Raw genomic sequence first — 55,202 nt, 5'->3', positions numbered from 1 at the left:
CAGGAGACCCTGACCGAACTGCGCGACTCCGTCGGCGCCGCGGTCTACATCAGCCGGTACATCGACGGCGAGGTGAAGATCACCCAGTTCGCCGACGGCCCGCGCACGCCCAAGGTCAACGAGTGGGTCGACTTCCGCTCGGCCGCGCACGCCAGCGCGGTCGGCAAGTGCCTCCTCACCCAGCTCGACCAGAACGGACGCCGGGACCACCTGTCCCGGCACAAGATCGCCCGGCTCACCTCCCGGACGATCACCAGCGAGCGGCTGCTCTTCTCCAAGCTGGACAGCCAGCCGCCGACCGTCCCGGTGCTCGACCTCCAGGAGTACGCGGTGGGCACGGTCTGCGCGGCCGTGCCGCTGACGGCGGGCTCCGCCGTGGGCTGCCTCGCCCTCTCCCTGCCGATCGAGCACGCCCACCGGCTCCGCTCGGCGGCGGACACGCTGAACCGGCGCGCGGCGCCGGTGGTCATGGCACTGGCCATCTGACCGGTCCCGGCCCCGGGGAGAACCCGGCGGTCCGGGGCATTCGGGGGTCCTCGCGGCGCGGCCGCGCGGGGTGGTCGAGAGCACCCCGCGGGACCGGGTAGTATTTTCTCTGTCAGCAGGCGCCGCTAGCTCAGTTGGTTAGAGCAGCTGACTCTTAATCAGCGGGTCCGGGGTTCGAGTCCCTGGCGGCGCACCGACGGAAGAAGCCCCTCGCGGAAGCGGGGGGCTTCTTCGTGTCCGCGGCGAACCGGGGGCGGACCGGGCGGGCCCCCCGACGGGGCCCGCTCCGGTCCGCTACGCCCGCAGGTAGGTGAGGACCGCCAGGACGCGGCGGTGGGTGTCCTCCGCCGGCGGCAGGTCCAGCTTCGCCAGGATGTTGCCGATGTGCTTGCCGACGGCCGCCTCGGTCACGACCAGGCGGCGGGCGATCGCGCCGTTCGACCGGCCCTCGGCGACCAGCCCCAGGACCTCGCGCTCGCGCGGCGTCAGCGCCTCCAGCGGGTCCCGGTGCCGGCGAAGCAGCTGCCGGACGACCTCGGGGTCGACGACCGTCCCGCCGTCGGCGACCCGGACGAGCGCGTCCAGGAACTCCTCCACCTCCCCGACCCGGTCCTTGAGCAGGTAGCCGACGCCGGTGCCGTCGCCCGCGTCGAGGAGATCGGCGGCGTAGCTGCGCTGCACGTACTGGCTGAGGACGAGGACCGGCAGCGAGGGCCGCTCGGCGCGGAGCGCGACCGCGGCGCGCAGCCCCTCGTCCTGGAAGCCGGGCGGCATCCGGACGTCCGTCACCACGATGTCCGGCTCGTGGGCGGCGACCGCCTCGCGCAGGGCGTCGGCGTCGCCGACGGCGGCCACGACCTCGTGGCCGAAGCGGGCCAGCAGCCCGATCAGTCCCTCCCGGAGGAGGACGCCGTCCTCGGCGAGGACGACGCGGAGCGTGCGCTCGGCAGGGGGCATGGGATCTCCACTCGCAGGAGGGTCGGCCCGCCCGGCGGGCTCGTGATCGTCAGTGTGCCGTCGAGGACGGCGATCCGGTCGGCCAGCCCGGTGAGACCGGTGCCCCGGGCCGGGTCGGCGGCGCCGCGGCCGTCGTCCTCGACCTCGATACGGAGGACGCCGTCGGCATGCCGGGCGGTGATCCGGGCCCGGGCGGCGCCGCTGTGCCGGTCGATGTTGGCGAGGGCCTCGCAGCCCGCGAAGTAGCCGGCGCTCTCGACGGGCTCCGGCAGCCGGGGCAGCTCGACGTCCGTGGTGACCGGCACGGCCGAGCGGTCGGCGGCGTCGACGAGGGCCGGGCCGAGACCGTAGTCGGCGAGGACCTGCGGACGGATGCCGTGGATCAGCTCGCGGAGCTCCGTGAGGACGTGCCCGGCCTCCGCGTGGGCCTTCGCGAGCTGGCCGGCGAGCGGTCCGCCCGCCGGTGCGTCGAGGCGGGCCAGGCCGAGGGTCATCATGAGGGCCACCAGGCGCTGCTGGGCGCCGTCGTGCAGATCCCGCTCGATGCGGCGGCGCTCCGCCTCGAAGGCGTCGACGAGCCGGGCGCGCGAGGCGATGACCTCGCCGATCGCCCCCTGCGCCGCCGGGTCCCGGGGGGTGAGCAGGGCGCGGGCGAGGGCGGCGCGGGCTCCGGCGAAGGCGGCGAGCGGATGGGCGAGGACGACGAGGAGCACGGCGCCGAGGAGGGCGGCGGCGAAGGCCTCCGGGTAGGAGGTCACCAGGTACGCCTTGACGACCTTCGCCTCCTGTCCGTCGACGGCCAGCTGCACGGGGGCGCCGAGGAGGAGCGCGGGCAGGCCGACGCCCAGCGCGACGGCGAGGAGGTCGAGCGGCCACAGGACGGTGGCCAGGAGGAGCGCGTACCCGAGCTCGCGCCAGGTCGCCTGCTCCCCCGCGCGCAGCCGGAGCCAGGCCGCGAGGCCGGGGGCGGCCGGGACGCGGTGCGGGTCGGGCGCCGGGTCGAGGTCGACGAGGCGGAGGCGGCGGCGCTCGACGGCGCCGAGGGCGAGCCCGGAGAGGAGCAGCGGGGGCAGTCCGACGAGCAGGACGGAGAACAGCCCGAGCAGCGCGAACACCGCGCAGGCGGCGCCCCCGAGGAGCGCGCCGCTGACCAGGTAGGCGAGGGCGCGCCAGGGCCAGGGGCCGAGGAGGAACCGGCGGCGGGTGAGCGCCTGCCAGGGGGTGCGGGGGTCCGCGGGGGCCGCGCCCGGCGGCGGAGCCGGGGCGGCTGGTTCGTGCGCGGGGCGGTGAGCGGGGCCGTTCAGGGGGCCCGCCAGACCGTCAGGTCGCCGGTGAGGAAGTTGCTCCCGCTTCCCGGCAGGGCGGTCGACTTCACCTGGACGACGAAGAGGGCGATGTCGCCGGAGGGGTGCTCGATGCAGATCTCGCTGCCGGCCGCCGACCAGGACAGCGAGAGGTCGCGGGTCGGCTGGACGGCGAGGGTGGCGCGGCACTCGTCGAGGCCGGCCCCCGGCTTGCCCTGGCGCAGTTGCATCCGGCTGGCGCGGCTCTGCAGTGCGCAGAGCTCCTTCTCCGAGCAGACGAGGCGGACGTCCCCCGTGCGGTCCGTGCGCTCGATCGGCTCCTTGAGGCTCAGGGAGTTCTTCTCGGTCAGCATCTGGAAGGGGTAGGGGACGGGGCGCGGCGGTCCGGTCTCCGTCGCGGCGGGGCGCGACGCCCTGCCCCGCGTCCGTGCGCCGTCCTGCGCCGCGGCGGGGGCGGGCGCGGAGGACGAGAGGGTCGGTCCGGGCGGGGTCGTGGCCCCGGACCGCGCGAGGTCGCGGAACCGGTCCGCGGCTTCCACGACCGTCCACGCCAGGCCGCCCAGGAGGAGGGCGCCCGCCGTGACGGCGGCGGCCGTGAGGAGCGCGGTGCGGCGCTTCCGGGACCGCGGCTCGTTCCGGGCGGTCGGCCGCTCCCCCGGCCCCGGCCGGGGGGTCAGCGGGAGCGTGTGCACCGGGGTGGGGTCGGGGACCGGGCCCGGCACCGCGGGCTCCGGCCCCGTGACCTCACGCCAGACGGCCGGTGCCGTGGGCTCGTCCGCGTCCGCGCCGAGGCGCTGCCGGCACAGGTCGACGATCTCGGCCGGGGTGGCCCGCTCCTCGGGGGCGGCGGCCAGGCACCGGGCGATCAGCGGCCGGAGCGCCGGGGGCAGGCGGGTCAGGTCGGGCTCGGAGTGCACGATGCGGTACAGCACACCGACCGAGTTGCCGTCGCCGTACAGCGGTTCGCCCAGCGCCGCGAAGGCCGCCGTCTGCCCCAGCGCGAAGACGTCCGTGGCGGCCGTGACCTCGCCCGCGGCCGCCTGCTCGGGGGCCATGTACGAGGGGGTGCCGAGGGCGGTGCCGGTCTCGGTCTGCCGGGTGATGTCGGAACCGAGCGAGATGCCGAAGTCGATCACCCGTGGGCCGTCGGCGGCGAGCAGGACGTTCGACGGCTTGAGGTCGCGGTGCACGATGCCCTCGCCGTGGATGGCCTGCAGTGCCTCGGCGACGCCCGCCATCAGCCACAGGACGGCCGGCACGGGCAGCGGGCCGCGCCGGGCGACGGCCTCGGACAGGGAGGGGCCGGGCACGTACAGCGTCGCGAGCCAGGGCGGTACGCCGTCCGCGTCGGCGTCGATCACCTCGGCGGTGTACGCGCCGCGGACCCGCCGGGCCGCCGTGATCTCCCGGCGGAACCGGTGCCGGAAGGCCGGGGAGTCGGTCAGCTCCGGCCGGACGACCTTGAGGGCGACGGGCCGGCCGCCCGGGGTGTGGGCGAGGTAGACCCGGCCCATGCCGCCCGCGCCGAGACGGGCGGCCAGCCGGTACGCGGCCACCACGGGCGGGTCGTCCGCCTGGAGTGGCTTGAACACCTCGGTCGCCGCTTCCCTCTGCACTGATCCCCCCGGATCCCTCGATCGGCGACGGTGCGCCGGCCCATGGCAGCAGGTTAGGCGGGCGGGCGACCGGGCCCGCCGCCAGGGTTCGCGATCACGGGGGCGGGCGGTTCGACGGCAGGGGTGTGCGGGGGAGTTCGGCCGGGCCGGCCGGGTTCAGGGGCGCTGGTCCGGGGTCGGGGTGCGGCCGTGGCGCGCGTACGCGGCCCGCAGGGCGGCGGCGGCCTCGGGGGTCAGGGGTTCGTAGGGGGCGGCCGGGGCGGGACGCCACCAGACGGGGTCCGGGCAGAGGAAGGCGGCGCGGCGGAGGGCCACCCGGTGGATCTTGTTCGTGGCCGTGAGGGGCAGTTCGGGCATCACGCGGACGAAGCGCGGCGGCATCTTCGTGCCCAGGTCCTGCTGCGCCGCGAGGAACGCGGCGAACTCCGCGGGCACGAAGGCCTCCCCCGCGCGCAGTGCCAGGGCCGCCATCACCTGGTCCCCGGCCACCGGGTCCGGTATCGCGTAGACCGCGACCCCCGCGGCCCGTTCCCAGCGGGCCAGGATGTGCTCGATCATCCCGGCGGCCAGGTTCTCGCTGTCGACCCGCAGCCGGTCGTCCGTACGGCCCGCGAAGTAGAGGTAGCCCTCGGCGTCCCGGTAGAAGAGGTCGCCCGTCCAGTACCAGCCCTCGCGCAGTCGTGCCGCCTCGGCGTCCGGGTTGCGCCAGTAGCCCTCGAAGGTGCTGCGGCCCCGGTTGACGAGCTCTCCGACCGCCTCGGAGGCGTTGAGGAGGCGGCCCGTCGGGGAGAAGGCGGCCGGTTCGCACTCCCGGCCGGTCTCCGCGTCCACCACCACCAGGTCGTCGGCCGGTGCCGCCCGGCCCACCGCGCCCGGCGGCGTGTCCGGCGTCCGCTGGATCGACGCACCGCCCTCGGAGGAGCCGTACCCCTCCACGAGCGGCACCCCGAAGCGCTCCCGGAAGCGCGCCGCGTCGACCGCCCCGGCCTCGGTGCCGAAGCCGAGGCGGAGCCGGTGCGCACGGTCGTCGGGGGTGGGCGGGGTCGCCAGGAGGTACTGCACCGCCCGGCCGACGTAGGTGAAGTAGGTGGCTCCGAAGGCGCGTACGTCGGGCAGGAAGCGGGAGGCGGAGAAGCGGGCCCGCAGCGCCACCCCCGCTCCGGCGACCAGCGCCGGAGCCCAGTCCGCGATCACCGCGTTCCCGTGGAACATCGGCATGCAGACGTAGTGGACGTCGTCCGGGCCGACGGAGAAGTGGTCCGCCAGCGAGGCGCCGGCCGCCGCCAGCCGTCCCTGGCTGCAGAGCGCCGCCTTCGGGGCGCCCGTCGATCCTGAGGTGAAGGAGAGCAGGAACCGGGTGCCGGGGCGTACGGGACCGAGGCGCGCGTCGCCCGGCCGGGCCGACTCGTAGGGCGCGAGGAGTTCCCGGTACGCGTCGGTGTCCGTGACCAGGATCCGGACGCCGGGCAGCGGGAGGCCGTCGAGGAGCGGCAGACGGGCGCGCTGGGTGACCAGGACGCGGCACTCGGTGTGCCGGACGTCCCGGGCGAGTTCGGCGCCGCGCCGGGTGGGGTTGATGCCGGCGACGGCGGCCCCCGCGAGGGCCGCCGCGCTGAGCCAGAGCGGGTACTCCGGCGTGTTGTCGAGCAGGAGGCCGAGGTGCGGCTCGCCCCCCGGCCGGGGTGGCATCAGGTCCACGAGCAGAGCGGCCCGCGCGGCGGCGCCGGCGGCGACCTGGTGGTGGGTGAGGGTGTGGTGCTCGTCCCTCAGCCCGATCCGGTGGTCGCCCCACTGGCGCCGTACGAGTTCCGCGACGGTGTCCGCACCCCTCATGGGCCGGACTGTAACTGACGATCCATCAGAAATGAACGGTCAGGAACGGCTGCTCGGCGGCCGCGGGAAGCGGCCGCCGAACCGCCCGGACGTCAGAACTTGACGTCGGAGCACGCGTAGAACGCGTTCGCCGTGTCCGCGACCGTCCACACCGCCAGGATCAGGTGGCGGCCCGTCTTGCCCGCCGGGACGGTCCCGGAGTGCGAGAGGGTCGCCGGCGGCTGCTGGTTGTTGTAGGGGACGGTCAGGAACGGCTGGGGGTCGAGCGCGGCCCGGGTCAGCTTCTGACTCGGGTCCCAGCCGTTCTTGGTGATGTAGTACTTGAAGTCGGTGGTGCGGTGCCGGGCCGTGAACTGCCAGCGGAAGCTGTAGCTCTGCCCCGCCGTGAGCTGTGTCGCCGGCCACGCGCCGCCCCGGGGATCGTCGAGCTGGGCGAACTGCGAGAGCCCGGCGGAACAGATCTTCCCGTCGGCGGGACCGGCGGAGGGGAAGCCCTTGAGGCCCTCGACCGACTGCGGCTCCCACTGGATGTTGCCGCAGTTGGTCACGGTGCCGTTGGCGCAGAGCTTCTGGCGACTGATCGGCGCGTCGGTGTAGCCGTGACTGCCGGCACTACCGGTGGCGAACAGGGTGACGCCGGCGACGCCGAGCGCCACCACCGCCGCCCCGACTGAGTTTTTGCGCATGCTTCGCTCCAGGAGAACGTGGGGGAGTTCCGAAGGGCCGTGCGCGCACGCGTGCGGTGATACGTCGTACCGATTTTGGTCTGGACCAAGTACCAAGGTATGGACGGAAGTTGAACATGTCCATCCCTTCACGCCCCCTCTACAGGACCCGTCCGTCCCGTGTAGAAGGCGACCGTCAGGTCCTTGACCAGCGCCTTGCGCTCGTAGTCGTCGAGCTCCACCAGACCACGACTGGTCAGCCGGTGGACCACGTCGTCCACCGCGTCCACCACCGAGGTGAGCACGCTGTCCCGGTGCTTCGCGTCGATCGCCGCGATCCGGCGCCGCCGCATCGCGGCCGCCACGTCCGGCGCGTACTCGATCCGCGTCGGCTGCGCCGAGAACACGTCCACGCCGACCGGGGCGCACTCCGCCGACAGCATCCGGGTCAGCGCCTCGCCGACGGCCTCCGCGTCCCGGAGCGTGGGGGCGTCCTCGTGGAAGGCGTCGGCCGGGAGCTGCGACAGCACCCGGGCCATGGCCGCCTCCACCTGCTCGCGCAGGTAGTCCTCGTGTCCGTCGACACCGAGCGCCGCGCGGACGGTGTCCCGCACCCGCCAGACCACGAGCACCGTCACGTCGAGCGCGGTGCCCTTGGCGTCCACCGCGGACAGCGGCTCGCTCCGCCAGTGCCGGAGCCGTACGTCGACGCGGCGGCGCAGCAGGAGCGGGCTCACCCAGACCAGTCCGGTACGGCGGACGGTGCCGCGGTAGTCGCCGAACAGGGTCAGCACCCAGGCGTAGCCGACCCGGCCCCGGCCGAGCCCGCCGAGCGCGAACAGGGCGAGGACGACACCGAGGGCGAGGAGCGCCCACTGGCCGAGGTGGATGCCGTGGTACGGGCGTTCCGGCAGCCGCAGCATCCGGGCCGCCTCGCCGGGGACGGCCCCGGCCCACCACACGACCGCCGCGCATCCGGCGAGCGCGAGCGCGCCGCCGGCCACGCCGACCCAGCCGGGCAGCGCGGGCCCGGGGCGCTCGACGAGCGCGGGGTCCGCGGTGGGGGCGGGCCGAGTGGCGGAGGAGGAGGCGGACGGTGCGGTGACGGCGGCGGGGATGTCGGTGGCCTTCGCCTTGCGCCGGGCCTTCGCCCAGGGCGCCGTGCGGTCCCCGGGTCGCGCGTCCGGCGTCTTGAGGTGGGCCCGCGACGCGTCGTCCGCCGGGGACCCGGACTTCGTCCCGGACGCGTTCCGGCTCGCGGGCCCCGCACCGGCCCCCGTGAGGGGATGCTCCGGTGCCTGGGTCTTCGACGGACCCGGGATGGCGGGGTTCCTGCCCGTCGAGGGCAGGGTGGGCGGGGCCATGGCCACCGTGTCGGGACCGCCGTCGTCCGCGCCGGCCCCGAAGGGCGCGGCGCGTCCCGGCTCGTCGCGGAAGAGGAGGTGCACCGGGATGGAGCCGGTGGTCTCGGCCCCGATCACGTTCCGCCGCCGCGCGACCCGGACGACGGCGGCGGTGGGCACGGCGACGGCCCGGACCCCGACCCCCGCGATCCGCCCGAAGTCGGGGGTGGCGGGGCGGTCGGCGGGGGCGGGAGCGGGGGCGGAGGGGGTGGATGTCGTGGCGGGGGTCGGCGCGGCGGAGGTGGCCGACGTGGCGGGGGTCGGCGCGACGGAGGTGGCCGACGTGGCGGGGACCGGAGCGACGCCTCCGGCTCGTACGGAGATGGTGGCCTTCAGCGGGGAGTCGGCGGTGGGCCGGGCGGTCCCGCCCGCGGCGGAGGAGCCGGTGCTCCCGCCGGCGGCGGAGGCCGAGGTGCCGGGGTAGGCGGGCGGGACCGGCTGGACACGGGTGATCACCGGGGCGGCGCCCGCGGTGGTGTCCGCCGGGCCGCGGGCGCCGGGGGCGGGGGTGGCCCCGGTGGTCGGCCGGGCGGTCGCGCGGGTGGTCGACGGGGTGGTCGGCTGCCCCGGATGCGGGTCGGCCGCCGCCGTCGCGCGGCCCGGTGCCGCGTCGGCGCGTCCTGCCGGGGCGTCCGTCCGCGCCGCCGCGTCGGCCGCGGCGCCGCCGCGGGCACCCGGCTCGGGCCATACGGGGACCCTGCGCCGTACCGGCTCCGGCGCCCCGACCGCCGGGGAGGGCGGCGGCGCCTGCACGTCGGGGGTCGTCGGAGCGGGAGCCGGACCGCCGGACGCGGCGGACGGGGAGTCCGGAGCGGCGACGGTGGGCGCGGAGGCCGAGGCGGAGGCCGCGGACGGCGCTCGGGTGGGGGCCTGGGTGAGTTCCGACCTCGGTGCGGCACCTGGCGGGGGCTGGGTGGAGACCTGCGGGGAGGCCGAACGCGGCGCGGCACCCGGCGGGGGCGAGGCGGGAGCGCCCGTGGAGGGCGAGCCGGGGGCGGCGCTCGACGTCGGTACGGGGGCGGCGCCCGGGGACTGCGCGGCGGCGCCGGCCGGGGTGGGCGCGGAAACGCCGGGCGCGGGCGCCCGGGTCGGGTCCACCGCGGGAGCCCCCGGCACGGGCCCACCCGCCGGGGTCCCGCTCTCCACGGTCCCGCCTGCTGCCGCACCGTCAGGTGCCGTACGGGGAGGGCTCGTACGGTCAGGGGTCGTCGTACGTTCAGGGGTCGTACGTTCAGGAGTCCCGAGGTCGGCGGCCGCGCGGTCCGCGGCCTCACGGTCGAGCGTCGCGCGGTCGGCGGCCTCGTCCTCGGACGGCTCGCGGCCGGCGCCCTGGCGCTCCGGGGCCGGACGCTCCGAGGCCGGTGTGGCGGGTGCGTCGGCCGCGGACGCGCCCGTCACCGGCGCCCCCGCGGCCGGTCGGCTCTCCCCCGGACCGCTCTCCGCCGGTCGGCGCTCGCCCACCGCGCCCTCCCCCGGCGCGCGCTCCCCCGGACCGCTCTCGCCCGGCTCGGCCCCGCCCGCCGGGTCCGCCGATGCGGGGGACGGCGTCCCCCGCCGGATCGGCGGGGTGCCCGGGGGTGCGCCCTGGGGAGGGGACGTCCGCGGGAGCGTGCCGTCCGTCAGGCGGCGGGCCGTGCGGGCCGCGTCACGTGAGGCCGCCGCGCCGGAATCCGCGGGGTTCGGGGTCGATGCCGTCATTCGGGTCCACCTCATGCTCTCGGGGTCATCGGAACAAGCGCCGCCAGGTCTCCGGGCCCGGGTAGCCGTCGGCCGCCGCGCCGCGCCAGCCCTGCGCCCGCTGGAACGCCTCGACGTTGCGGCGGTCCGCCTCCGTCCAGCGCGGACCGGGTCCCGACAGGTAGTGCTTGCCGAAGCCCCGCTTCACCAGTTGTTTGCCCAGCTTCTCCACATATGCGTTGGATTGGCCCGGACGGAAGGCGCCACGCCCGGGAAACGCCGTCGCATTCGCGCTCGACCCGCTCGAACCACTCGAACCGCCGATGCTCCGGCCCTTGCCGGTCACGAGGAGCTTCCACGTCTCGGGGCCGGGCAGACCGTCGGCCTCCTTGCCCTTCCAGCCCTGGGCCAGCTGGAACGCCTGGGTCGCGCGCCGGTCGGCCTCGCCCCACTTCGGGCCGGGGCCCTGGCGGTAGTACGCCTTCCCGCCGCGGTCGACGAGGAGCCGGCCGAGCTGGGTGACGTACGCGTTGTCGGCACCGGGACCGAACATGGCCGCGCCGGGGTACGGCGTGACCGCGGGGGCCGGGCCCCCGGCGCTGCCGGAGCCGGCGCTGACGACGGCCTTGTAGCGGTAGGCCACGTACCGGTCGGAGTTCGCCCAGTACGCCATGGGCGTCTGCTGCCTCCGCGTCTGCGGCCTGGTCTGCTCGTAGGCGACGTAGGACGTGTGCGTGTAGTCGCTCCAGCCGCCGAAGATCGTGACGTGCGAGCCGCGGGTCGGGTTCGCCGGGTTGTGGAAGAGCAGGATGTCGCCGGGCTGGAGCTCGGTGCGGTCGATGCGGTCGGCGAAGCGGTCGAGGCTGCCGGTCCACTCGTTGCTGCGGAGGTTCCAGGCCATCGAGATGTAGCCGGAGCAGTCCTGGCGGTAACCGTCGGACCAGTACTTCTCCATGGAGTAGGGGACCTGGGCGGCCACCCACAGCTTGGCCCGGTTGATGATGTCGGCGCGGCTCGTCGTCCGGAGCGTGCCGGGGGCGACCTGACCGGTCGTCGGATTGATGCCCGGAACGGCCTGGCCGCCGGGGCCGGGCGCGCCGTGCAGGGGCTCGCGGCCGCCCTGCGGGGTGTCGGGCTGGGGGAGGGCGGCCCGGACGGACGCGTGCGTCGACTCCGCCGGCTCGATCGGCGCCGCGGGCCGCGGGAGGGCGGTCGCCGTGGCGGCCCCGCCGCCGCCGAGCGCGACGCCCGCGGCCGTCACCAGGACCAGGGCGCGGCGCGCGCCGTGCGCGGACGGGTGGCCGCCCACCCGGACCGGCAGGCCGAGCGCGAGGTCGCGCCGCTGCCGGGCGCACCCCGGGCAGCCGCAGTCCGCCGCGGGCTCGAACTCCACGAAGACCGGCACGCTCATGCGAATCCCCTCCACACTCGTCAAGATCTTTCGACCCTTGGATATGGGCGTCAGTGTCTCAACTGTCTGGACAAATCGCATTTTGACGGATCGAAGGCCTCATACGACCATCCGACAGGCCGGTGGTGACCGTAATTGGTCAGGAGCACACCCGGACGTCGGGTAGAGTTCTCTCTGTCAGCAAGCGCCGCTAGCTCAGTTGGTTAGAGCAGCTGACTCTTAATCAGCGGGTCCGGGGTTCGAGTCCCTGGCGGCGCACGCAGAGTCAAGACCCCCTCACCGATGGTGAGGGGGTCTTGCTCGTTTCGGAGGCGTCCGCGGGGCGGGGCGGTCGTGAGCCAGGTGACACGGCAGGGCTCTGGGCCGGGCGGGGCGGGGCCCTTACAGTGGCCGGAACCTCGACCTCCCGCGGCGGCACCGGACCCCTCCCGCGTCCGCGAGCCCCACGGTGGAGGACCGACCCGGCCGGCGGCCGACGCGGGACGCGGCGCCGCCGGCCGGAGTCCGGTCGACGCGGCCGTCACCTCGGCGGGGCCGTCACCGCGACGCGGCCGTCACCTCGACGCAGCCGTCGCCTCGACGCGAATGCGCCCGAAAGCGCCGCCGCCCGGCCTCGCGGGGCCGGGCGGTGGAGGGCCGTAGTGGAGGGCCGTAGCCCGGGGCCGAGCGCCGTGAGCGCCCGGGGGATCAGTGCGTCGCCGAGGTCAGGTACGCCGAGACCACCACGTTCGCCGTGTACGCGTTCGTCTCGCGGTCGAACGTGCCGCCGCAGGTGATCAGGCGGAGTTCCGCACGGCGCGGGTCCCTCGCCCCGTAGACCCTGCTCGCGTCGAAGTGCTCCCGCGGGTACACCTGGACGTCGTCGACCGTGAATTCGGCGACCGATCCGTCCGTACGGGTGACGCGGACCTTCGCGCCCGCGCGGGCCGCGCTCAGGCCGTAGAAGACGGCCGGGCGGGTCTCGGTGTCGACATGGCCGACGAGGAGGGCCGGGCCCGCGGCGCCCGGCCGGGTGCCGGCGCCGAACCAGCCGACCGTGTGCGGCATCTCGTACGGCGGCGGGTCGATCGCCCCCGTGTCGTCCAGGCCGCGCGCCACGACCGGCGCGTCGATGCCGAGGGAGGGGACCTCGACCCGGCTCGGCGCGACGGGGGCCAGCGGGTCCCGGGCCGGCGGCAGGGCCGTGCCGAACGGGCGGCCGACCGCGGCGATGTCCCCGGTGGTCGGCCCGGAGCTCCCGCCCGGCCCCTCGGTGACCTCCCGGCCCCAGAGCCAGAGCCCGAGGAGCAGCAGCGCCCAGGCCACGCCGGTGACGAGTCGCCCGGTGCCCGCCGGGCGGGAGCCGGACGCCACCGTCACTCCGTGCCCGGACCCGTGCCGGTGTCCGTGTCGGCCGTCCGGCGGCGGGAGCTGCGGAACGCGACCGCCACGGCGGCGACGGCCGCCAGGCCGAGGCCCAGCAGGGTGTACGGGGTGCCGAGGCCGCTCTCGCTGGTGGTCTGGGCGACCCCGGGCGCGGCCGGGGCGGCGAACGCGGCGGTGCCGCCGCCACCCGCGCGCACCGGGGCGACCGGGCTCGCGTGGTGGGTCGGCCGATGAGTCGGCTCGTCCGTGGGCCGGTGCGTGGGCTCGTGGGTCGGCCGGTGCGTCGGCTCGTGCGTCGGCTTGGAGCGCTCGACGCGCACGCTGCCGACGTCCGGGTGGTCGTGGCCGTCGCAGGTCACGCTGACCTTGTACGTGCCGTTCTCCAGCCGGGTCTTCACCGTGGTGTCGCCGAACAGCGGGGCGCCGCCGCCGTCCCGGCCGGTGAGTTCCGCGTCGGCGACGAACGCCGGGGACTTCGCGGCACCCGTCGTGCCCTTGCAGCCCTGGACGCGGACGTCGATGTCGGCGCCGGGTGCCGCGGTGGATGGGGTGACGGTGACCTTCACCCCGTCGTGGGCGTACGCGCCGCCGGCCGCGGGTGCCAGCACGAGCACGAGGGCCGCCCCTGCGGCACCGAGAGCAATGGGACCTGAACGCATCGTGACCTCCTGATACAGGCAGGGTCACCCGGATCGGGGCTTCTCGCATCCGCAGGGGGCCGGCGGGGGGCCGCTACACCCGGTCGACGATGTCCGCGATCGACTTGACGATCTTGGAGGGGCGGAACGGGAAGCGGTCGATCTCCGCCTGCGTCGTCAGGCCGGTCAGCACCAGGTACGTCTGCATGCCCGCCTCCAGGCCGGCCAGGATGTCGGTGTCCATCCGGTCGCCGATCATGGCGCTGGTCTCGGAGTGGGCGCCGATGGCGTTCAGGCCGGTGCGCATCATGAGCGGGTTCGGCTTGCCCGCGAAGTACGGGTCCTTGCCGGTGGCCTTCGTGATGAGGGCGGCGACCGAGCCGGTGGCGGGCAGCGGGCCCTCCAGGGAGGGGCCGGTCTCGTCGGGGTTGGTGCAGATGAAGCGGGCGCCGGCGTTGATGAGCCGGACCGCCTTCGTCATGGCCTCGAAGGAGTACGTGCGGGTCTCGCCGAGCACCACGTAGTCCGGGTCGTGGTCGGTGAGGACGTACCCGATGTCGTGCAGCGCGGTGGTCAGGCCGGCCTCGCCGATGACGTACGCGGTGCCGCCGGGGCGCTGGTCGTCGAGGAACTTGGCGGTGGCGAGGGCCGAGGTCCAGATGTTCTCGACGGGGACCTCCAGGCCCATCCGGGCGAGCCGGGCGTGCAGGTCGCGGGCCGTGTAGATCGAGTTGTTCGTGAGGACCAGGAAGGGCTTCCCGGTCTCCCGCAGCTTCCTGATGAACGCGTCGGCGCCGGGGATCGGCACGCCCTCGTGGATGAGGACGCCGTCCATGTCGGTCAGCCAGGATTCGATCGGCTTGCGCTCTGCCATGGGTGCGGGACTCCTGCCGTGCAAGTGCGGTGTGCTGGGGCGCCGCGACAGCGCTGTGGCGACGCCCCCAGCCTAGTCAGGAAGCCGTGACCCTGACCCCGTCGATCACCCAGTACCAGTTGTTCGCGCCGGTGTAGCGGAAGCGGAAGCCCACGGTGGACGCGCCGGCCGGGACGGCGACCGTGAGGGACTGCGGCTGCGAGATCACGTCGGCGGTGTAGTTCTTCACGACGGTCGGCGTGCCGCCGTTGAAGACGGCCTGGACCTGGGCGGTCTGGCCGCCTTCCTGGCGGTAGAGGGTGGTGAAGTCCAGGGTGACCCGGGTGGCGCCCGTGACGCTGTACGCCGGGGTGACCAGCGTCGAGTCGTACGTCCCCGAGAACGCCTTGTCGGCCCACTCGTCGGAGTCGGCGACGGCGAAGACGCCGCGGGCCCGCACGTTCAGCTCGCGGGACTGGTCGCGCTGGGTGCGGGACCAGAACTCGTCGGTGGCGAAGGACCAGCCGCGCCACTCGGTCATGCCGCCGGTGCCCATGGCGTTGTCGATGACGGACCAGCCGCTGGGCGCGGTGCGGGTGAAGCCGAGGACGCCGGCGGGGATGACGGTCTCGTCGACGCGCCCGGTCAGCGAGCCCTGGAGGGTGTCGAAGGGGTCGGTGGACCGCTCCTGGATCGGCTTGCCGTCGAGGCCCCAGGACGCGGCGGGGGTGATGCCGAGCTGGCGGAAGACGGTGGCGGCGACGTCGACGAGCCGGGTGTCGATGGGGCGGGCGCCGGCGGCGATGCCGGGGCCCTGGGCGAGGACGAAGGTGCGGCGCTCCTCGATGGAGGAGCCGCCGTGGCCGCCTCCGTCGGTGTGGCCGTGGTCGGTGGTGACGATGACGGTCCAGCGCTCGGTGGCGTACGAGGGGCGGGCCTTGATCGCGGTGAGCAGCCGGCCGAGGTAGCCGTCCTGGACGTCGATGGCGTCGGTGTACCGGGGGCTGGCGGCGCCGTGGTTGTGGCCGATCTCGTCGGTCTCGCCGAAGTAGACGAAGAGGACGTCGGGGTTCTGGTTGCGGAGGACGTCCTCGGTGATGTCGGTGATCACGAGGTCGTTGACGACGTAGTCGTTGTCGTAGACGAGTTTGGCGTCGGCGCCGGGGGTGACGGTGCCGTGGGTGTCGAGCTCGGGCCAGTCGACGGCGGCGAAGAGCGAGAGCCCGGGGCGGACCTGGTTCAGGCGGGCGAGGAAGCCGGGGTACTGGCCGTAGTTCTTGCCGGTGAAGGTGTTGTCCTTGACGCCGTGCTTGTCGGGCCAGACGCCGGTGGAGATGGTGGACCAGCCGGGGCCCGAGGAGGTCGCGGCCATCGGGTTCGCGTAGAGCAGGGAGCGGCCGTAGGTGCCGTTCGCCATCAGGGACTTGAGGTGCGGGGCCTTGGCCGCGTCGATCCGGTCGTGACGCAGGCCGTCCATGCCGACGACGAGCACCTTGTCCTTGCTGGTGCCGTCGGGGAGCGTGGGCGCGGCGGCGGCACGGGCCGCGGGGGCGGTGGCGAGGCCGGTGGCGGCGACGGCCGCGGTGGCGCCGGCGGCGGCGAGCACGGTGCGGCGGGGAATGCCGGTGACGGGCATGTCGGGCTCCTTCGTGGGGCGGGGGCGGGGGCGACGGGATGGCGGACGCACGTCAACGCCCCTGATCTCTCAGGGGCGTTGGTCCGTACCCGTTATCCTTCCGCGATCAACGGGGGCATTCCAGGGGCGTACGGTGAACTCTCAGCTGCCGGTCGCGGACTTCCACGCGTCGACGTACGTCTTCAGGTTCTCGTCGATGTCGGCCCAGTCCGGTTCGAAGACCTCGACGCCCTCCATCAGCCGGGCGAGTTCGATGGCGTTGGCGTCGGTCGCCTTGACGTCCTTGCGGGCCGGGAAGCCGCCGCCGACGGCGCTGACCTGGCGCTGGGCGCCCTCGGTCAGCATGAAGTCGAGGAGCTTCCGGCCGTTCTCGGTGTGCGGGGCCTTGTCGACCAGGCCGGCCGCGTACGGCAGGGCGAAGGTGGTCGGCTTCCCCGCGCCCCTGGCCGGGAACCAGATGCCGAGGTTCGGCATGGACTTGGACTGGGCGAAGTTCATCTGCACGTCGCCGTTGGCGACGAGGAGTTCGCCCTTGTCCACCTTGGGGGCGAGCTTGGAGGTGGAGGAGGACGGGCCGACGTTGTTGGCCTGGAGCTTCTTGAGGTACTCCATGGCCGGTTCCCGGCCGCCGAAGTCGTGCATGGCCTTGATGAGGACGGCGGTGCCGTCGCCCGCGACGCCCGGGGTGGAGTACTGGAGCCTGTCCTTGAACCTGCCGTCGAGCAGGTCCTCCCAGGACGTGGGGGCCGTGGGGAGCTCCTTCTTGTTGTGGACGAAGCCGAAGTAGTTGTTGACGACCGAGGTCCAGGTGCCGTCGGCCGCCTTGTCCCCGCCGCCGACCTGGTCGGCGCCCTGCGGGGTGTACTTCTGGAGCAGGCCCTTGGAGCCGGCCTGCTGGATGAAGGGCGGCAGGGTCACGAGGACGTCGGCCTGGGTGTTGCTCCTCTCGCGGAGGGCGCGCTGCACCATCTCCCCGGAGCCGCCCTCGACGTACTCGACCTTGATGCCGGTCTTCTTCTCGAAGTCGGCGAAGACCTTGTCGTACCAGCCGTCTCCCGCCTCGCCCTTGAGGCCGTCGGCGCTGTAGACGGTGACGGTCTTCGCGTCGGAGGCGGCGGTGGTGCCACCGCAGGCGGTGAGGCCGGCGGCGAGGACGAGGGAGCCGGTGACGGCGGCGATCGGCTTGGCGTAGGGACGCATGACGTCGTTCTCTCCTGAGGATCTCTGGCTACGGGGAAGGGCGGGGGAAACGGGGCCGGGGAAGGGCGGGGGAATCGGGGGTGGGGAAGGCTCCGGGGAGCGGGGGATGGTTCCGGGGAGCGGCCTCTAGCGGAAGGAGGCCCTGGTCCGGATGCGGGAGACGGCGAGCAGGACCAGCAGGGTCGTGGCCATGAGGACCACGGCCAGCGCCGATCCGGTGAAGAGGGAGCCGCGGTCGGTGGCGGTGAAGACGAGCACCGGGAGCGGCATCCAGTCCGGCGGGTAGAGCATCATCGTGGCGCTCAACTCGCCCATGGACAGGGCGAAGCAGAGTCCGGCGGCCGCGTTCAGGGAGGGCAGCAGGAGCGGCAGGCGCACCCGGAGCAGGACGTACGAGGGGCGGGCGCCGAGGCCGGCCGCCGCCTGCTCGTACATCGGGTCGAGCCGCTGGATCGCGGCCGACACCGACTGGTGGGCGAAGGCCGTGACGAGCACGGTGTGCGCGAGGATCACGATCCAGCGGGTGCCGTTGAGGAGCAGCGGCGGCTGCGAGAACGCGACCAGGACGGCGAGGCCGACGACCACGGACGGCACGGCGACCGGCAGCATGAACAGCGCGTCGAGGATCCGCTTGCCCCTCCTGCCGAGCGCGGCCCCGGCGAGCGCGGCCCAGGTGCCGGCGGCCAGCGCGGTCGCGCTGGCGGCGAGGGCGGTGACCAGGCTGGTGGTGAGGGCCTGGAGGGACTCCCCGCGGACGGCGGCCGCGTAGTGGCCGGTGGTCGGCCCGGAGGGGAGGGCGCCGGACCAGTGCGTGGCGAACGAGGCGGCGACGACGACCAGCAGCGGGAGGGCGAAGAGCGGGACGAACAGCACGGCGAACGCGACCCAGGCCGTCCACCTGCCCGTACGGCTATGCACCAGCACGGCGGCTCACCCCCCGGTAGAGGACGTAGAGCCCCACGGAGAGGGCGACGTTGACGACGGCGACGACGCAGGCGGCCGCGTAGTCGGATTCGAGGATGGCCTTGCTGTAGACGAGCATCGGGAGGGTCGTGACGCCCTTGGCCCCGGTGAAGAGCACGATGCCGAACTCGTTGAGGCAGAGGACGAGGACGAGGCTGCCGCCCGCCGCGAGCGCGGGCAGCGCTTCCGGCAGGATCACCTGCCGGACGATCCGCGCCGGCCGGGCGCCGAGCGAGGACGCGACCTCCAGCTGGGCGGTCTCCAGCTGCGAGAAGGCGGCGAGCAGCGGGCGCATCACGAACGGCGTGAAGTAGGTGATCTCGGCGAGGAGGACGCCCCACGGGGTGGTCAGGAACCCGAAGGGGCCCGAGGGGTCCCCCGTGACGTCGGTCCAGACGCCGTTGGCCATGCCGACGGTGCCGTAGAGGAACAGCAGGGCGAGCGTGATCAGGAAGGACGGGAAGGAGAGGAAGACGTCGATGAACCGCGCCACCGCCTTCGCGCCGGGGAACGGCACGAACGCGATCACGACCGCGAGCGCGAAGCCGAGGACGAGGCATCCGGCGGTGGACGCGACGGCGAGCCACACGGTGGTGACCAGCGCGTCACGGAAGGACGCGGAGCCGAGGACGTCGCCGTACGCGCCGGGGGCCAGGGACTCCTGGACGACGAGCGCGAGCGGGTAGAGGAAGACGACGGCGAGCAGCGCGACGGGGGGCAGGGCCCAGAGCAGGGCGGGCCCGGCGCGCCGGTCGGCGGACGGGCGGTGCGCGGGGGCGGCGGGCGCCTCACCGGTCCGGGCCGGGGGGAGGCAGGGAGCGGCTTCGGCCGGGGGGAGGCCGGGGCCGGCTTCGGTCGGCGGGACGCCGGGGCGGTCGCCGGTCGGCGGGACGCCGGGGCGGTCGCCGGTCGGCGGTTGCTCCTCGGTGCGGCGCGGGGCCCTAGTGGTCATCGCTCACCCCCGCGGCCAGCAGCACCGCGTCCTCGGGCGCGAAGTGCAGCGTCACCTCGGCGCCGAGGACCGGCGCCTCCCGCAGCTCGCGGACGTCCGCCGTGACGCGGTGCCCGCCGACCTCGACGAGGAGGCGGTGGGTGGAGCCGCGCCACTGGACCTCGGCGAGCCGGCCCCGCAGCGGGTTCGGGCCCTCGCCGAGACCGACCAGGTGGGGGCGTACGCAGAGGGTGGCCGCCGACCCGGCGGCCGCGCCGGCGACCGGGACCTCCAGCGGCGTCCCGTCGAGGACGACGCCGGCCGTGCCGACCGTCACCGGCAGCAGGTTGGCGTTGCCCACGAACGAGGCCGTGAACTCCGTCCGCGGCCGGCGGTAGAGCTCCTGCGGGGTGCCGCAGTCCTGGAGCCGGGCCCTGTCCATGACGGCGATGCGGTCCGCGAGGGTCAGCGCCTCGACCTGGTCGTGGGTGACGTACAGGATCGACACGTCGGGCAGTTCGCGGTGGAGCCGGGCCAGTTCGGCCAGCATCCCGGAGCGCAGCTGCGCGTCGAGTGCGGACAGCGGCTCGTCGAGGAGGAGGACCTCGGGCCGGATGGCGAGCGCGCGGGCGATCGCGACCCGCTGCTGCTGGCCGCCGGAGAGCTCCCGCGGGTACCGGTGGGCATAGGCCGCCATGCCGGTCATCTCCAGGGCCTCGGCGACCCGGCCGGGGATCTCCGCCCTGGGCGCCTTCCGCGCCTTCAGGCCGAAGGCGACGTTGGCCGCGACCCGCAGGTGCGGGAAGAGGGCGTACTGCTGGACGACCATGCCGATGCCCCGCTTGTACGGCGGGAGGCCGGTGACGTCGCGGTCGCCGATGAACACCCGCCCGGAGGCCGGCCGGACGAACCCGGCGACGGCCCGCAGCGCGGTGGTCTTGCCGGAGCCCGAGGGGCCGAGGAGGGCCATGACCTCGCCGGGTTCGACGGTCAGGTCGAGCCGGTCGAGGACGGTGGTGCCGCCGTAGGCGACGGACACGGCGTCGAAGCGGATGCCGCTGGTCATGCCTCCGACTCCCCGATCAGTGCGGGAAGTCCGGCGATCGAGTCCAGGACGTGCGTCGCGCCGTGCTCCCTGAGCGCCGCCTCGTCGTGCGCGCCGGTCAGGACGCCCGCGACGATCCCGGCGCCGGCGCGGACCCCGCTGAGCATGTCGTACGAGGTGTCGCCCGCGACCACGAGCTGCCGGACGTCGTCCACGGCGCCGGTGCGGAGGAGGGCCGCGAGGACCATGTCCGGGTACGGGCGGCCGCGGCCGCCGGCGTCCGCCGGGCAGAGGGTCAGCTCGACCAGGCCCCGCCAGCCGAGCGCGTCGAGGATGGCGTCCTGGGTGACCCGGGCGAAGCCGGTGGTGAGGACCACCCGGCGGCCCTGGCCGGTCAGTTCGGCGATGGCCTCGGCGGCTCCGGGTACCGGGGCGATCCGGCCGGCGGAGACCAGTTCGCCGTAGGCCGCCTCGAAGGCGAGGTTGGCCTGCTGGGCGCGGGTCTCGTCACCGCCGAAGAGGTGGCGGAAGACGGAGATCTTGGACTCGCCCATCGTGGCGCGGACGTAGTCGATCATCGAGGCGGGGTCCTCGCCGAGGCGCTCGGCGGCGGCGGTGAAGGCCTGCTCGACGAGGCCGCCGTCGGCGACGGTGGTGCCGGCCATGTCGAGGACGACGAGGTTCTTCGTGTGGGTGCTCATGCGGTTCACCAGCCCAGTTCGTTCGCGGTCGTCTCGGCGATGGCGGGCGAGCAGGTCATGCCCCGGCCGCCCGGCCCGGTCACCAGCCACACGCCGTCGCGGACCCGCTGGCGGTGGACGACCCGGGCGGTGTCGGCGCACTGCGCGTACACCCCGGCCCAGCGCCGCCTGATCCTCGGCAGCGGGCGGCCCAGGAAGGACTCGACGACGCGGGTGAGGTGCTCGTAGGGGTCTTCGAGGGTGTCGAAGGCGAAGGGGTGCTCGTACTCGTGGGTGTCGCCGATGGTCAGTCCGCCGTCGAGGCGCTGCACCATGAGGAGCTGCATCCGGTGCGCGGCGGCGGTCGGGTCCTGCGGCTGCGCGGCCCGGAGGGAGTCCAGGGCCCCGGAGGCGTAGGCCGGGTAGTAGCGGAAGGAGTCGGCGTCCGCGACGGAGGTGGTGAGCGCCTCGCCGAGGGGGTCGGTCTGCATCATCTGGAGCCGCACCCGGCGGACGGGTATCTCGCCGGCGACCTCGCGGACGAGGCCGGAGAGCGCGGCGCCGGTGCACAGCACGACGGCGTCGCCGCGGTGCACCTCTCCGCGGTCGTCGCGGACGGCGTCCTCGCCGACGACGTCGCGGACCTCCCGGTCCGGGAGGAAGGTGTACCTCCCGGTGGCGAGGAGGGCCTCGCGGAGCGCGAGTTGCGCGGGGCGGGGCTCGACGGCGGCGTCCCGCTCGCACCAGAGGGCCGCCTCGAACGCGCCCCGCAGGGCCGGGTTGACCGCCCGGGCCTCGCCGGCCGTCAGCAGCTTGTAGCCGCGGGCGGCGGCGTCGGGGCGGGCCACCGCGGCCTCGGCGACGGCGCGTTCCAGCTCGTTGCGCACCGGCGTGAGCGAGCCGATGGCCCGGAAGCCCAGGCCGGGGACGCGGGCGCCGATCGCCTCCCAGAGTTCCCGGGCGCGCAGGGCGGTGTCCAGCTCCTCGCCGCCCGCCCGTCCGCTCACCCAGATCTGCCCGAAGTTCCGGAGGGAGGCTCCGCGCGCCTCGGCCTCGCGCTCGATGTGTACGACCTCGTGGCCGCGTTCCACTGCGTGCCAGGCGTGCATGGTTCCCACCACGCCGGCTCCTACGACGATCACCTTCATGCCGTCGACGGTCCTGGGAACGGGTGGCCCGGACGGGGCCGGTGGGCGACGGGACGGTGAACGGCCCGCCAAGGTTGGACCAGACCCGTTACCTTCTCGTGACCCCAGAGCGAAGTGGGCGGCTCCGTTCGCCCGCCATCCTCCCCCGCCCTTCCCCGCCGTCCTCCCACGCCCTTCCCGTCCCGCGGGCCGCGTCGCCGCCCCCGCCGCCGACCCCGTCGCGGCCCTCGTTCAGCCCTGTCGGCCCAGGTGGGCCGTGAAGCTGAACCGGTCACCCCGGTAGAGGGTGCGGACCCGCTCCAGGGGGCGGCCCGCGGTGTCCCGCGAGACGCGGTGGAGCAGCAGCATCGGCAGCGCCGGCGGGGTGCCGACGAGAAGGGCCTCGCGCGGGGTCGCCAGCACCGTCTCGATGCGCTCGTCGGCGTCGCCGAAGGAGATGCCGAGGCGGTCGTGGAGGTAGGCGTAGAAGGAGGAGTCCGGGTCGAACTCGGTGTCCAGGTGCGGGGCGCGGGCCTCGGAGACGTACGTGCTCTCCAGGCCGACGCGCTCGTCGTCGGCGAGCAGCACGCGCTCCATGTGCCAGACGGGCTCGCCGCGTTCGGCACCGACCTCGGGGGCGAGCGCCTCCGGGCAGGGGAACCGGTCGAGCGAGATGAGGCCGCGGCCGGGACGACGGCCCTGGCGGCGGACGCCCTCCGTGTAGCTCGCGAGCGACAGGGGCTGTTCCAGCTTGGGGCCCGCGACGACCGTGCCCCGGCCCTGGCGGCGCAGCCTTCCCTCCAGGAGGAGTTCGCGCAGCGCCTGCCGGACGGTCTCGCGGGACACCTCGTAGCGGACGGCGAGGTCGCGCTCGGTGGGCAGCAGGCCGCCCTCCCCCAACTCGTCCACCATCAGGGCCAGTCGGGCCTTGACGGCGTAGTACTTGGGCACGCGGCCGTGCTCCGGGATGCCGGAGTTCACGGGGGCGCCCGGGGTGCCGGGGGTGTTCTGGTAGTTCACCGGGGGATGGTCGCAGACGGGGATGAACGGGAAGGTGTACGCGGCATGTCTCACCGGTGCCGGCGGCGGCGGGCGATACGCACGAGTGCGGCGCCGAGGACGACGAGTCCGCCCGCGAGCGCGGCGACGAGCGCGGCCTTCCTCTCCGACTCCCTTCCGGTGCTGGCGAGTTCGTCGTCCGGCCCGGCGAGCACGAGGTCGTCGGGGTTCGCGGTGGCGGTGCCCGGCGGGCGGGGGCTCGCGGTGGGGGGCCGCGAGGGGGTCGCCGGGGCGGACGAGCCGGATGTGTCAGGTGCGGGCTCTTCGGTGCCGGCGGAGGGGGCCGGGGCGGCGGGGCCCACGGTCAGCCGGTAGTCGTCCGACTCGCCGACCCAGTCCCCGTCGGCGCCCCGGCGCTGGACGATCGCCGCCTTCACGACGACCTCGTCGGGGGCGGCCTCCGGGCGGAAGCCGAGTCGCACGGAGACCGAGAGGGTCTCCTTCGAGGGCACCACGAAGCCGTCGAAGCCGGTGAACGCACCGACGTTCTCGGCCTGTTCGGTCGCCTCGAAGGCCACCGGCCGCCAGCGCGCGGCGCCGCCGTCGTAGAACTCGAACCGGATCTGCTCGGGCCGCAGCCGCCCCTGCTCGTCGGTGAGGACGAGCACGGGGTGGATGCCGGAGCAGAGTCCGTCGGTGGTGTTGGTGAGGTCGAGCTTCCACTCCTGGAGGCCGCCGCCGGCCGGGTACTCCGACGGACCGCCCTGGATCCGGGTGTCGAGGGGGAACGCGGATCCGGAGGAGGCGCCGCAGGTGGGCGCGGGGGGATCCGGGGCGGGAATGGCGGGGGCGGCCTGCGCCGGGGCGGGAGCGGTCGCGGGGGGCGCCGAGGGGTCGGGCGCGGCCGGGACGGGCGGCGCCAGGGCGAGCTGGGCCGTCGCGGTGGCCGCCAGCACGGCTGCCGCGGCCAGGGATCGGGGGGTGCGGGGTCGCAGGGGTGCGGAGGGCATGGGGTGAGGGCCTTCGCTGCTCGCGGGCGTACGGGTCGGCCGCGACGCTGCCATGCCGCGGGCCCGGGGCCCGGACGGCGACACCGCGACCACCCCCGGACGGCCCGGCCGATCCGCCCGATCGGCCTACAGTCGTACGGTCCGATGGGCGTTTCGGCTGATGGACGTCTGGACTGATGAACGTCTCGACCGATGGTCGCCTGGGCCGATGGGCCGACGATCGCACCGGGGCGGGACCGGCGGAGACCGGCGGCCGGCTGCACCCAGGCGCCGGGCGGGCTCAGGCCGCCCGCGGTGCCGACCCGCCGCCGAAGAGCGGGGCCAGGACCAGCCAGGCCGCGCCCTCCGCCACGGCGTCCCGGTCCCCCGCCACGCGCACCGGAGCCGTCAGGCCCAGCCCGGCGAGCACCTCCCGCACCCCGCCCGCGAACACCTCGGGCGCGGCGAGGACCAGCCGGCCGCCGAGCAGGACCTCGTCGATGTCGAGGAGCCGTACGACGTTGGCGGCGCCCGCGCCGAGGATCCGCGCGGCCTCGGCCTCCTCGCCGCGCGCGACGGCCGCGAGGCACAGCACCTCCAGGCAGCCGCGACCGCCGCAGCCGCACACGGGCCCGTCGAGCTGGACGGTCTGGTGGCCCAGCTCGCCGGCCCCCGTCCTGTCGCCGCGGAGCGGGGCCCCGCCGAGGACGAGACCGGCGCCGAGACCCGTACCGAGGTGGACGTACGCGAAGGAGGAGGGGGCGGCGGGGCGGACCGCGAGGCCCAGGGCGGCGGCGTTGGTGTCCTTGTCGAGGACGACGGGCAGCCCGATGCGCCGGGCCAGCTCCTCACGCACGGGGTGGCCGTCCCACTCGGGGAAGCCCGTCACCCGGCCGGGCACTCCGGCGCGGTGGTCGAGCGGCCCGGGCATCGCGACCCCGACACCGAGAACGGGCGCGGGGAGCGAGCCGGGGACGGAGTCCGGTACGGGGTCGACGCGCGGCCCGGGGACGGAGTCCGGTACGTCGTCGACGCGCGGCCCGGGAGCGGGATCCGGTACCGGGTCGACGCGCGGCCCGGGAGCGGGATTCCGTACCTGGTCGCGGTGCGACCCGGCGGTGAAACCCCGCGCATGGTCGGCGCGCGGCCCGGCGGTGGCCTCGGACGCGTACGTCCCGGAGGCGGCGAAGCCCGCCGTCAGGGCCCGTACCTCCTCCGCCACCGCCGCCAGGACGGGCTCCGCGCCCTCCCCCAGGGCCACGGCGCGGGTGCGCCGGGCGACGACCGTGCCCGCGAGGTCGGTGAGGAGGGTGGTCAGCTCGTCGCGGTCGAGGTGGACGCCGACGGCGTACCCCGCGGTGGGCACGAGCCGCAGGACCGTCCGGGGTTTGCCGCCGGTCGAGGCGCGGTGGCCGGCCTCCGTGGCGAGGCCCTCGGACCGCAGCCGCGCCGTGATCTTGCTGACGGCCTGCGGGGTGAGCCCGGTCCGCTCGGCGAGCTCCAGGCGGCTGATCCCGGCCTCGCCCGCCGTGCGGAGCAGGTCGAGGACGAGCGCCGCGTTGGGGCTGCGCAGGGCCGGCACGTTCACTGCACCACTCCGATCAGATCCGTCTCCACCTGCCCATTGTCGCTGCCGCTTGCACTTTGGCAACGCCGTTGTTTAAGTGAGGGCATGACTGGCACTCCCCGCACCCCCCTCCGCGTCGGCCTCGTCGGCTACGGCCTCGCGGGCTCCGTCTTCCACGCCCCGTTGATCGCCGCCTCCGCGGACCTGGTCCTCGCCGCCGTGACCACCGGCAACCCCGAGCGGGCCGCCGAGGCCCGCGCCGCGTACCCGGGCGTCCGGGTCGTCGCCGCCCCCGAGGAGCTGTGGGCGGACGGAGCGGCGGACGAGCTCGACCTGGTGGTCGTCGCCTCCCCGAACAAGACGCACGTCGCGATCGCCACCGCCGCCCTGGAGGCGGGCCTGCCGGTGGTCGTCGACAAGCCGCTGGCCGGGACCGCCGCCGAGGCCCGCGCCCTCGCGGCCCTCGCCGAGGAGCGGGGCCTGCTGCTCTCCGTCTTCCAGAACCGTCGCTGGGACAACGACTTCCTGACCCTCCGCCGGCTCCTCGACGAGAAGGCGCTCGGCGAGGTCCAGCGCTTCGAGTCCCGCTTCGAGCGCTGGCGCCCGCTGCCCAAGGGCGGCTGGCGCGAGTCCGGCGCACCGGCGGAGATCGGCGGCCTGCTCTACGACCTCGGCAGCCACGTCGTCGACCAGGCCCTGGTCCTGTTCGGCCCGGTGGTCTCCGTGTACGCCGAGTCGGACGTCCGCCGGCCGGGCGCCGAGGCCGACGACGACACCTTCCTCGCGCTCACCCATGCGAACGGCGTGCGCTCGCACCTGTACGTGAGTGCCACGACCGCCCAGCTCGGGCCCCGCTTCCGGGTGCTCGGGCAGCGCGCGGGCTTCGTGAAGTACGGGCTCGACCCGCAGGAGGCGGCCCTGCGCGAGGGGCTGCGGCCGGAGCCGGGCACGGCGTGGGGCGTGGAACGGGAGGACCTGTGGGGGCGGCTCGGCGCCGGCGAGTCGCCGCTGACCGGCGGCGGAACCCCGGTCGAGTCGCTGCCGGGCGACTACCCCGCGTACTACGCGGCCGTCGCCGCCGCCCTGCGCGGCACCGGCCCGAACCCGGTGACGGCGCACGAGGCCGCGGCCGCGCTCGACGTCCTGGAGGCGGCGCGGCGGTCCGCCCGCGAGGGGATCACGGTGGCGCTGTGAGCGAGCCGGAGGTGAACGATCTGGAGGCCCAGGAGGCCGGACTGGTCCTCCCCCGCTTCACGTACGAGGACGCCTGGACGCTCGGCGGGCTGCTCGTCGGCATGGCGCGCGAGCGCGGCGCGCCGGTGGCCGTCGACATCCGGCGCGGGCCGCAGCAGCTCTTCCACTGCGCGCTGCCGGGGTCGAGTGCGGACAACGACGCGTGGATCGACCGCAAGCGGCGGGTCGTCGAGCGGTACGGCGTGAGCTCGCTCCTGGTCGGCGCCCGGTTCCGGGCCAAGGGGACGACGTTCGAGGCGTCCTCGCGTCTCGACCCGGACCGGTACGCGGCGCACGGCGGCGCGTTCCCGCTCGCCGTCGAGGGCGCGGGGGTGATCGGCTCGGTCACGGTCTCGGGACTTCCGCAGCTGGAGGACCACGCCATGGTCGTCGAGGCGCTGGAGCTCCTTCTCGCCTCGTACACCCCGGGCACGCCGCCCACCGCCGGGACCGACTGACGCACCGCACGGTCGCCCGCCGACGACGGACGGCGGTGGCGCCCCGCGCGGGGCGCCACCGTTCCGCCGGGAGCGGGTCTAAAGGACGAGGGCCGAGGCCGAGGCCGGGGCCCGGAAGCCGGGCCCCCCGACACCAGGCCCGGATCAGGCGTCCTTGAGCTCCTGTCGCTGGCGGCCGAGGCCCTCGACCTCCAGCTCGACGACGTCCCCGGCGCGCAGGTACGGCTTGGGCTCCGGCTGCCCCATGGCGACGCCGGCGGGGGTGCCGGTGTTGATGATGTCGCCCGGGTGGAGCGTCATGAACCGGCTGACGTACCGGACGACCTCGGCGACGGGGAAGATCTGGTCCGAGGTGTGGCCGTCCTGCTTGAGTTCGCCGTTGACCCAGAGGCGCAGGCCCAGGGCCTGCGGGTCCGGCACCTCGTCCGCGGTGACGAGCCACGGGCCGAGCGGGTTGAAGGTCTCGCAGTTCTTGCCCTTGTCCCAGGTGCCGCCCCGCTCGATCTGGAACTCGCGCTCGGAGACGTCGTGGGCGACGGCGTAGCCGGCGACGTGCGCGAGGGCCTCCTCGTCGGTCTCCAGGTAGCGCGCGGTGCGGCCGATGACGATCGCGAGCTCGACCTCCCAGTCGGTCTTCACCGAGCCGCGCGGTACGAGGACGGTGTCGTCGGGGCCGACGACGGTGTCCGCGGCCTTGAGGAAGACGACGGGCTCGGCGGGGGTGGCCTGGCCGGTCTCGGCGGCGTGCCCGTGGTAGTTCAGCCCGATGCACACGACCTTGCCGATCCGGCCGACGGGCGGACCGACGCGCAGTCCGGTCGCGTCGAGCGCGGGCAGCACGCCGGCACCGGCGGCGGCCCGTACCCGGTCGAGGGCGGAGGCGTCGGCGAGCAGACTGCCGTCGATGTCGTCGACCAGCGCGGACAGGTCGCGGAGCGTCCCGTCCTGGTCGAGCAGGGCGGGACGCTCGGCTCCCGGCGGGCCGACACGCAGCAGCTTCATGGACTTCTCCCTGTGGTCGAGGCGGGCCCGGGAAAGGGCCCTGAGGTACCCCGGCCGATGGAGTGCGGCCATCGGAGGATTGGTCGATCCTCCAAGAGAATGGGTCAGTCTGCAAGACCCCGTTCAGCCACTGGACCCTTACGCGCGAGTAGCAAGCGGAGCGGGCCCTTCCTTCTCGCTCCTCTCGCGGAAGAGGAAGGCCCGCTCCGCGGCGGTCCAGGTGGTGCTCGTGACCACGTAGAGCGCGGCGGCGAGCGGGACGACGGCGACCGTGATCAGGGTGGCGAAGGAGAGCAGCGGCATCACCTTGGCGATGGTGCCCGCACCCGGCGTGGGCTGCCCCAGGTCCAGCGGCTGGGCGGCGAGCTGGGCCCTCGTGCGCCGGTACGTGTACGTGGCGACGGCGGCGACGAGCGCGAAGAGGACCAGGTAGACCCGGCCGGCCGGTCCGAAGGGGCCGCCGTGGGAGAGGGCGTCGGCCCAGTGGTCGCCGAGGGGGGCGGCGAGCAGGGTGTGCCCGGCCATCCGGTCGCCGGAGAACAGGTGGTACATCAGCAGGAACGCGGGCGCCTGGAGCAGGCTGGGCAGGATCCCGGCGAACGGCGAGACCTTCTCCCGCGCGTGCAGCTCGGTGACCGCCTTCCGAAGCCTCTCGGGGTTCTTGGCGTGCTTCTTGCGGAGCGCGGCCAGCTCCGGGGCGATCCGGGTGCGGGCCTTCTGCCCCCGCGCCGAGGCCCGGGACAGCGGGTGGACCGCGAGCCGCACGAGCAGGGTGAAGAGGACGATCGCGGCGGCCGTGGCGGTGCCGGCGAAGAGCGGCTGGAGCAGGTCGGCGAGCCGCTCGACCAGGGAACCGAAGGCGGAAAGGATGGCGGACATGGGGAGCCCTCCGTGGGGTCTCGTCGTGCCGGGGAGAGGTCGGGTCTCGGCATGACGGATCCGCGTGAGGGGTGTCCGGTGCGGGGCGCGCGCCCTGTGCGGTGCGCGCTCCCCGGGGATGGTGCGGGGGCTCCCTACGCGGCCGTCGGGAGGGGACGGCCGGGAGCGCGGGGTCTGCGGCGGCCCGCCGCGTCGGGGTCGCGCTGGGGCAGGAAGGCGGTGCGCCGCTCGCGGTCGCGGAGGGCGGTGCGCACGGCGGTGGGCGGTACGGCCGGGGCCGTACGGGCTCCGAACAGGGCGCAGACGACGGTGGTCGCGGCGAGCGCGACGGCGGCGGGGACGCCACCGCCGTCGGCGAGGAGCAGATCGGCGAGGGCGAGGAGGAAGAACAGCGGCGCGAGGACGCGCAGGGCGATGCTCCCGGCCGTCATTCCGCCACCCCCTTCCACGGGCCTCGCTCGGCTTTCCCACCGGGAGGACGTTCGGGGCGCGCCCGGAGTTCCCGGTGCCGCGCGATCGGGGGGAAGTGTCAGTCGTTCGGGTGGTCCAGGGGGACGAGGAGGCGGCGGGGTGCGACGAGGGCGCGGCTGATCGGGTCGGCGGGGTCCCGGTCGAGCCCGGCGCCCGGCCGCATCTCGACGTCCGCGGGCGGCACGGGGAGGCGGCAGGCGGGGCACTCGCCGTACGGGCCGAGTTCGGTGCCGCAGTCGGCGTGGTGGAAGTGGCGGACGGCCACGCCTCCGGGCGCCTCGCCCCGGCCCCAGGCGCCGAGCGAGCGCAGCACGGGCCAGAGCGCGAGTCCGCGCTCGGTGAGGACGTACTCGTCGCGCGGGGGCGATTCCTGGTAGCGCCGCCGTTCGAGGACGCCGGCCTCGACGAGGGCCTGGAGGCGGGCGGCGAGGACGGCGCGGGGGGCGCCGAGGTGGACGAGGAAGTCGTTGTATCGGCGCACGCCGTAGAAGGCGTCGCGCACCACGAGCAGGGTCCAGCGCTCTCCGACGACCTCGAGGGCGCGGGCGATGGAGCACTGCTGGTGGGCGTAGTCCTTGCCGAGAGCCATGCGGACCATCGTACCCACTCCAGGTTCATTGAATGAACTCAGCTGGTACCGTGAGAGACCTAGAGTTCATTCACCGAACCTACGGGTGGAAAGGCTCCCGCCATGACCCCGCTCGCGTCCACCGCGCCCGCCGCCGCCCCGCCCCGCTCCACCCCCCGCCCCCGGGCCGCGCTCGCCGTCACCGCGGCGGCCACCGCCGTCGCGCTGATGAACTACACGGCCCCGATGCTCACCCTCCCCGACACGGCCGCGGCGTTCGGCACCCCGGCCTCCGCCCGGGCATGGCTGCTCAACGGCACCCCGCTGGGCCTCGCCGTCCTCCTCCTCGTCGCCGGCAGCCTCGCCGACGCGCACGGCCGCCGCCGCGTCTTCCTCCTCGGCACCCTCGCCCTCGGCCTCACCACCGCCCTCGGCGCGTTCGCCGGCTCCACGGCCGCCTTCACCGCGGCCCGGATCGCCCAGGGCGCGGCGAGCGCCGCGGTCCTCGCCGGCAGCCTGGGCCTGCTGGCCGCCGCGTATCCGGCGGGCCGCGACCGGATCCGGGCCACGGGGATCTGGGGCGCGTCCGTCAGCGCCGGCATCGCGCTCGGCCCGCTCCTCGCGGGCGCCCTGAGCCTGGTGGACTGGCGGCTGGCCTACGCCGTCCTCGGCGCGGCGGCGCTGCTGACCGCGGGAGCCGGGGCACGGCTGCTGCCGGCGGACGAGGCTCCCCCGGCCGGCGCCCGCACCCGCCCCGACCTCGCGGGCGCCACGGCCCTCGGCCTGGCCCTCGCGGCCCTGCTCACCGCCCTCACCCTCGGCCGGGACGGCTGGCTCCACCCCCGGGTGGGCCTCCTCCTGCTCGCCGCGCTCGCCCTGACCGGCCTATTCGTGCTGGTCGAGCACCGGAGCCGGACCCCCATGGTGGACCTGGCGCTGCTGCGGCGGCCGGCGTTCCTCGCGTCGACGCTGGGAGCGCTGTTCACGGGCCTGGCGGTGATCGGACTGTTCAGCGTGGTGCCCGCGCTGCTCCAGGGCGGAGCGGGGATGTCCCCCCTGGGCGCGGCATGGCTGTTCGTCCTCTGGTCGGGCACCGCCTTCGCGGTGGCCCTGCAGACCCGGCGGCTCGCGGGCCGCGTCCCCGCCCCGTACCAGCTGGCCCTGGGCTTCGCCCTGTCGGCCGCGGGGGTGCTGGCCCTGCTCGGCGGCCTGGAGGGACCGGCCGGCTCCTGGCCCCGGCTCCTCCCCGGCCTCCTGGTGGCGGGCGCGGGCAGCGGCCTGCTCAACGCCGCGCTTCCCCGCCTCGCGGTCGACTCCGTACCGCCGGAGCGCGCGGCGATGGGCTCCGGCGCCAACAACACCGCGCGCTACATCGGCTCCTCGGCCGGCGTGGCGCTGATGCTGGCGCTGGCCACGGCGGGCCCGGACACGGCGGTCCTGGTCGCGGCGGCCCTCGCCGTCGCGGGCGCGGGGCTCACACTGGCCCTCGGGCGACGGCAGCGCGCCACCTCCCGCTAGGTCACGAGCTTCGCCCAGACGACCAACCGGTAGGCGCTGCTGAACTCGGGAGTGCAGGTGGTGAGGGTGAGATAGGCGCCGGGCTCGTCGTACCCGTACGAGGGCTTGACGATCGACCGGGGCACGGCCCGCACGACCCCCACGTCCCGCGGAGCGGTCTGCCGCAGGACCTGGTCGACGCGGTAGACGTACGTACGCGCACGCGTGCGCACGGAGACCTCGTCCCCGGGCACCAGCCGGTCGATGTACCGGAAGGGCTCGCCGTGGGTGTTGCGGTGCCCGGCGAGGGCGAAGTTCCCCGTACCGCCCGGAGCGGCGGTGCCGGGGTAGTGCCCGACGTACCCCTTGTCGAGGACGGACCGCTTCGAGACGCCCTGGGCGACGGGGACGGTGAGGCCGAGACGCGGGATGCGCAGGACGGCGAAGGCGGCGGAGGGCGCCGGACCGCGCCCGCCGGAGGCGGCACCGGCGCTCGGGGCGGCGGAGACGACGGGGGGAGCGCCGGAGGCGTCGGGGACGTCGGGGGTGCCGGAGCTGTCGGGCGTACGGGAGGGGCCGCCGGCACCGGTGGCGCGGGCGGGGTCGGCGGGGGGAGAGATGTCCCACTCCCGCTCCAGGACGCGGACCTGCTGCAGGGCCTCGGCCCGGGCCTGCCGGTTGGTCCACCAGAGCTGGTGCACCACGAGGAGCAGGACCACGACGCCACAGGTGACGACGGTCTCCGCGCACACCCAGAGCAGCCGGGCACCCGCGCGGCGACGCCCCCGCGACTGCACGACGACCGGTATCCGCTGCCCCCTGGCGACCCGCACGCGGGGCACGATAAGCGCTGGGCCGCCAACTCTCCAGGCCCGTACAGCAGTACGGTGGAGCGCATGCGCCCCGACACGCCTGCCGACCACGCCACCGAAGCCGAGCGCCTGCTGCGCACGGCAGCGCAGTACCCCGGAGACCGGGAGCCCCTCTTCCTCCGGGCCGCGGCACACCTGGAACTGGCGGGCGACCGCCAGGCGGCCACGACCCTCTACGACACCCTGCTGTCCTCCGCCACCGCGAACCCGCTCCTGATCAGGGCGTTCAAGGCGGCGAACCTGTGGGAGTACGGCCACGAGGCCGAGGCCCGCGCGATCATCGACGGCATCCGGAGCGCACGGCCCGCGGACGCGCCGCCGTGGGAGATCGCGGCGGAGACGCTGGAGGCCCACGACGAGCTGGAGGCGGCGGAGCAGACGCTGACGGAGGCGGCGGAACTCCTCGTCACGTCCGCGGAGCTCCCGCACGCCACGCAGTCCCTCCTCACCACCCGCCACCGCGTCCGCCGCATGCTGGCGCTGGACCACGACGACTGGGACGACCAGGCGGACCGCCTCCACACGGCGGAGGTCCCCCTGGACGAACTCCACGACCCGAAGCGCCTCTGGTCGCTCGGCTCCTCGGACCCGGCGGAACTCCAGGCGGAGATCGCCCGCCTCCGCTCGGAACTGGGCACCTACCGCACGGCCCTCTCCCGCCCGTTCCCGGTGGCGGTCCTGCACTGGCCGGAACCGGAACTGGACGAGCTCCTGGCCGCGTATCCGGAACTGGAGGCGGAGTACCCGACGTACCGCGCGCACCTGACGGACATCGAGGCCTCCCTCCGCGAACTCGCCCAGGCGGGCACCCCGAACCTGGGCATCGTCCGCGCGACGGTCCCCTCCTACGAAGCCTTCGCGGCCTCGGAATCCACCCACCCGTCGAACGCGGACCTGCTCCCCCAGTACGCGACGACCCTGGCGGCCCGCGGCAGGGCGACGGCCTGGCCCCCGGCCTGGACGGACGCCTGCTGGTGCGGGTCGGAACGGGCTTATGGGGAGTGCCACGGGGCGGAATGACCGCAGGTCTGTCCGGCAGAATGCTGATGCGGCTCGGAGCCGGGGGTATGGGGAGCGCCAAACAGGCGGAAGGATCCGAGTCGCACATCGGGCGCGGACACATTCGGGGAGCTGACAGCAGTGCAGGAATCCTTCCTTCCTTTCGACATCGCGGCCGCCCATAACGTGGGGAGCCGGTTCAGCTGCTCCCCGGAACCCGACGCCGCTGTCTCTGAGGTGGCCGCTTGGCTGGAGCGGCGGCAGGCTACCCAGGTCATAGGAGACTCGATCCGGCAGGCTTTCGACGAAGTGCTGGACGGCCAGCGCACCGGCCGCTTCGACATCGACACGCTGGAGAAGACCGAGAAGACCTACCTCGGCACCAAGGTGGAGATCATCCTGCGGAGCGCCTTCGGGCTGGGGCGCGGCCGAAGCATGGACTACGTGATCGCCGGCCATGAGGTCGACTCCAAGTTCACCGTCGGCCAGAACTGGACGATTCCGTCGGAGGCAGACCGGCACATCTGTCTTCTCGTCTCCGCCAACGACCGGAAAGGTGAATTCAGTGCGGGAATCCTGCGCATCAACGACGACGTGTTGAATCCCGGCAGGAACCGGGACGGCAAGCGAACGCTTTCGGCCTCGGGGCGGAATGCCGTCCTCTGGATCGCCAATCGGGCAAAGCTCCCGGAGAACATCCTCCTCCACGCGAGCCAAGCCGACCGGGAAGCGATCTTCGAAGCTGGCGGGGGAAGAAGCGGCCAGCTGCGTACCGACGAGCTGTTCCGGCGGGTGCAGGGACGAGTCATCAACCGGAACACCGTTCTCACCGTCGCCCGGCAGGACGACAGCCCCAAACGGGTCCGCGACGCCCGAAACAGGCTGCGCTCCGAGGGCATCGCCATACTCGGGCACCTGAATCCGCACCCTCAGATCGCCCAGGCACTCGGCCTCGACGTTCCAGGAAAGGGATCGTGGCTCTCCACGGCCCTCACCCAGGTCGGCTCCGAAAGCAGCCGGGCGAGGGCCGAAATCAATGGGCTCTTCTACGCTGTCCCTCTCCCCGGGGAACAGCCGACCGTCCCCGCGCCGCTGTAGGGGCCGGAAGCACTATGGACAAGCCGCGACAGAAGGGCACCCGGCCACCGGCTGCGGAGCCGGAACTCCCGCCGGGCTCGTGGGCCTCATCCGCCGCCCGCCGGCGCAACATGCAGGCCATCCGAAGTCGCGACACGAAACCGGAGCAACTGGTCCGGAGGCTGCTGCACGCTCAGGGACTGCGCTACCGCGTGGCCGTCAGGCCGGTGGCTGACCTGCGGCGGACGGCGGACATCGTCTTCCGGCCGGTGAGGGTCGCGGTGTTCATCGACGGGTGCTACTGGCACGGATGTCCCGAGCATTATGTGCCGCCCAAGACGAACCCCGGCTACTGGTCGGACAAGGTCGCCGGGAACATGGCCCGCGACCGGGACACGGACGCGCGGCTGCTGGAGGCGGGATGGACCGTCCTCCGCTTCTGGGAGCACGAGGCACCCACTGAGTGCGCCCTCCAGATCGCCGCCGAAGTGGAGAAGCGCCGTGCCCGTGCCCGTGCGGAGAAGGAAGGCACGGACACAGGCACGAACACTCCTTGATCAGGACTGCTGAGCGTCCCTCTCCCGGGCGGCCTTCAGGACTTCCATGATCGAGCGGCCCACGGCCTCGGCGACCGGCGGCGGGAAGGCATTGCCGACCTGCCGGTACTGAGCCGTTTTGCCTCCGTCGAAGATCCAGTCGCGCGGAAAGCCCTGGATGATCGCGGCCTGCTCGACCGTCAGCATCGGGCCGTCCTCGCCGAAGAGGTCGCGGTTCGCCGAGTTCTTCTTCTCGGCGGTCTCGGTGTCGTTGGCGACCCCGAGGCCCGACACGCCCAGCAGCTTCCAGGCAGCCTTGGCCCGGCTCGGACCGAGGTCGGCCCCGCCGTGCTTCTTGGAGCCGCCCACGAGCGTGGGGGCGATACCGGCGCTTCCCTTGCCCTTGAGCTCTGCATGCCGCTCCGACGCTTTCCGGTGCCACTTCTCCAGGGCATCCCGCGCCTGCTGCTCACGGGCGCCGCCGTAGTAAGCGGCGTACCGCGCCTCCATCGACTCCTTGAGTGCCTCCGCGACGCTGAACGGCTCCTCGTGAGTCCGCGTGGGCCACTCGTACTTCACGTCCTTCAGGACGTCTTCCCGGATGGCGACGAGGATCGCACGCGGCCGGAGCTGCGGGACCCCGAAGTTACTGGCCTCCAGAAGGCCCCAGTGACAGACCCGGTATTCCATCCCCTTCAGGGTGACGACGGTCCCGTCCACCTCGCGGTACGAGCCACCCGCGAGCCTGGCCCTGATGTAGTCCCGGTAGTCCTCGAATTTGGGGTCCAGAATGCCCCGCACATTCTCAATCATGACCGCCCGGGGACGGAGTTTTTCCACGAGATCGAGCATGCGCGGGAAGAGATCCCTCTCGTCGTCCCTGCCCAGCTGCTTGCCGGCGTGCGAGAACGGAGGGCACGGCACGCCGCCGGCCAGGAGGTCCAGTTCCTCTGGCTGGAGCGGTGCCCCATCCCGGCGGATGGTTTCGAGGGGCTCGAATTCCTGCACGTCCGAGTGGCTGAGGTCACAGTGCCGCAGCTCCCACGCCCAGTCCGGCCGCGTCTCGATGTTCCGCCGCAGCGTCTCCCTGGCGTTCTTGTCGATCTCCACGAGCGCGAGGTGCCGGAAACCCGCGCGGTGCAGGCCGATGGCCTGTCCGCCGGCTCCAGCACAGATCTCGATCGAGGTGAACTCCGATGCAGTGCTGGCCATGCACCCTCCTTCGTACGCGAACCCAGGCTGGCACCTTATGCCGCCAGCCATCACAGAGGGTGACAGACCCCACTGACAATGGGCCCCCGCACAGGCAGCGCCCACATAAGTGTGCGGCATCCAGCAGGAGCGTCCGACCGTGTCCCGAACGGATCGGGAGCGTACTCCTCAGCAGCGCCCGCAGCGTCTAACCCGCCGTCCCCCTGAACAGAGTGAGGATCAGGATGCCGAGAGTGAGCGCGCCGGCGAAGGCTCCGGCTCCCCAGCGAACCGAGGCGGGCATCGTCTGTCCGTCACCCCTGGCGAGGGCAAAGGCAGCGGCGGCAATGACGACCGAGACGAAGACGGCGAAGCCGATCCCGACGATCAGGGCCAGCGAGATGTGCAGCATGAAGGGACTCCTGTGCAGCGTGAGCGAGGAGGCGGTCCGGATCCGGGCGCCACAGAGACCGGAGCGGCGACTTCGTCCCACCCCGTACTGGTGTTCTTCGGAAATGCCCCGAAGGCTGTCGGCTAGCGCCCCAGGCTGGCCTCCGCGGGAAGGCTGGCCCGCATGATGAGCTCGGCGGAGCTTCCGAGACCGGCGCCCATCAGAGCGAGGGCGAGCCGCATCGTGGCGTCCGCGCCGCGCTGCCCGTCGGCGAGGAGCAGCGCCTCGGCCAGGTCCGCGTCGCCGGTGGCGTGGAGCGCGGCGACGGCAGCGCAGAACTCGTCCTCACTGAAGGCCCTGCTGGCCGACCAGGCCGTGCCGACGAGGTGCCGGAGGTTCCCCGATGCCCGCGTCGCCCGCAGGATCCCCAGGGTTTCAGTCACCGCGCAGCTTCCGGCGATCTCCGGGATCGTCTCCAGGGTCTCCGGTTCCTCCCGGCTCTCCGGGTTGTGCGGCGAGTCCCCCGGCATCACCGAGCTCTGCGGGTTCTCCCCGGCCTCCAGCAGCGCGGTGTTCCCGGTGTTCCGCCGGTCCTGCGCCGGTCCCGTTGCCGAAAGGGTGCCGGATGTCGGGGCGTCCGTACCGGGTGCCTGAGCAGGCAGCCCCCCGATGACGGACGCGGCGTGGACGTCGCGGTCGAGCCGGTTCAGCCACGCATGGACGCGCAGTTCCTCCAGGGCGTCCAGGGTCACCGGCACGTCACCGGCCGAGTTCGCCCGTGCCGCCGCGAAGAGGACGCGAAGGTCCGACCGCCACGGGATGCGGCGGCCGATCCAGTAATTGGACAGGGTGCTGGGTGCGATGCCCAGCTGCTGCGCGCGGACGCCCTGCTTGGGGGACCTCATCGCGTTGACCAGCGCGCGGAACTGCGTGGCGAACTCGATGCGCCCAGGCGTGCACTCTTCCCAGAACGTTTCCCGTACCTGGCCCAGAGCAGCCATCGAACCTCCAGAGGCGAACGTATTTGTCGGGCATTCAGTCTGACGCGATCATGCGCAGACACAACCAGGAACCATTCATTCCGCCGACCCGGGTGTTTGCGCTGACGCGGCTCGGTCTCCCGGTGTTTGCGTTTACGCCGACCCACCGCCCCACATGTTTGCGTTGGGCCGCAAACACCAGGGACAGCTTGATCTACAGGCCGACGCCCCCTTCCAATGGAAGGCAAACGGATCCGGGCGCCGGCGTCCGCACGCGGACGCCGGCCCCTGGTCGGCCTTTAAGGAGATCATCGTGGTGGACACCGGCATTCCCTCGTGGCGGACCAGCACGCAGGGGACCATGGTCCGCTGCGCCCTATGGCTCGTCACCGAGGTCGGCGTGGGTTCGGTCTTCACCAAGACCCAGCTGCGCGAGGCCTTCCCCGAGACCTCGCAGATCGACCGTCGCATGCGTGATCTCCGGGTACATGGCTGGGTCATTGCGACAAACCGCGAGGACCCCACCCTCTCCCCGAACGAGCACCGGTTCGTCGAGCAGGGCGCCGAGGTCTGGAAGCCCGGACAGGCACGGATCAAGCCGGCCGCCGCCGGGATCAGCGCTCCGCAGCGCCGTGAGATCCTCGACCGTGACGACCACCTCTGCCGGGTGTGCGGAATCGCAGCCGGCGAGGCGTACGACGGCGGAGTCGAGACCGCCCAGCTGGACATCGCCCGCCGCGAGGTACTGAAGCCGGGCGGCAAGACCGTCGAGCTGGTCATCGAGTGCCGGCGGTGCAGGATCGGCGGCCGGGGCCGGCAGACCGACGTGACGGACGTCCTCGGCCGACTGGGGAAGATGAGCAGTGTGGAGCGCGAGCTCTTCGCGCAATGGGTGGCCGCCGACCACCGGGACTTCAGCGCCATGGAGCGGCTGTGGGGCGAGTACCGCAGTCTGCCGGCGGAGTCCCGTGAAACGGTCCGCACGGCGGTCAGACGGCCGTAGTCCCTCGTAGCGGAGCGCTGGAAGAAAGAACGGGCCGAGGTCCGGAGTTGAGGAGAAACGTGGGAATGCTGGCATTCGCTCTTCCGCCGAAGGGCCCGGAGAACACCGAGCTCGTCGCACGGCGACTCCATGAGTCCACCGAAGGCGACGGAATCAGCGAGACCGTGACCGTGGAGTGGAACGGCCGTCCGCTTCATGTCGGTGTCATCGACATGCCGCTGCGCGACGTCTACTACAACCCGGCGACTCACCGCATCAGGGCTCAGCGCGACCACGACCCCGACCTCGCCCGCGGGCTGAAGTCGGACCCGTGGAGCGTGGAGAGCCAGGAATACCTCGACCGGCTGCTGAGGGGAAAGCCCGCCAGCCCGGACGAGACGGACCCTGACTTCGAAGCACTGCTGGACAGCCTGCGCTCCGTCGATCAGCAGGAACCCGGGCTCATGACGCACGAGGGCATCCTCGTGAACGGCAACACACGTGCCGCGGCCCTGCGGCGACTGGGGCGCACCTCGATCCGGGTCGGCGTCCTCCCCCGTTCCTTCACCTGGGACGACATCAACGCGGTCGAGCTGACCCTTCAGCTGCGCCCCGACAAGCGTCGTGACTACTCCTACATCAACCGCCTGATCGCCATGGAGGAGCAGGAGGAGATGGGTCGCGAGGCGGCCGACATCGCCCGCGACTTCCACATCCAGCTCAAGACCTTCCGGCAGGAGCGCTGGATCCTCGGAGTGATTCGGGACATGATCGAGCGCAGCGCCACGCCAGAAGGCGCCCAGCTCGGCCTCTCAGACTTCGAGGGCCATCAGGAGAACCTGAAGGAGCTGCACCGTACGTACGAGAAGGTGCGGGCTTCGAGTCAGGAACAGGCCGAGCGGGTCAAGGAGAACCGCATCGCGGCCATCATCCTGGACTTCGCCAAGACCAAGACCCGCGTCATCGGAGAGGACTTCCAGGGGGACTACCTGGAGGAAAGCCTCCCCACGCTGTTCGAGGGCGCCGGTTCCCCCGGGAAGAGCGCGGCAGAACCGGCCGGAATCTCCATCCCCGGTCTGTCCGTCGCCGTCGCTCCGCCCTCGGACCCGGTCGTCCGGGCCCGGGCCGTGACCGACCAGATCCTCCAGGCCCGCGCCACCTGGTCCTCCCGCAACCTTCCGGACGCCGTACGCGAGGCCGCCCAGCGCGAGATCGCCGAAGCCCGCAAGGGGATGCGCCGCGCGCTGGACGCGGCGGAGCGGGACGACCGTCTCAGGAAGGTCAGGCAGACCACCGCGGAGCGTCTCGACGACGCGCGCGCGTCGATCGACCAGAGCGTGAGCGATCTGGTGCAGGCGCTCGGCAGCCAAAGCCTCGACGAGGCGAGTTTCGACAGCGCGCTTCTCAGGGTCCGGAGCAGTCTCGCGAAGCTGGCCCGACAGGCCAGCCGTGGTGTCAGTACGCGCGGCGAGGGCGTCAGCTGGCTGCTCAAGGCGAGCGAGGACTGAGCATGGCCGGCACGGAAGAGCCCTCGCTCAGAATCAGCTTTGACGAGACGCGTACGAAGGTGGTGTTCCGGTGTCTCGCGGACGGCCAGACACAGCTCGTGCGGTTCATCGCCCGGTACGGCAGCGGGAGCCAGCGCGGTCCTCAGGCGGCGGAGGTGGACCTGGAGGAGTTCCTCGCCCAGTTGCCTCTGCTGACCCACTGGTACGACCCGCAGGGTGTGGTCTTCAGTCCCGGTCTGAAGGCGCTCGCCGAAGGGTCTGTACGGGACTCGCAGGCAGTGCAAGCCCGGCTGAAGGCGGGAGAGCAAGGCGAGCAGGTACGGGGAGAGGTATCGCCCTCTGACGTCCCCGCGCTCCTCGGCCCGGCCTGGACGGCTCCGCTGACCAGCTTCCAGCAACGCGACATCGCGAAGCTGCTGTCCCTCACGCACGGCGCCAACTTCAGCGTCCCCGGGGCGGGCAAGACCCGCGCTGCCCTCGCGGTGTACGCGGCCCTCCGGCAGGGCGGCACGGTCCGGCGGCTTCTGGTGGTGAGCCCGAAGTCCGCCTATGAGGCGTGGACCGACGAAGCCGCCACGTGCTTCTCCGTGCCCCCCGTTCTCCGCGTCTTCCAGCGGTCGGAGGACATCGGTGCGGAGATCCTGCTCGTCAACTACGAGCGGCTGAGCCGACAGCAGACCCAGCTCGCCGAGTGGCTCTCGGCCGGCCCGGCGCTCATGGTCCTGGACGAGGCCCACCGGATGAAGCTGGGCGTCCGTGGCACGTACGGCGCCAGCTGCATGGCGCTGGGGCCTCTGGCCGCGCGCCGCCTCATCCTCACCGGGACCCCTGCGCCGAACGGCGCCAAGGACCTGGAGAGCCTCCTCTCGTTCGTCTGGCCGGGGCACGGGCGGCGAGCAGTGGACCAGGCGGTGGCGGGCGGGGACCTCGCCCACGCGAGCCGGGTGCTGCGACCGCTCTTCACCAGGACGACGAAGAACGAACTCCAGCTCCCCCCCGTGGACATACGGGTGAAGTACGTCCAGCTCCCTGAGGCCCACCGCCGCCTCTATGCCGCGCTAAAGAACCAGCTCACCGACCTTCAGGACCGCGAGCAGGAGGAGTTCACCCGGTTGGGCAAAGTGCTGGTCTACCTGATGATGGCGAGCACGAACCCCGCCCTGCTGGAGTCCGGCTCGGACCGTTACCAGCCCCTGCCGCTCTTCGCGGCCCGGCGCCCTGCGGACCCCGGTCTCCCCCTGCTGGATCTCATGAGGGAACTCCCGCGTTACGAGCTTTCCCCGAAGTACGAGGCCGTGCTGCGGACCGTGACGGAGAACGCCCGCGCGGGCCGCAAGACACTCGTCTGGTCCACGTTCGTCAGGAACCTGACCACGCTCGCGGCTTCTCTCGATTCGCTCCGCCCAGCCGTGGTCCATGGCGCCACCCCGGACCGGGACGAGCAGATCCGCAGGTTCCGCGAAGACCCGGACTGTATGGTGCTGCTCTCCAACCCGGCCACGCTGGGCGAGGGGATCAGCCTCCATCACGTCTGCCACGACGCCGTCTACCTCGACCGCGATTTCGCGGCCGGCCGCTACCTCCAGAGCCTCGACCGCATCCACCGGCTGGGACTCGCCCCGGGTACGGACACCCGCGTAACGGTGCTCGTCGCCGAGGGAACGATCGACGCGGTCGTGCACGAGCGACTCGGCCGCAAGCTCGAGTTCATGGGCCAGATCCTCGACGACCCGGTCGTACGGGAGCTGGCGGACCCGGAGGAGGACCTCACGCCGTGGGGGATGGACTCCGCAGACCTGCATGCGTTGCTCGGTCATCTGCAGCAGCCGTGAGCACGTGGTGGCGGCCGCCACGCGGAAGGAGGGCGGCCGCACCCGAGGGGAACCCGGGCCGTCGCTCTGAGCCGCGCCCGTCAGCCCCGTGCGTCGGGGAGCGCCGCTCGTACCGCCGCTGCCGCGTGGAGTCTTGCCGTGGGGAAGATCGGGACCGGGCTGTCCGCCGGTGTGATCAGGAGCTCGATCTCCGTGCAGCCCAGGATGATGCCTTCCGCCCCGCCCGCGACCAGGTCCTCGATCACCTTCCGGTACGCGGCCCGCGACTCCTCCCGTACGACGCCCCGGCAGAGTTCCTCGTAGATCACTCGGTGAACCGTCGCCCGCCCGTCGGCCTCCGGAACCCGTACCTCCAGTCCGCCCGCCTCCAAGCGGCCCCGGTAGAAGTCCTGTTCCATCGTGAACGCCGTGCCCAGCAGGCCGACCCGTCGCAGTCCCGACGCCCTCACCGCATCCGCCGTGGCGTCCGCCAGGTGCAGCAGCGGGATCGACACCGCCGCCTCCACCTGGTCCGCGACCTTGTGCATGGTGTTGGTGCACAGCAGCACCATGTCCGCGCCGGCCGCCTCCAGAGCCCGGGCCGCCTCGCCCAGGATCTCGCCCGCCTCCGTCCAGCGGTTCTCGACCTGTAGGCGTTCGATCTCCGCGAAGTCCACCGAGTAGAGCACGCAACGCGCCGAGTGAAGCCCGCCGAGGCGGTCCCGCGTGAACTCGTTCACCAGCCGGTAGTACTCCGCCGTCGACTCCCAGCTCATCCCGCCGATCAGCCCGATCGTCTTCATCGCCACGACACACCCCTCCCTCTCCGCGGTCACTCACACGAGCGTTCTTCGCCCACCGCGTCGCTCCCGTCACGCTCCGTACGCTACGGTCACGCCAAACAGCCCCCGTCGATGGTTGCAGCCGCCGACGAGGGCCTGAACCACAAGTGAAAGAAGCATTTTCACCGTGATCTACAGGCACTTTAACGCGCCCTCCCGCGCCTTCAGCCAGTTCTCGCACGACCTCATCCGGCATCCCCGGCTCGACTCCGATGCCGTCCGGCTCCTCACCTGGCAGCTCTCCCTCCCCCACGGCGCACGCGAGTCGCTCTCCGCGACCGCTCGACGGGCCCGCATCGGCGGCTGCGCGTTCACCCGCGCCAAACGTCAGCTCAAGGACGAAGGGTTCGTCCACGAGCGGCGGGTCCAGGGCACCGGCGGCCGCTGGATCACCCAGCAGCTCGTCTCCAGTACCCCGCTGACGTCCGCTCAGGCCGCCAAGATCCTTGCCGGATCACCCCTCCCCACCTGCGCCGACGACGTATCACCGCAGGTCGCACCGAGTCCCCGGAAACCGGCCGTCGGTCCGCCGACCACCCCGCCGACCGGCGGTCATCCAGAGAAAGACCCGTCGGAAGACACCTCCCACCGTCCGGCCGCCGCCGACGAGGACGAGCGCTCCCTCGACGACGCCCGCGCCCTCATCGGCGTCCTTCCCCTCCTCTCTCCCGCCCTCCGCCACATCCCGCCCGGCATGCGTGACGAACTCGCCCGTCTCGCCGCCCGCTGGCTTGCCGCCGGCCACACCCACGCCGACATCCACGCGCACGTCCTGCGGGGGCTGCCCGGCGCCGGAACGCCCGTCCACCGGCCCGGCGGCCTCGTCCGCTACCTGCTCCGTGAGGTACCACCCCGCGCCCTGCCCGTCCCGCCCGCGCCGACCCCCGTCACTCCCCGGCTCTCCCTCCGCCTCGAAGGCGCCCGCGAGTGCGCCGGTGACCACGTCCAGCCCATGCTGTTCCGGCCGCTCGGCGACGAGAGCCTGTGCCCCGCATGCGCCCCGCCCGCCCCGGACGAGCCGATGCCGGTGCCCGGCGGGGAGCACCTCCGTGCCCCCTCGTAGGCTCGACCCCGGAGATTCCCGACCGACCGAAAGGCCCCGCCATGCCCCGCATCCCCTCCCCCGCCGTCGCCGCCGCCGGGCTCGTCGGCGGGTACGCCGTCGCCCGGTGGACCAGGAAGCGGCCCCTCGGCGGGGTCGTGCTCGCCGGGGCCGGGGCCGTGGCCGCTCGGGAGTGGCAGCAGGTCGGTGGGGCCAAGGTCGCCGCCGGGCTGGGTACCGCCTACGTCGCCGCCTTCGCCGGGTCCCACCCGCTCGCCAAGAAGATCGGCGCCTGGCCCGCCGTGTTCTCCGTCGCCGCGGGCATGGCCGCCGCCTCCTGGGTCGTCACCCGGGGGAAGTAGCGACCCCGGCCCGGAGGCGCCGGACCCCCGCCCCCGGGGACGCCCTCAGCCCCCCACCCCGTGGCTCACCGTGTAGATCAGCAGGCCCGCCAGTGCGCCCACCACCGTGCCGTTGATGCGGATGAACTGGAGGTCGCGGCCGATGTTCGCCTCGATCTTCTTCGAGGTCTGCGTGGCGTCCCAGCCGGCCACCGTGTCCGTGATCAGGGACGTGATCTCGCCCCGGTAGGTCGTCACCACGTACGCCGCCGCGTCCTCCGCCCAGCCCTCCACCTTCTGCTGGAGGCGGGTGTCCGTCGCCAGGCGGTTGCCCAGGGAGATCAGGGACGCGCGGGCGCGCAGGCGGAGCTGGCTGTGGTCGTCCTCGGCCGCCGCGATGATCAGGTTGCGGACCGAGGACCAGGCCGAGGCGATGACGTCCTGGACCTCCGGGCGGGCCAGGAGGTCGGACTTGAGGCGTTCGACGCGGGCCCGGGTGTCCGTGTCCGCCTGGAGGTCTGCGGCGAAGTCGGTGAGGAAGCGGTCGATCGCGCCGCGTGCCGGGTGCCCCGGCATGTCCCGCATCTCCGTCACGAAGCGGAGGAGCTCCTTGTAGACCCGCTCGCCGATGCGCCGGTCGACGAACCGGGGCGTCCAGCCCGGCGCGCCGCCCTGGACGGCGTCCATCACCGAGTCGCCGTGGGTGACGAGCCAGTCGTGGCACCGGGTGCAGATCAGGTCGACCGCCCGGTGGTGGGCGCCGTCGGCGACGATCCGCTCCAGCGTCTTGCCCAGGCCCGGGGCGATCTCCGCCGACTCGGCGCGCCGGGTGATCGCCTCCCCGACCACGGCCTGGACGTCCGCGTCCCGCAGGACCGTCAGGGCGCCCCGCAGCGCTGTGGCCGCCTCCGCCGTGACCCGGTCCGCGTGCGCCGGGTCCGCCAGCCACGTGCCGAGGCGCCGGCCGATGCCCAGGGCCGCCAGCCTGCCCCGTACGACGTCGGCCGACAGGAAGTTCTCGCCCACGAACTGCCCCAGCGACGCTCCGAGCTGGTCCTTCTTCGTCGGGATGATCGCCGTGTGCGGGATCGGCAGGCCGAGCGGCCGCCGGAACAGCGCCGTCACCGCGAACCAGTCCGCCAGCGCGCCGACCATGCCGGCCTCCGCCGCCGCCGCGACGTAGCCCGTCCAGGCGCCCCATCCCGCGTTCTCCGCCCAGGTCGCCAGGGCGTAGACCACGGCCACGCAGAGCAGCAGTGACGTCGCCAGCGTCTTCATCCGGCGGACGCCTCTGCTCTTCTCCTCGTCCGCCGCCGTGTACGAAAAACTCACCATGGGCCCGACCTCCTACATCAGGGACTCCCGGCGCTCGTCCCGAGTTCCCCCGTACATCTTCGCGATCACCGTCTCGATGTCCGGCTCCCGCACCGAGAGGTCGACCAGCGGGTATCGCGCGGCCACCGCCGCCACCAGGGGAGCCGCCGAGGAGGTCGCCGGGAGGGCGAGCCACTGGCGGGGCCCCTCCGCCCGGACGAAGCGGGCGCCCGGCACGTCCTCGATCGGGGGCAGCTCGCGCTCCAGGTCCACCACCAGGAGCCGTTCGCTCTCCCCGACGGCGTGCAGGCCGGCCAGCCCTCCGTCGTACATCAGGCGCCCGTGGTCGATCACCATCACCCGCGAGCACAGCTGCTCGATGTCCGTGAGGTCGTGGGTGGTGAGCAGGACCGTGGTGCCCTGCGTGGTGTTGAGGCGGCTCAGGAACTCCCGGACCCTCGTCTTCGACACCACGTCCAGGCCGATCGTCGGCTCGTCCAGGTACAGCACCTCGGGGTCGTGGAGGAGTGCCGCCGCGATGTCGCCGCGCATCCGCTGGCCCAGGGAGAGCTGCCGTACCGGCACATCGAGCAGCTCGCCCAGTTCCAGGAGTTCCACGCAGCGGTCCAGGTTCTCCCGGAAGCGGGCGTCGGGGATGCGGTACATCCGGTGCATCAGGCGGTACGAGTCCCTCAGCGGCAGGTCCCACCAGAGCGTGGTCCGCTGTCCGAAGACCACCCCGATCCGCTGCGCCAGCCGGGTGCGCTCGCGCGAGGGGTCGATGCCCGCGACCCGCAGCCGGCCGCCGCTGGGGGTGAGGATGCCGGTCAGCATCTTGATCGTCGTGGACTTCCCGGCCCCGTTGGGGCCGATGTAGCCGACCATCTCCCCGCGTCCGACGGTGAAGCTGATGCCGTCGACCGCCCGGACCTCCTTCTTCTCCCGCCGGAGGAGGCCCGCCCTCCGGCGGACCGTGAAGACCTTCTCCAGTGACTCCAGTTCGATGAACGGTTCCATGACGGCCTGCCCTCAGCTTCCTGTCGATCGGTACGCACGGACCCCGGCCCGCCACGCCAGCCCCGCGATGCCGCAGCACACCGCCGCCACCAGCGGCGACGCGAACGCCGTCCACTCCGGCACCCCGGCCGGGGCCGGCCGGCCCAGCACGTACAGGGCCGGCAGCCAGTTCACGAAGGCGAGCGGGACGACGTAGACGACTCCCCGCACCAGGTCCTGCGCGAAGATCGTCGGCGGGTACTGGAGGAGGGTGTTGCCGCCGTACGTGAAGGCGTTCGTCACCTCCGCCGCGTCCTGCATCCAGAACAGCGCCGAGGCCCCCAGCACCATCACCGCCCCGAAGATCACCGCTCCGGACACCACCGTCACCGGCAGCAGCAGGAGTCTCAGCGGCGACCAGTCCACGTCCAGCAGGCACAGGCTCCACACCAGGACCATCAGCCCCTGCGCCACCCGGCCGAACCTGCGCAGCGCGAACTTGTCCCCCGCCACCTGCGCCAGCAGGGGCGCGGGCCGCATCAGGAACGTGTCGAGCGAGCCGTCCCGGACGCGTGCGCCCATCCGCTGGAGCGAGCCCATCGTCAGGTCCGCGATCCCGAACGCCGTGCCCGTCGTCCCGTAGAGGAAGGCCACCTCGGCGAACGAGAAGCCGCCGAGTCCCTCCACCTGACCGAACATCAGGAGGATCACGACGAAGTCGAAGAAGGTCGCGCAGAAGCTGTTCACCAGCGTGAGCGCGAAGGACACGCGGTAGGTCATCGTGGAGCGGATCCACATGCCGGCGACCATGCGGTACGTCCGCCAGGACTCGCCCCACGGGCCGGGGGCGCGGCGCGGGCCGCGCCCGCCCCGGGGCCCGTCGGCGGGTGTGCGGTCCGGGGCGGGGGCCGGGGCGCCGTCCGGGCCGGGTGCGCTGCCGGAGGGCACGCGGGTGCGCGTCGCCTCATCCACCCTGCACCACCACCTTCCGCGTGGCCGCCGCCTGCGCCGCCCGGCCCGCGCCCAGCAGCACCAGGGCCCAGCCGGCCTGGAAGGCGTACGCCCGGAGCAGGCCCCAGCCCTCGTACGTCCCCAGGTAGACGTCGGCCGGCACCTGGAGCAGCGAGGCCCAGGGCAGCGCGCGGGCGACCTCGCCGAGGGCGCCGGGGAAGACGTTCAGCGGGAGCAGCATCCCGGAGAAGAACAGGCCGCCCAGCCAGGCGGCCTGCACCACGCCCTGGCCGTCGAGCAGCCAGAAGGCGCTCATCGCCACCAGGTACCAGATCGCGAACCCGACGGTGGAGCCGAGCGCGGCCGCCAGCAGGAAGGCGAGCCACGAGCCGGGGCCGGCCGGCAGGGTGAAGCGGAAGGCCAGCCAGCCGACCGCCATCGGGGCGATCCCGCGGGCGAGCAGCTGGTAGGCGGACCTGCCCAGGTCGGCCGAGAACCACCAGGCCTGGAGGTCGGCGGGGCGGTACAGGTCGACGGCGATGTCCCCGGTCCTGATCCGCTCGATCAGCTCGTCCTCGAAGCCGCCGCCCATCAGTCCGCAGACCGTGATCAGCGCCTGGCCGATCCAGACGTACGCGAGGGCGTCGTCCGTCGAGTAGCCGCCGAGCTGCGGTCGCTCGTCCCAGAGGGCGATGTAGGTGTACGACAGGATGAGACCGAAGACGGTGTTGGTGAACACGCCCGCCGCCGTCGCCACCCGGTAGGTGGCATGGCGCCGGAACCCTCCCGCGGCCACCGCCGCGTACAGCCGCAGCATGCGGCTTCTCCTCCCCTGTCCGTCAAGCACCGAAAAAACCCGAAAGGACCGGAAGGCCCGAAAGGCATGGAAACGCACGGAAAAAGCGCCGAAGCGCACGACCCTAGCGGGGGTGAGCACCGCACCGCGACCGGATTTCCCGCCACCTTCGGGTCGCGTTCAGGAGTTTCGTCCGCTTAGGGGCAATATGAGGTGCCATGCCCCCTTCCTCCGGTACGAGCGACTCCGACGCCCCCCGGCCGGCCCGCCCCACGGGCTGGGAACCGAGGGACCCCACCCTCCCCCCTCCCCCGCCGCGCAGGGCCAGGCGACGTCCCCGCGTCCTCCGCACCCTCTTCGGACTCCTGCTCCTCGGCACCCTGCTGCTCGCGGGCGCCTTCGCCGCCGGCTACCTCCTCGTGGACATCCCGCCCGCGAACTCCGCCGCCGTCGCCCAGTCCAACCTGTACCTCTACCGGGACGGCAGCACCCTCGCCCGCGACGGCGAGGTCAACCGCGAGAACGTCCGGCTCGACCGCGTCCCCCTGACGGTCCGCCAGGCCGTCCTCGCCGCCGAGGACCGCGACTTCCACACCTCGCGCGCCGTCGACCCCAAGGCGATGGTCCGGGCCGCCTGGAACACCGTCAGCGGCAAGGGCCGCCAGTCCGGCTCCACCATCACCCAGCAGTACGTCAAGAACTACTACCTGGGACAGGAGCAGACGCTCACCCGCAAGGCGAAGGAGTTCTTCATCGCGATCAAGCTCGGCCGCGAGAAGAGCAAGGAGGAGATCCTCCAGGGCTACCTGAACACCAGTTACTTCGGACGCAACGCGTACGGCGTCCAGGCCGCCGCCCGCGCCTACTACGGCAAGGACGTCGAACAGCTCGACACCGCCGAGGGCGCCTACCTCGCCTCCGTCCTCAAGGCGCCCAGCGCCTACGACGTCACCACCCACCCCGAGAACCGCGCCAAGGCCGTCGCCCGCTGGAACTACGTCCTCGACGGCATGGTCACCGAAGGCTGGCTCCCCCGCGCCGACCGCGCCGCCGCCCGCTTCCCCGTCCCCCAGACCGCCCGCCCCGCCACCGGCCTCTCCGGCCAGCGCGGCTATCTCGTCCAGGCCGTGGAGGAGTACCTGACCGAACACGGCATCGTCGACGAGAAGACCCTCGCGGGCGGCGGCTTCCGCATCACCACCACCCTCGAACCCGCCAAGCAGGACGCCCTCGTCCAGGCCGTCGAGGACCAGGTCATGTCCCGGCTCGACCCGGCGGCCACCCCCACCGACCGGTACGTCCGGGTCGGCGCCGCCGCCGTCGACCCGGCCGACGGCAAGGTCCTCGCCATGTACGGCGGCGTCGACTACACCCGGCAGTACGTCAACAACGCCACCCGCCGCGACTACCAGGTCGGCTCCACCTTCAAGCCCTTCGTCTTCACCGCCGCCGTCCAGAGCGGCGCCCAGACCCAGCAGGGCGAACCGATCACCCCCCACACCGTGTACGACGGACGCAACCGCCGCCCCGTGGAAGGCTGGCACGGCATCCCGTACGACCCCGCCAACGAGGACGACGAGACCTTCGGCGAGATCCCCGTCGGCGCCGCGACCGACCTGTCCGTCAACGCCGTCTACGCCCAGATGGCCGTCGACGTCGGCCCCGGACACGTCCGCCGCACCGCCGTCGCCCTCGGCCTCCCCGGCTCCACCCCCGACCTCACCGCCACCCCCTCCATCGCCCTCGGCCCCGCCACCGCGAGCGTCCTGGACATGGCGACGGCGTACGCGACCCTGGCCGCCCACGGCCGGCACGGCACCTACACCCTCGTCGAGGGCCTCAGCAGGGACGGCCAGGAGATCACCGTGCCCGCCCCCACCGCCCGGCAGGCGGTGACCCGGGAGGCCGCCGACACCACCACCGCCGTCCTGCAGAACGTCGTCAGGACCGGCACCGGCACCGCCGCACTCGCCGCCGGCCGCCCCGCGGCCGGGAAGACCGGCACCGCCGAGGACGACAAGGCGGCCTGGTTCGCCGGCTACACCCCGGAACTCGCCACGGTCGTCGCCCTGATGGGCCAGGACCCCGAGTCGGGGCGGCAGGAATCCCTCTACGGCGCGCTCGGACAGCCCCGCATCAACGGCGGCGGGGAACCCACCGAGATCTGGGCCCAGTTCACCCGGGACGCCCTCGCCGGAACACCACCCCGGGACTTCGACCTCCAGGTGATGCCGGGAGCCGAGGAACTCCCCTCGATCCCGCCGCTCCCCGACACACCGGACTCCCCGAACGCCTCCGGCTCCCCCGACACCGCGGCCGTCTCGGACATCTCCGGAACCCCCGACGCCTCCCCGGTACCCGACACCTCAGGCGCTCCCGAGGCCCGCGAGGAGTCCTACGAGATCGGCGAGGCCGGCCCGGGAGCCGCCTCCCGCAGCCCCCGACCGCCCCGCGCCTCCCCCGGTCAGTGACCGGAGGTCGCCTTCAGACCCACCACGGCGACCAGCAGCAGACAGACGAAGAAGATCCGGGCGGCGGTGGCCGGCTCACCCAGCACCACCATGCCGAGCACCGCCGCACCGGCCGCGCCGATGCCCACCCACACGCCGTACGCCGTACCGATCGGCAGCGTCTTGGCCGCCTGCGACAGCAGCATCATGGAGGCGACGATCCCGACACCGGTGAACACGCTGGGCCAGAGCCGCGTGAAGCCGTCGGTGTACTTCATCCCGATCGACCAGCCGACTTCCAGCAGACCCGCGACGACGAGAAGAACCCAGGCCATGACGACGACACCTCCACGAGACGGAACAACAGGGGTGCGTCGTCTTGTCGGAATCCCGGTACGGCGCGTCTCGTCGGGTGTCTCCAGGCTAGCAAAGAAAGACCGGGGGCCCCGGTGACCATGGTCACCGGGGCCCCCGGCCGCGCAGCAGATCAGAGATACAGCCCCGTGGAGTCCGTCGCCCCCTGGAACCGGTCCGCGGCCACCGCGTGGAGATCCCGCTCGCGCATCAGGACGTACGCGACACCCCGCACCTCGACCTCGGCGCGGTCCTCGGGGTCGTACAGCACCCGGTCGCCGATCTCGACGGTACGGACGTTCTGGCCGACCGCGACCACCTCGGCCCAGGACAGGCGACGCCCCACGGCGGCGGTCGCCGGAATCAGGATGCCGCCGCCGGAGCGCCGCTCCCCCTCCGGGGAGTCGGTGCGCACCAGGACGCGGTCGTGGAGCATCCGGATGGGCAGCTTGTCGTGCGTGTTCTCGCTCACGGTCCGAACCTACCTGCCCCGGCACCCCGGCCGGGGCGGGGAGGGGGCGTCCCCGGAGGGATCAGCCCCGGCCCTTCCGGGAGGAGGCGGCGAGCAGCCCGACGACCGCGACGGCGACCAGGGCCGCCGGCACGACGCGGTCCAGCCGCGGGGCGCCGTCCTCATGGGTGAAACGCGCCTTCACGTCCGAGACGACCCGGTTGACGGCGACGAAGGCACGCCCGGCGGTCTGATCGACCGTCGAGGTGACCTTGGCCTTCGCGTCCCCGATGATCGTCTTCGGGTGCATCCGAATGCCGATCTCGTCGAGAGTGACGGCGAGCTGCTCGCGCCGGCGGACGATGTCCGCCTCGATCTGCGCAGGGGTCCTGGCCTCCGACACCGCGCTGCCTCCGTAGTCGTGATCCGGGTGGTCGTCATCCGGTCGTTGATCGGTCCTTGTGGACAGTCTGTCAGCTCTGCCGCCGTCGGGCTGTCCCCGACCCCCATTAGGCTCTGAACGCGTCCGCGAACCATCCCGAGGAGATCAGCCATGAGCGAGCGACTGCAGCCCGGCGACACCGCCCCCGCCTTCACCCTGCCCGACGCGGACGGCAACGAGGTCGCGCTCGCCGACCACAAGGGCCGCAAGGTCATCGTCTACTTCTACCCGGCCGCCCTCACCCCCGGCTGCACGAAGCAGGCCTGCGACTTCACCGACAACCTCGACGTGCTGGCGGCCGCCGGCTACGACGTCATCGGCGTCTCCCCGGACAAGCCGGAGAAGCTGGCGAAGTTCCGCGAGAAGGAGAACCTCAAGGTCACCCTCGTCGGCGACCCGTCGAAGGAGACCCTCGCGGCCTACGGCGCCTTCGGCGAGAAGAAGCTGTACGGCAAGGTCGTGACGGGTGTCATCCGCTCGACCGTCGTCGTCGACGAGGACGGCAAGGTGGAGCACGCCTTCTACAACGTGAAGGCCACCGGCCACGTCGCCAAGATCCTCCGGGACCTGTCGATCGAGGCCTGACCCACCGCACGGGCCACGTGACGCACGTCGCAATCCCCGGCGATTTCCGTTTGTGAATGGCATGAACGCGCAGAAGGTCCTCTGGAGCTTTCCCGGAGAGAGGACGTACGGCCATGCCGGCCACAGACCGCGACGGCCAAGTCGTCGATCCCGAGGCGCAACGGCGCCACCCGCAGCTGTTCAAGGCCGCCGTCCGCCGACGGCGGCCCAAGCTGCGCCGCACCGACATCACGGTCACCGACGAGGCGGCCGTCAAGCGGGCCGTGAAGGCGGCCTCGCTGGGCAATGCCATGGAGTGGTTCGACTTCGGCATCTACGCCTACCTCGCCGTCACCCTCGGCCACGTCTTCTTCCCCTCGGGCAACGACACCGTCCAGCTGCTGTCGTCGTTCGCGACCTTCGCCGTGGCCTTCCTGATCCGCCCGCTCGGCGGCATGGTGTTCGGCCCGATGGGCGACCGGCTGGGCCGCAAGAAGGTCCTCGCCCTGACCATGATCCTCATGGCCGTCGGCACCTTCGCGATCGGCCTGATCCCGTCGTACGCCTCCATCGGCTTCTGGGCCCCCGCGCTCCTGGTCTTCTTCCGCATGCTCCAGGGCTTCTCCACCGGCGGCGAGTACGGCGGCGCCTCGACGTTCATCGCCGAGTACGCCCCCGACCGCCGCAGGGGCTACTTCGGCAGCTTCCTGGAGTTCGGCACCCTCGCCGGCTACGTCGGCGCGGCCGGCCTGGTGACCGCCCTCACCGCCTGGCTCGGCTCCGACACCATGGAGGCCTGGGGCTGGCGCGTGCCGTTCCTGGTCGCCGGTCCGCTGGGCCTCGTCGGCCTCTACCTGCGGATGCGGCTCGACGAGACGCCCGCCTTCCAGAAGCTGGAGAGCGAGTCGGCCCGCGCCTCCGAGGCGGCCGACCCGGTGGAGACCTCCACCAAGGGCGACCTCGCGAAGATCTTCCGGCAGCAGTGGCCGACGCTGATCCTGTGCATCGCCCTGGTCGGCGCGTACAACATCACCGACTACATGCTGCTGTCGTACATGCCGACCTACCTCACCGACGAGCTCGGCTACAGCGAGACCCACGGCCTGCTGATCCTGCTGCTCGTCATGGTCCTGCTGATGCTGGTCATCACCCGGGTCGGCCGCCTGAGCGACCGCTTCGGACGGAAGCCGCTGCTCATGGCGGGCATGCTGGGCTTCTTCTTCCTGTCGCTGCCGGCGTTCCTGCTGATCGGCCAGGACGGCGTGCCCGCGATCACGGCGGGCATGCTGATGCTCGGCCTGTCTCTGGTCTGCCTGCTCGGCACGATGTCGGCGGCGCTCCCGGCGCTCTTCCCGACGGACGTCCGCTACGGCTCCCTGTCGGTGGGCTACAACCTGTCGGCGTCGCTGTTCGGCGGGACGACCCCGCTGGTGATCACGGCCCTGATCGGCGCGACCGGCAGCAACCTGATGCCGGCGTACTACGCGATGGCGGCGGCGCTCGTCGGAGTGATCGCGGTCGCCTGCATGAAGGAGACGGCCCGCCAGCCGCTGGAGGGCTCCCCGCCGTCGGTCGAGACCCCGGAGGAAGCAGCGGAACTGGTCATGTCCCAGGCCCCGGAACCGAGGTTCTGACCCCGCCGCCCCACCTCACGAACGGCCCGCACCTGATGTCCCGGTGCGGGCCGTTCCGCTTGCCGTACACGCACGCACGCTGACGGAGGCGCTGGAGCGGTTGGGGGCGGATCCGAGGAGCCCGACGCGGAGGTACGTGCGGGACCGGATGCGGAGGCTGGGGGTGGACGCATCGCACTTCGAGCGGGAGGGGGTCCGCTGGACGCGGGAGGTGCTGGCGGAGGAGTGCGCGGAGTGCGGGGTCGGCCCCGAGTGGCGCGGCAGGCCGATGACGCTGGAGGTCGATCACATCACCGGGGACTGGAGGGACGACCGGCGCGAGAATGTGCGGCTGCTCTGTCCCAACTGCCATGCAAGCACCGACACCTGGTGTCGTGGAGGCTAGCGGTACAGTGAGCTGGATGGCCCGCGCCCGTACTCCAATGGAAGAGAGAATGGCTTTAGGTGCCATGTGTTGTCGGTTCGAGTCCGACCGGGCGTACCAGTAGAAGGGGCCTGCTGCCTGGGAATCTAAGGCAGCAGGCCCTTCCGTTGGGGGTCAGCCCAGCAGTTCCTTCACGACCGGGACCAGGGCGCGGAAGGCCTGGCCCCGGTGGCTGATCGCGTTCTTCTCGGCGGGGGTCAGTTCGGCGCAGGTGATCTCGTGGCCCTGGGGCTGGAGGATCGGGTCGTAGCCGAAGCCGTTCGTGCCGACCGGGGTGTGGCGGAGGGTGCCCGGCATCGTGCCCTCGACGACGCGTTCCGTGCCGTCGGGGAGGGCCAGGGCCGCCGCGCAGGCGAAGTGGGCGCCCCGGTGCTCGTCGGCGATGTCGGAGAGCTGGGCCAGCAGGAGGTCCAGGTTGGCGCGGTCGTCGCCGTGCCTGCCGGACCAGCGGGCCGAGAAGATGCCGGGTGCGCCGTTGAGGACGTCGACGCAGAGGCCGGAGTCGTCGGCGACGGCCGGCAGGCCGGTGGCCCGGGCGAGGGCGTGGGCCTTGAGCAAGGCGTTCTCGGCGAAGGTGACGCCGGTCTCCTTGACGTCGGGAATCTCCGGGTACGCGTCCGCGCCGACGAGTTCCAGGTCGAGACCTGCGTCGGCGAGGATCGCGTGGAGTTCGGTGATCTTGCCCGCGTTGCGGGTGGCGAGGATCAGACGGGTCATGCCGTCGATTATCCCGGGGTGCAGACCTTCCCGATCTCGGTGGCCGCGTCGGTGACGGGGGTGATGTCCGGGGTGGTGTCGCCG

At 73.2% G+C, this 55,202-nt stretch carries 54 protein-coding genes, 3 tRNA genes and 1 riboswitch (2 of these 58 cut by a window edge); of the genes, 19 read left to right on the top strand and 38 right to left on the bottom strand.

From position 1 onward, the window contains the following. Positions 1-486 carry the 3' portion of an IclR family transcriptional regulator gene (locus tag ACY0MR_RS23315; RefSeq protein ID WP_361853031.1) on the top strand. 273 nt of this gene lie to the left of the window's left edge, so the window shows 486 of its 759 coding nt (coding positions 274-759); its start codon lies beyond the left edge, outside the window; its stop codon occupies positions 484-486. 119 nt (positions 487-605) lie between these two features. Next, positions 606-679 (top strand) — tRNA-Lys (locus tag ACY0MR_RS23310). Positions 680-780: 101 nt separating this feature from the next. Here ACY0MR_RS23310 and ACY0MR_RS23305 read toward each other — a convergent pair. The 7 genes from ACY0MR_RS23305 to ACY0MR_RS23275 form a co-directional block, all read right to left on the bottom strand. Further along, a complete protein-coding gene (locus tag ACY0MR_RS23305) occupies positions 781-1,443 on the bottom strand; it encodes a response regulator transcription factor (protein ID WP_361860385.1) in 663 nt (220 codons plus the stop codon). Beyond that, positions 1,374-2,558, bottom strand: coding sequence for a sensor histidine kinase (locus ACY0MR_RS23300; protein ID WP_404082717.1), 1,185 nt, complete (start codon positions 2,556-2,558; stop codon positions 1,374-1,376). The genes ACY0MR_RS23305 and ACY0MR_RS23300 overlap by 70 nt, the downstream gene beginning before the upstream one ends. Positions 2,559-2,743: 185 nt before the next feature. Then, entirely contained in the window at positions 2,744-4,339 is a 1,596-nt protein-coding gene (locus ACY0MR_RS23295) for a serine/threonine-protein kinase (RefSeq protein WP_392863626.1), read from the bottom strand. Positions 4,340-4,519: 180 nt separating this feature from the next. Further along, entirely contained in the window at positions 4,520-6,196 is a 1,677-nt protein-coding gene (locus ACY0MR_RS23290) for an AMP-binding protein (protein ID WP_392863627.1), read from the bottom strand. Between the two features lie 92 nt (positions 6,197-6,288). Beyond that, a complete protein-coding gene (locus ACY0MR_RS23285) occupies positions 6,289-6,882 on the bottom strand; it encodes a lytic polysaccharide monooxygenase auxiliary activity family 9 protein (protein WP_388798426.1) in 594 nt (197 codons plus the stop codon). A 128-nt stretch (positions 6,883-7,010) separates the two neighbouring features. Then, positions 7,011-9,380 (bottom strand): SPFH domain-containing protein, encoded by a 2,370-nt coding sequence (locus ACY0MR_RS23280; RefSeq protein WP_473555120.1) that lies wholly within the window; start codon positions 9,378-9,380, stop codon positions 7,011-7,013. Positions 9,381-9,987: 607 nt separating this feature from the next. Then, positions 9,988-11,352, bottom strand: a complete 1,365-nt coding sequence (locus ACY0MR_RS23275) for a peptidoglycan-binding protein (protein ID WP_473555118.1) — start codon at positions 11,350-11,352, stop codon at positions 9,988-9,990. A 184-nt stretch (positions 11,353-11,536) separates the two neighbouring features. Between ACY0MR_RS23275 and ACY0MR_RS23270 the strand changes: the two genes are divergently transcribed. After that, positions 11,537-11,610: transfer RNA gene (locus tag ACY0MR_RS23270), tRNA-Lys, on the top strand. A gap of 429 nt (positions 11,611-12,039) precedes the next feature. Here ACY0MR_RS23270 and ACY0MR_RS23265 read toward each other — a convergent pair. The 13 genes from ACY0MR_RS23265 to ACY0MR_RS23205 all read right to left on the bottom strand — a co-directional run bounded on the left by ACY0MR_RS23265 (position 12,040) and on the right by ACY0MR_RS23205 (position 25,366). Next, a complete protein-coding gene (locus tag ACY0MR_RS23265; RefSeq protein WP_403313460.1) occupies positions 12,040-12,711 on the bottom strand; it encodes a class F sortase in 672 nt (223 codons plus the stop codon). Further along, on the bottom strand, positions 12,708-13,376 hold the full coding sequence (locus tag ACY0MR_RS23260) for a PT domain-containing protein (protein ID WP_392863630.1): 669 nt from the start codon (positions 13,374-13,376) through the stop codon (positions 12,708-12,710). The genes ACY0MR_RS23265 and ACY0MR_RS23260 overlap by 4 nt, the downstream gene beginning before the upstream one ends. A gap of 73 nt (positions 13,377-13,449) precedes the next feature. Beyond that, the gene (locus ACY0MR_RS23255; RefSeq protein ID WP_361854989.1) at positions 13,450-14,229 is read right to left on the bottom strand and encodes an HAD-IIA family hydrolase; all 780 of its coding nucleotides are present in this window, start codon (positions 14,227-14,229) and stop codon (positions 13,450-13,452) included. Positions 14,230-14,305: 76 nt separating this feature from the next. Next, positions 14,306-15,844: an alkaline phosphatase family protein gene (locus tag ACY0MR_RS23250; RefSeq protein ID WP_404082734.1), complete on the bottom strand. Its 1,539-nt coding sequence runs from the start codon at positions 15,842-15,844 to the stop codon at positions 14,306-14,308. 141 nt (positions 15,845-15,985) lie between these two features. Next, positions 15,986-17,044 (bottom strand): 2-aminoethylphosphonate ABC transporter substrate-binding protein, encoded by a 1,059-nt coding sequence (locus tag ACY0MR_RS23245; RefSeq protein WP_388798408.1) that lies wholly within the window; start codon positions 17,042-17,044, stop codon positions 15,986-15,988. A gap of 126 nt (positions 17,045-17,170) precedes the next feature. Further along, the gene (locus ACY0MR_RS23240; protein ID WP_404082739.1) at positions 17,171-17,968 is read right to left on the bottom strand and encodes an ABC transporter permease; all 798 of its coding nucleotides are present in this window, start codon (positions 17,966-17,968) and stop codon (positions 17,171-17,173) included. Beyond that, complete coding sequence (locus tag ACY0MR_RS23235; protein WP_473555113.1) at positions 17,955-18,959, bottom strand: 2-aminoethylphosphonate ABC transporter permease subunit; 1,005 nt, start codon at positions 18,957-18,959, stop codon at positions 17,955-17,957. Before ACY0MR_RS23235 ends, ACY0MR_RS23240 begins: the two co-directional genes overlap by 14 nt. Further along, positions 18,949-20,004, bottom strand: a complete 1,056-nt coding sequence (locus ACY0MR_RS23230; RefSeq protein ID WP_388798399.1) for an ABC transporter ATP-binding protein — start codon at positions 20,002-20,004, stop codon at positions 18,949-18,951. The genes ACY0MR_RS23235 and ACY0MR_RS23230 overlap by 11 nt, the downstream gene beginning before the upstream one ends. After that, the gene (locus tag ACY0MR_RS23225; protein WP_388798396.1) at positions 20,001-20,684 is read right to left on the bottom strand and encodes a phosphonatase-like hydrolase; all 684 of its coding nucleotides are present in this window, start codon (positions 20,682-20,684) and stop codon (positions 20,001-20,003) included. Before ACY0MR_RS23225 ends, ACY0MR_RS23230 begins: the two co-directional genes overlap by 4 nt. 5 nt (positions 20,685-20,689) lie before the next feature. After that, complete coding sequence (locus ACY0MR_RS23220; RefSeq protein ID WP_388798393.1) at positions 20,690-21,811, bottom strand: TIGR03364 family FAD-dependent oxidoreductase; 1,122 nt, start codon at positions 21,809-21,811, stop codon at positions 20,690-20,692. A 231-nt stretch (positions 21,812-22,042) separates the two neighbouring features. Next, complete coding sequence (locus ACY0MR_RS23215; protein ID WP_473555107.1) at positions 22,043-22,810, bottom strand: GntR family transcriptional regulator; 768 nt, start codon at positions 22,808-22,810, stop codon at positions 22,043-22,045. 50 nt (positions 22,811-22,860) lie between these two features. Then, positions 22,861-23,799: a hypothetical protein gene (locus tag ACY0MR_RS23210; protein ID WP_473555104.1), complete on the bottom strand. Its 939-nt coding sequence runs from the start codon at positions 23,797-23,799 to the stop codon at positions 22,861-22,863. A gap of 280 nt (positions 23,800-24,079) precedes the next feature. Next, a complete protein-coding gene (locus ACY0MR_RS23205) occupies positions 24,080-25,366 on the bottom strand; it encodes an ROK family transcriptional regulator (protein WP_473555102.1) in 1,287 nt (428 codons plus the stop codon). An 84-nt stretch (positions 25,367-25,450) separates the two neighbouring features. Here ACY0MR_RS23205 and ACY0MR_RS23200 point away from each other — a divergent pair, with 84 nt between their 5' ends. Both ACY0MR_RS23200 and ACY0MR_RS23195 read left to right on the top strand, forming a co-directional pair. Beyond that, positions 25,451-26,539 carry a Gfo/Idh/MocA family oxidoreductase gene (locus ACY0MR_RS23200; RefSeq protein ID WP_392863641.1) on the top strand — a complete coding sequence of 363 codons (1,089 nt, stop codon included), beginning with the start codon at positions 25,451-25,453 and terminating at the stop codon, positions 26,537-26,539. After that, a complete protein-coding gene (locus tag ACY0MR_RS23195) occupies positions 26,536-27,036 on the top strand; it encodes a heme-degrading domain-containing protein (protein WP_404082758.1) in 501 nt (166 codons plus the stop codon). The genes ACY0MR_RS23200 and ACY0MR_RS23195 overlap by 4 nt, the downstream gene beginning before the upstream one ends. Before the next feature lie 144 nt (positions 27,037-27,180). On the opposite strand, the gene ACY0MR_RS23190 is transcribed toward ACY0MR_RS23195, so the two are convergent. The 4 genes from ACY0MR_RS23190 to ACY0MR_RS23175 all read right to left on the bottom strand — a co-directional run bounded on the left by ACY0MR_RS23190 (position 27,181) and on the right by ACY0MR_RS23175 (position 29,977). Next, positions 27,181-28,038: a fumarylacetoacetate hydrolase family protein gene (locus ACY0MR_RS23190; protein WP_392043330.1), complete on the bottom strand. Its 858-nt coding sequence runs from the start codon at positions 28,036-28,038 to the stop codon at positions 27,181-27,183. 138 nt (positions 28,039-28,176) lie between these two features. Next, complete coding sequence (locus ACY0MR_RS23185; protein WP_473555098.1) at positions 28,177-28,917, bottom strand: YidC/Oxa1 family membrane protein insertase; 741 nt, start codon at positions 28,915-28,917, stop codon at positions 28,177-28,179. Between the two features lie 134 nt (positions 28,918-29,051). Further along, complete coding sequence (locus tag ACY0MR_RS23180) at positions 29,052-29,348, bottom strand: DUF6412 domain-containing protein (RefSeq protein WP_392863644.1); 297 nt, start codon at positions 29,346-29,348, stop codon at positions 29,052-29,054. A gap of 98 nt (positions 29,349-29,446) precedes the next feature. Next, positions 29,447-29,977: a winged helix-turn-helix transcriptional regulator gene (locus tag ACY0MR_RS23175; RefSeq protein ID WP_388798368.1), complete on the bottom strand. Its 531-nt coding sequence runs from the start codon at positions 29,975-29,977 to the stop codon at positions 29,447-29,449. 102 nt (positions 29,978-30,079) lie between these two features. Between ACY0MR_RS23175 and ACY0MR_RS23170 the strand changes: the two genes are divergently transcribed. After that, entirely contained in the window at positions 30,080-31,474 is a 1,395-nt protein-coding gene (locus ACY0MR_RS23170; protein WP_473555095.1) for an MFS transporter, read from the top strand. Here the strand turns inward: ACY0MR_RS23170 and ACY0MR_RS23165 are convergent. Further along, the gene (locus tag ACY0MR_RS23165; protein WP_473555093.1) at positions 31,471-32,286 is read right to left on the bottom strand and encodes a class E sortase; all 816 of its coding nucleotides are present in this window, start codon (positions 32,284-32,286) and stop codon (positions 31,471-31,473) included. The two genes, ACY0MR_RS23170 and ACY0MR_RS23165, sit on opposite strands and share 4 nt — an antisense overlap. Before the next feature lie 63 nt (positions 32,287-32,349). Between ACY0MR_RS23165 and ACY0MR_RS23160 the strand changes: the two genes are divergently transcribed. From ACY0MR_RS23160 to ACY0MR_RS23150, 3 genes are all read left to right on the top strand, one after another. Next, positions 32,350-33,345 (top strand): SEC-C domain-containing protein, encoded by a 996-nt coding sequence (locus ACY0MR_RS23160; RefSeq protein ID WP_473555091.1) that lies wholly within the window; start codon positions 32,350-32,352, stop codon positions 33,343-33,345. A gap of 120 nt (positions 33,346-33,465) precedes the next feature. Further along, the gene (locus ACY0MR_RS23155) at positions 33,466-34,422 is read left to right on the top strand and encodes a NaeI family type II restriction endonuclease (RefSeq protein ID WP_473555088.1); all 957 of its coding nucleotides are present in this window, start codon (positions 33,466-33,468) and stop codon (positions 34,420-34,422) included. Positions 34,423-34,436: 14 nt separating this feature from the next. Further along, the gene (locus ACY0MR_RS23150) at positions 34,437-34,958 is read left to right on the top strand and encodes a very short patch repair endonuclease (protein ID WP_473555086.1); all 522 of its coding nucleotides are present in this window, start codon (positions 34,437-34,439) and stop codon (positions 34,956-34,958) included. Here ACY0MR_RS23150 and ACY0MR_RS23145 read toward each other — a convergent pair whose 3' ends face one another. The 3 genes from ACY0MR_RS23145 to ACY0MR_RS23135 form a co-directional block, all read right to left on the bottom strand. Then, a complete protein-coding gene (locus ACY0MR_RS23145; protein WP_473555083.1) occupies positions 34,959-36,149 on the bottom strand; it encodes a DNA cytosine methyltransferase in 1,191 nt (396 codons plus the stop codon). A gap of 187 nt (positions 36,150-36,336) precedes the next feature. Further along, on the bottom strand, positions 36,337-36,540 hold the full coding sequence (locus tag ACY0MR_RS23140) for a hypothetical protein (protein WP_473555080.1): 204 nt from the start codon (positions 36,538-36,540) through the stop codon (positions 36,337-36,339). Positions 36,541-36,662: 122 nt separating this feature from the next. Beyond that, the gene (locus ACY0MR_RS23135; RefSeq protein WP_473555078.1) at positions 36,663-37,520 is read right to left on the bottom strand and encodes a hypothetical protein; all 858 of its coding nucleotides are present in this window, start codon (positions 37,518-37,520) and stop codon (positions 36,663-36,665) included. A 292-nt stretch (positions 37,521-37,812) separates the two neighbouring features. On the opposite strand from ACY0MR_RS23135, the gene ACY0MR_RS23130 reads away from it, so the two are divergent. The 3 genes from ACY0MR_RS23130 (at position 37,813) to ACY0MR_RS23120 (ending at position 41,821) form a co-directional block, all read left to right on the top strand. Further along, positions 37,813-38,502 carry a hypothetical protein gene (locus ACY0MR_RS23130; protein ID WP_473555075.1) on the top strand — a complete coding sequence of 230 codons (690 nt, stop codon included), beginning with the start codon at positions 37,813-37,815 and terminating at the stop codon, positions 38,500-38,502. A 65-nt stretch (positions 38,503-38,567) separates the two neighbouring features. Continuing rightward, entirely contained in the window at positions 38,568-39,989 is a 1,422-nt protein-coding gene (locus ACY0MR_RS23125; RefSeq protein WP_473555073.1) for a transcriptional regulator, read from the top strand. Between the two features lie 2 nt (positions 39,990-39,991). Beyond that, positions 39,992-41,821, top strand: a complete 1,830-nt coding sequence (locus ACY0MR_RS23120) for a DEAD/DEAH box helicase (protein ID WP_473555070.1) — start codon at positions 39,992-39,994, stop codon at positions 41,819-41,821. Positions 41,822-41,901: 80 nt separating this feature from the next. Here ACY0MR_RS23120 and ACY0MR_RS23115 read toward each other — a convergent pair whose 3' ends face one another. After that, positions 41,902-42,603 (bottom strand): aspartate/glutamate racemase family protein, encoded by a 702-nt coding sequence (locus ACY0MR_RS23115; RefSeq protein WP_473561869.1) that lies wholly within the window; start codon positions 42,601-42,603, stop codon positions 41,902-41,904. 166 nt (positions 42,604-42,769) lie between these two features. Here ACY0MR_RS23115 and ACY0MR_RS23110 point away from each other — a divergent pair, with 166 nt between their 5' ends. Both ACY0MR_RS23110 and ACY0MR_RS23105 read left to right on the top strand, forming a co-directional pair. Then, positions 42,770-43,705, top strand: coding sequence for a hypothetical protein (locus ACY0MR_RS23110; RefSeq protein WP_473555068.1), 936 nt, complete (start codon positions 42,770-42,772; stop codon positions 43,703-43,705). A gap of 41 nt (positions 43,706-43,746) precedes the next feature. Then, positions 43,747-44,046, top strand: coding sequence for a hypothetical protein (locus tag ACY0MR_RS23105; RefSeq protein ID WP_388798351.1), 300 nt, complete (start codon positions 43,747-43,749; stop codon positions 44,044-44,046). 45 nt (positions 44,047-44,091) lie between these two features. Here the strand turns inward: ACY0MR_RS23105 and ACY0MR_RS23100 are convergent, their stop codons facing one another. The 4 genes from ACY0MR_RS23100 to ACY0MR_RS23085 are packed head-to-tail and all read right to left on the bottom strand — an operon-like array spanning position 44,092 to position 48,100. Then, positions 44,092-45,360, bottom strand: a complete 1,269-nt coding sequence (locus ACY0MR_RS23100) for a DUF445 domain-containing protein (protein WP_473555066.1) — start codon at positions 45,358-45,360, stop codon at positions 44,092-44,094. A gap of 12 nt (positions 45,361-45,372) precedes the next feature. Further along, the gene (locus ACY0MR_RS23095) at positions 45,373-46,356 is read right to left on the bottom strand and encodes an ABC transporter ATP-binding protein (RefSeq protein WP_388798345.1); all 984 of its coding nucleotides are present in this window, start codon (positions 46,354-46,356) and stop codon (positions 45,373-45,375) included. A gap of 12 nt (positions 46,357-46,368) precedes the next feature. Further along, positions 46,369-47,307, bottom strand: a complete 939-nt coding sequence (locus ACY0MR_RS23090) for an ABC transporter permease (protein WP_473555062.1) — start codon at positions 47,305-47,307, stop codon at positions 46,369-46,371. After that, positions 47,300-48,100 (bottom strand): ABC transporter permease, encoded by an 801-nt coding sequence (locus ACY0MR_RS23085; protein WP_392863705.1) that lies wholly within the window; start codon positions 48,098-48,100, stop codon positions 47,300-47,302. The genes ACY0MR_RS23090 and ACY0MR_RS23085 overlap by 8 nt, the downstream gene beginning before the upstream one ends. A gap of 200 nt (positions 48,101-48,300) precedes the next feature. Here ACY0MR_RS23085 and ACY0MR_RS23080 point away from each other — a divergent pair, with 200 nt between their 5' ends. Beyond that, positions 48,301-50,553, top strand: coding sequence for a transglycosylase domain-containing protein (locus ACY0MR_RS23080; RefSeq protein WP_473555061.1), 2,253 nt, complete (start codon positions 48,301-48,303; stop codon positions 50,551-50,553). On the opposite strand, the gene ACY0MR_RS23075 is transcribed toward ACY0MR_RS23080, so the two are convergent. From ACY0MR_RS23075 to ACY0MR_RS23065, 3 genes are all read right to left on the bottom strand, one after another. Further along, positions 50,547-50,867, bottom strand: a complete 321-nt coding sequence (locus tag ACY0MR_RS23075) for a DMT family transporter (RefSeq protein ID WP_341623571.1) — start codon at positions 50,865-50,867, stop codon at positions 50,547-50,549. The genes ACY0MR_RS23080 and ACY0MR_RS23075 overlap by 7 nt on opposite strands. 33 nt (positions 50,868-50,900) lie before the next feature. After that, a riboswitch (guanidine-III (ykkC-III) riboswitch) is annotated at positions 50,901-50,970 on the bottom strand. A 49-nt stretch (positions 50,971-51,019) separates the two neighbouring features. Then, on the bottom strand, positions 51,020-51,358 hold the full coding sequence (locus ACY0MR_RS23070; protein WP_017237090.1) for a GroES family chaperonin: 339 nt from the start codon (positions 51,356-51,358) through the stop codon (positions 51,020-51,022). 61 nt (positions 51,359-51,419) lie between these two features. Further along, entirely contained in the window at positions 51,420-51,740 is a 321-nt protein-coding gene (locus tag ACY0MR_RS23065; protein ID WP_361855032.1) for a DUF3618 domain-containing protein, read from the bottom strand. Positions 51,741-51,890: 150 nt separating this feature from the next. On the opposite strand from ACY0MR_RS23065, the gene bcp reads away from it, so the two are divergent. The 4 genes from bcp to ACY0MR_RS23045 all read left to right on the top strand — a co-directional run bounded on the left by bcp (position 51,891) and on the right by ACY0MR_RS23045 (position 54,461). Further along, entirely contained in the window at positions 51,891-52,364 is a 474-nt protein-coding gene (gene bcp, locus ACY0MR_RS23060; RefSeq protein WP_361855029.1) for a thioredoxin-dependent thiol peroxidase, read from the top strand. Positions 52,365-52,477: 113 nt separating this feature from the next. Continuing rightward, entirely contained in the window at positions 52,478-53,977 is a 1,500-nt protein-coding gene (gene proP / locus ACY0MR_RS23055; RefSeq protein WP_361855026.1) for a glycine betaine/L-proline transporter ProP, read from the top strand. A 163-nt stretch (positions 53,978-54,140) separates the two neighbouring features. Next, a complete protein-coding gene (locus ACY0MR_RS23050; protein ID WP_392863656.1) occupies positions 54,141-54,362 on the top strand; it encodes an HNH endonuclease in 222 nt (73 codons plus the stop codon). 23 nt (positions 54,363-54,385) lie between these two features. Beyond that, positions 54,386-54,461, top strand: a tRNA-Leu gene (locus ACY0MR_RS23045). 54 nt (positions 54,462-54,515) lie between these two features. Here ACY0MR_RS23045 and rdgB read toward each other — a convergent pair. After that, positions 54,516-55,118 (bottom strand): RdgB/HAM1 family non-canonical purine NTP pyrophosphatase, encoded by a 603-nt coding sequence (gene rdgB, locus ACY0MR_RS23040; protein WP_388798330.1) that lies wholly within the window; start codon positions 55,116-55,118, stop codon positions 54,516-54,518. An 8-nt stretch (positions 55,119-55,126) separates the two neighbouring features. Then, on the bottom strand, positions 55,127-55,202 hold the 3' end of the coding sequence (locus ACY0MR_RS23035) for a hypothetical protein (protein WP_361855014.1). 305 nt of this gene lie beyond the right edge of the window; the window shows 76 of its 381 coding nt (coding positions 306-381); its start codon lies beyond the right edge, outside the window; it ends in the stop codon at positions 55,127-55,129.

This window comes from Streptomyces sp. JN8 (assembly GCF_055808075.1).
The sequence above is the reverse complement of the archived record's forward strand: the minus strand, read 5'-3'. Positions and strand labels throughout refer to the sequence as shown.

Excerpts from the sequence above, each read along its gene's own strand:
- ACY0MR_RS23305 (WP_361860385.1), bottom strand. The coding sequence starts at position 1,443 with ATGCCCCCTGCCGAGCGCACGCTCCGCGTCGTCCTCGCCGAGGACGGC.
- ACY0MR_RS23290 (WP_392863627.1), bottom strand. The coding sequence starts at position 6,196 with ATGAGGGGTGCGGACACCGTCGCGGAACTCGTACGGCGCCAGTGGGGC.
- ACY0MR_RS23285 (WP_388798426.1), bottom strand. The coding sequence starts at position 6,882 with ATGCGCAAAAACTCAGTCGGGGCGGCGGTGGTGGCGCTCGGCGTCGCC.
- ACY0MR_RS23275 (WP_473555118.1), bottom strand. The coding sequence starts at position 11,352 with ATGAGCGTGCCGGTCTTCGTGGAGTTCGAGCCCGCGGCGGACTGCGGC.
- ACY0MR_RS23260 (WP_392863630.1), bottom strand. The coding sequence starts at position 13,376 with ATGCGTTCAGGTCCCATTGCTCTCGGTGCCGCAGGGGCGGCCCTCGTG.
- ACY0MR_RS23255 (WP_361854989.1), bottom strand. The coding sequence starts at position 14,229 with ATGGCAGAGCGCAAGCCGATCGAATCCTGGCTGACCGACATGGACGGC.
- ACY0MR_RS23250 (WP_404082734.1), bottom strand. The coding sequence starts at position 15,844 with ATGCCCGTCACCGGCATTCCCCGCCGCACCGTGCTCGCCGCCGCCGGC.
- ACY0MR_RS23245 (WP_388798408.1), bottom strand. The coding sequence starts at position 17,044 with ATGCGTCCCTACGCCAAGCCGATCGCCGCCGTCACCGGCTCCCTCGTC.
- ACY0MR_RS23235 (WP_473555113.1), bottom strand. The coding sequence starts at position 18,959 with ATGACCACTAGGGCCCCGCGCCGCACCGAGGAGCAACCGCCGACCGGC.
- ACY0MR_RS23230 (WP_388798399.1), bottom strand. The coding sequence starts at position 20,004 with ATGACCAGCGGCATCCGCTTCGACGCCGTGTCCGTCGCCTACGGCGGC.
- ACY0MR_RS23225 (WP_388798396.1), bottom strand. The coding sequence starts at position 20,684 with ATGAGCACCCACACGAAGAACCTCGTCGTCCTCGACATGGCCGGCACC.
- ACY0MR_RS23220 (WP_388798393.1), bottom strand. The coding sequence starts at position 21,811 with ATGAAGGTGATCGTCGTAGGAGCCGGCGTGGTGGGAACCATGCACGCC.
- ACY0MR_RS23210 (WP_473555104.1), bottom strand. The coding sequence starts at position 23,799 with ATGCCCTCCGCACCCCTGCGACCCCGCACCCCCCGATCCCTGGCCGCG.
- ACY0MR_RS23200 (WP_392863641.1), top strand. The coding sequence starts at position 25,451 with ATGACTGGCACTCCCCGCACCCCCCTCCGCGTCGGCCTCGTCGGCTAC.
- ACY0MR_RS23190 (WP_392043330.1), bottom strand. The coding sequence starts at position 28,038 with ATGAAGCTGCTGCGTGTCGGCCCGCCGGGAGCCGAGCGTCCCGCCCTG.
- ACY0MR_RS23185 (WP_473555098.1), bottom strand. The coding sequence starts at position 28,917 with ATGTCCGCCATCCTTTCCGCCTTCGGTTCCCTGGTCGAGCGGCTCGCC.
- ACY0MR_RS23180 (WP_392863644.1), bottom strand. The coding sequence starts at position 29,348 with ATGACGGCCGGGAGCATCGCCCTGCGCGTCCTCGCGCCGCTGTTCTTC.
- ACY0MR_RS23175 (WP_388798368.1), bottom strand. The coding sequence starts at position 29,977 with ATGGCTCTCGGCAAGGACTACGCCCACCAGCAGTGCTCCATCGCCCGC.
- ACY0MR_RS23170 (WP_473555095.1), top strand. The coding sequence starts at position 30,080 with ATGACCCCGCTCGCGTCCACCGCGCCCGCCGCCGCCCCGCCCCGCTCC.
- ACY0MR_RS23160 (WP_473555091.1), top strand. The coding sequence starts at position 32,350 with ATGCGCCCCGACACGCCTGCCGACCACGCCACCGAAGCCGAGCGCCTG.
- ACY0MR_RS23150 (WP_473555086.1), top strand. The coding sequence starts at position 34,437 with ATGGACAAGCCGCGACAGAAGGGCACCCGGCCACCGGCTGCGGAGCCG.
- ACY0MR_RS23145 (WP_473555083.1), bottom strand. The coding sequence starts at position 36,149 with ATGGCCAGCACTGCATCGGAGTTCACCTCGATCGAGATCTGTGCTGGA.
- ACY0MR_RS23140 (WP_473555080.1), bottom strand. The coding sequence starts at position 36,540 with ATGCTGCACATCTCGCTGGCCCTGATCGTCGGGATCGGCTTCGCCGTC.
- ACY0MR_RS23135 (WP_473555078.1), bottom strand. The coding sequence starts at position 37,520 with ATGGCTGCTCTGGGCCAGGTACGGGAAACGTTCTGGGAAGAGTGCACG.
- ACY0MR_RS23125 (WP_473555073.1), top strand. The coding sequence starts at position 38,568 with ATGCTGGCATTCGCTCTTCCGCCGAAGGGCCCGGAGAACACCGAGCTC.
- ACY0MR_RS23120 (WP_473555070.1), top strand. The coding sequence starts at position 39,992 with ATGGCCGGCACGGAAGAGCCCTCGCTCAGAATCAGCTTTGACGAGACG.
- ACY0MR_RS23115 (WP_473561869.1), bottom strand. The coding sequence starts at position 42,603 with ATGAAGACGATCGGGCTGATCGGCGGGATGAGCTGGGAGTCGACGGCG.
- ACY0MR_RS23105 (WP_388798351.1), top strand. The coding sequence starts at position 43,747 with ATGCCCCGCATCCCCTCCCCCGCCGTCGCCGCCGCCGGGCTCGTCGGC.
- ACY0MR_RS23100 (WP_473555066.1), bottom strand. The coding sequence starts at position 45,360 with ATGGTGAGTTTTTCGTACACGGCGGCGGACGAGGAGAAGAGCAGAGGC.
- ACY0MR_RS23095 (WP_388798345.1), bottom strand. The coding sequence starts at position 46,356 with ATGGAACCGTTCATCGAACTGGAGTCACTGGAGAAGGTCTTCACGGTC.
- ACY0MR_RS23080 (WP_473555061.1), top strand. The coding sequence starts at position 48,301 with ATGCCCCCTTCCTCCGGTACGAGCGACTCCGACGCCCCCCGGCCGGCC.
- ACY0MR_RS23075 (WP_341623571.1), bottom strand. The coding sequence starts at position 50,867 with ATGGCCTGGGTTCTTCTCGTCGTCGCGGGTCTGCTGGAAGTCGGCTGG.
- bcp (WP_361855029.1), top strand. The coding sequence starts at position 51,891 with ATGAGCGAGCGACTGCAGCCCGGCGACACCGCCCCCGCCTTCACCCTG.
- proP (WP_361855026.1), top strand. The coding sequence starts at position 52,478 with ATGCCGGCCACAGACCGCGACGGCCAAGTCGTCGATCCCGAGGCGCAA.
- rdgB (WP_388798330.1), bottom strand. The coding sequence starts at position 55,118 with ATGACCCGTCTGATCCTCGCCACCCGCAACGCGGGCAAGATCACCGAA.